At 34.1% G+C, this 57,671-nt stretch carries 53 protein-coding genes and 1 tRNA gene (2 of these 54 cut by a window edge); 27 read left to right on the top strand and 27 right to left on the bottom strand.

Translation table 11 applies throughout. The features are described from left to right. Positions 1–637, top strand: the 3' portion of a protein-coding gene (locus tag DXU93_RS00850; protein WP_116879350.1) for a DUF4837 family protein. Its footprint begins 497 nt before the window's first position; only the last 637 of its 1,134 coding nucleotides appear in the window; its start codon lies off the left edge, out of view; the stop codon is at positions 635–637. A 441-nt stretch (positions 638–1,078) separates the two neighbouring features. Here the strand turns inward: DXU93_RS00850 and DXU93_RS00845 are convergent. Next, positions 1,079–1,163 (bottom strand) — tRNA-Ser (locus DXU93_RS00845). Positions 1,164–1,368: 205 nt separating this feature from the next. On the opposite strand from DXU93_RS00845, the gene DXU93_RS00840 reads away from it, so the two are divergent. Both DXU93_RS00840 and DXU93_RS00835 read left to right on the top strand, forming a co-directional pair. Continuing rightward, entirely contained in the window at positions 1,369–2,826 is a 1,458-nt protein-coding gene (locus tag DXU93_RS00840) for a GWxTD domain-containing protein (protein ID WP_116879349.1), read from the top strand. A 15-nt stretch (positions 2,827–2,841) separates the two neighbouring features. Continuing rightward, positions 2,842–3,873 carry a glycosyltransferase family 2 protein gene (locus tag DXU93_RS00835; protein WP_116879811.1) on the top strand — a complete coding sequence of 344 codons (1,032 nt, stop codon included), beginning with the start codon at positions 2,842–2,844 and terminating at the stop codon, positions 3,871–3,873. Here the strand turns inward: DXU93_RS00835 and aroQ are convergent. Further along, positions 3,870–4,283 (bottom strand): type II 3-dehydroquinate dehydratase, encoded by a 414-nt coding sequence (aroQ, locus tag DXU93_RS00830; RefSeq protein WP_116879348.1) that lies wholly within the window; start codon positions 4,281–4,283, stop codon positions 3,870–3,872. The two genes, DXU93_RS00835 and aroQ, sit on opposite strands and share 4 nt — an antisense overlap. 202 nt (positions 4,284–4,485) lie before the next feature. Between aroQ and xerD the strand changes: the two genes are divergently transcribed. The 3 genes from xerD (at position 4,486) to DXU93_RS00815 (ending at position 7,518) form a co-directional block, all read left to right on the top strand. Then, positions 4,486–5,388, top strand: a complete 903-nt coding sequence (xerD, locus tag DXU93_RS00825; RefSeq protein ID WP_116879347.1) for a site-specific tyrosine recombinase XerD — start codon at positions 4,486–4,488, stop codon at positions 5,386–5,388. 89 nt (positions 5,389–5,477) lie between these two features. Next, the gene (locus DXU93_RS00820; protein ID WP_116879346.1) at positions 5,478–7,067 is read left to right on the top strand and encodes a PSP1 domain-containing protein; all 1,590 of its coding nucleotides are present in this window, start codon (positions 5,478–5,480) and stop codon (positions 7,065–7,067) included. Beyond that, entirely contained in the window at positions 7,045–7,518 is a 474-nt protein-coding gene (locus DXU93_RS00815; protein ID WP_165851306.1) for a gliding motility lipoprotein GldH, read from the top strand. Before DXU93_RS00820 ends, DXU93_RS00815 begins: the two co-directional genes overlap by 23 nt. A 164-nt stretch (positions 7,519–7,682) precedes the next feature. Here the strand turns inward: DXU93_RS00815 and DXU93_RS00810 are convergent, their stop codons facing one another. The 3 genes from DXU93_RS00810 to DXU93_RS00795 form a co-directional block, all read right to left on the bottom strand. Continuing rightward, positions 7,683–8,462 carry a hypothetical protein gene (locus DXU93_RS00810; protein ID WP_123776006.1) on the bottom strand — a complete coding sequence of 260 codons (780 nt, stop codon included), beginning with the start codon at positions 8,460–8,462 and terminating at the stop codon, positions 7,683–7,685. A 790-nt stretch (positions 8,463–9,252) separates the two neighbouring features. Continuing rightward, on the bottom strand, positions 9,253–10,896 hold the full coding sequence (locus DXU93_RS00800) for a hypothetical protein (RefSeq protein ID WP_123776005.1): 1,644 nt from the start codon (positions 10,894–10,896) through the stop codon (positions 9,253–9,255). Positions 10,897–11,059: 163 nt separating this feature from the next. Continuing rightward, complete coding sequence (locus DXU93_RS00795) at positions 11,060–11,719, bottom strand: 3-oxoacid CoA-transferase subunit B (protein ID WP_116879341.1); 660 nt, start codon at positions 11,717–11,719, stop codon at positions 11,060–11,062. Positions 11,720–11,904: 185 nt separating this feature from the next. Here DXU93_RS00795 and DXU93_RS00790 point away from each other — a divergent pair, with 185 nt between their 5' ends. The 5 genes from DXU93_RS00790 to hemH all read left to right on the top strand — a co-directional run bounded on the left by DXU93_RS00790 (position 11,905) and on the right by hemH (position 17,571). Then, the gene (locus tag DXU93_RS00790) at positions 11,905–13,317 is read left to right on the top strand and encodes a carbon starvation CstA family protein (RefSeq protein ID WP_116879340.1); all 1,413 of its coding nucleotides are present in this window, start codon (positions 11,905–11,907) and stop codon (positions 13,315–13,317) included. A gap of 245 nt (positions 13,318–13,562) precedes the next feature. Continuing rightward, a complete protein-coding gene (locus DXU93_RS00785; protein WP_116879339.1) occupies positions 13,563–14,669 on the top strand; it encodes a ligand-binding sensor domain-containing protein in 1,107 nt (368 codons plus the stop codon). Positions 14,670–14,865: 196 nt separating this feature from the next. Then, on the top strand, positions 14,866–15,012 hold the full coding sequence (locus tag DXU93_RS14980; RefSeq protein ID WP_165851305.1) for a hypothetical protein: 147 nt from the start codon (positions 14,866–14,868) through the stop codon (positions 15,010–15,012). Between the two features lie 220 nt (positions 15,013–15,232). Further along, the gene (locus tag DXU93_RS00780) at positions 15,233–16,384 is read left to right on the top strand and encodes a hypothetical protein (RefSeq protein WP_116879338.1); all 1,152 of its coding nucleotides are present in this window, start codon (positions 15,233–15,235) and stop codon (positions 16,382–16,384) included. A 155-nt stretch (positions 16,385–16,539) separates the two neighbouring features. Continuing rightward, the gene (gene hemH, locus DXU93_RS00775; protein ID WP_116879337.1) at positions 16,540–17,571 is read left to right on the top strand and encodes a ferrochelatase; all 1,032 of its coding nucleotides are present in this window, start codon (positions 16,540–16,542) and stop codon (positions 17,569–17,571) included. Positions 17,572–17,634: 63 nt separating this feature from the next. On the opposite strand, the gene DXU93_RS00770 is transcribed toward hemH, so the two are convergent. Continuing rightward, entirely contained in the window at positions 17,635–18,501 is an 867-nt protein-coding gene (locus tag DXU93_RS00770) for a TonB-dependent receptor (protein ID WP_116879336.1), read from the bottom strand. A 169-nt stretch (positions 18,502–18,670) separates the two neighbouring features. Between DXU93_RS00770 and DXU93_RS00765 the strand changes: the two genes are divergently transcribed. The 4 genes from DXU93_RS00765 to DXU93_RS00750 are packed head-to-tail and all read left to right on the top strand — an operon-like array spanning position 18,671 to position 21,058. Continuing rightward, positions 18,671–19,465 (top strand): SDR family oxidoreductase, encoded by a 795-nt coding sequence (locus DXU93_RS00765; protein WP_116879335.1) that lies wholly within the window; start codon positions 18,671–18,673, stop codon positions 19,463–19,465. An 11-nt stretch (positions 19,466–19,476) separates the two neighbouring features. Next, positions 19,477–19,941, top strand: coding sequence for a low molecular weight protein-tyrosine-phosphatase (locus DXU93_RS00760; RefSeq protein ID WP_240623399.1), 465 nt, complete (start codon positions 19,477–19,479; stop codon positions 19,939–19,941). Further along, positions 19,934–20,653 carry an SAM-dependent methyltransferase gene (locus DXU93_RS00755; protein ID WP_116879334.1) on the top strand — a complete coding sequence of 240 codons (720 nt, stop codon included), beginning with the start codon at positions 19,934–19,936 and terminating at the stop codon, positions 20,651–20,653. Before DXU93_RS00760 ends, DXU93_RS00755 begins: the two co-directional genes overlap by 8 nt. Positions 20,654–20,662: 9 nt before the next feature. After that, on the top strand, positions 20,663–21,058 hold the full coding sequence (locus DXU93_RS00750; protein ID WP_116879333.1) for a hypothetical protein: 396 nt from the start codon (positions 20,663–20,665) through the stop codon (positions 21,056–21,058). A gap of 6 nt (positions 21,059–21,064) precedes the next feature. Here the strand turns inward: DXU93_RS00750 and DXU93_RS00745 are convergent, their stop codons facing one another. Then, positions 21,065–21,856 carry an undecaprenyl-diphosphate phosphatase gene (locus DXU93_RS00745; protein ID WP_116879332.1) on the bottom strand — a complete coding sequence of 264 codons (792 nt, stop codon included), beginning with the start codon at positions 21,854–21,856 and terminating at the stop codon, positions 21,065–21,067. 30 nt (positions 21,857–21,886) lie between these two features. On the opposite strand from DXU93_RS00745, the gene DXU93_RS00740 reads away from it, so the two are divergent. Beyond that, positions 21,887–23,314: an MATE family efflux transporter gene (locus tag DXU93_RS00740; protein ID WP_116879331.1), complete on the top strand. Its 1,428-nt coding sequence runs from the start codon at positions 21,887–21,889 to the stop codon at positions 23,312–23,314. 93 nt (positions 23,315–23,407) lie between these two features. Then, on the top strand, positions 23,408–25,030 hold the full coding sequence (locus DXU93_RS00735) for a cation:proton antiporter family protein (protein ID WP_116879330.1): 1,623 nt from the start codon (positions 23,408–23,410) through the stop codon (positions 25,028–25,030). Positions 25,031–25,236: 206 nt separating this feature from the next. Here DXU93_RS00735 and gldA read toward each other — a convergent pair whose 3' ends face one another. The 6 genes from gldA to DXU93_RS00705 all read right to left on the bottom strand — a co-directional run bounded on the left by gldA (position 25,237) and on the right by DXU93_RS00705 (position 30,714). Next, a complete protein-coding gene (gene gldA, locus DXU93_RS00730; protein WP_116879329.1) occupies positions 25,237–26,139 on the bottom strand; it encodes a gliding motility-associated ABC transporter ATP-binding subunit GldA in 903 nt (300 codons plus the stop codon). Positions 26,140–26,204: 65 nt separating this feature from the next. Then, on the bottom strand, positions 26,205–26,585 hold the full coding sequence (locus DXU93_RS00725) for a DUF1573 domain-containing protein (RefSeq protein WP_116879328.1): 381 nt from the start codon (positions 26,583–26,585) through the stop codon (positions 26,205–26,207). Positions 26,586–26,600: 15 nt separating this feature from the next. Beyond that, a complete protein-coding gene (locus DXU93_RS00720; protein ID WP_116879327.1) occupies positions 26,601–27,050 on the bottom strand; it encodes a DUF1573 domain-containing protein in 450 nt (149 codons plus the stop codon). Positions 27,051–27,180: 130 nt separating this feature from the next. Then, complete coding sequence (locus DXU93_RS00715) at positions 27,181–27,771, bottom strand: hypothetical protein (RefSeq protein ID WP_116879326.1); 591 nt, start codon at positions 27,769–27,771, stop codon at positions 27,181–27,183. Continuing rightward, positions 27,771–28,367: a peptide deformylase gene (gene def / locus DXU93_RS00710; RefSeq protein ID WP_116879325.1), complete on the bottom strand. Its 597-nt coding sequence runs from the start codon at positions 28,365–28,367 to the stop codon at positions 27,771–27,773. Before def ends, DXU93_RS00715 begins: the two co-directional genes overlap by 1 nt. Before the next feature lie 55 nt (positions 28,368–28,422). Beyond that, positions 28,423–30,714 carry a patatin-like phospholipase family protein gene (locus DXU93_RS00705; protein WP_165851304.1) on the bottom strand — a complete coding sequence of 764 codons (2,292 nt, stop codon included), beginning with the start codon at positions 30,712–30,714 and terminating at the stop codon, positions 28,423–28,425. Positions 30,715–30,780: 66 nt separating this feature from the next. Between DXU93_RS00705 and DXU93_RS00700 the strand changes: the two genes are divergently transcribed. Further along, positions 30,781–31,386, top strand: a complete 606-nt coding sequence (locus tag DXU93_RS00700) for a trimeric intracellular cation channel family protein (protein ID WP_116879323.1) — start codon at positions 30,781–30,783, stop codon at positions 31,384–31,386. A gap of 5 nt (positions 31,387–31,391) precedes the next feature. Continuing rightward, positions 31,392–33,104: a THUMP domain-containing class I SAM-dependent RNA methyltransferase gene (locus DXU93_RS00695; RefSeq protein ID WP_116879322.1), complete on the top strand. Its 1,713-nt coding sequence runs from the start codon at positions 31,392–31,394 to the stop codon at positions 33,102–33,104. A 95-nt stretch (positions 33,105–33,199) separates the two neighbouring features. On the opposite strand, the gene DXU93_RS00690 is transcribed toward DXU93_RS00695, so the two are convergent. The 4 genes from DXU93_RS00690 to DXU93_RS00680 all read right to left on the bottom strand — a co-directional run bounded on the left by DXU93_RS00690 (position 33,200) and on the right by DXU93_RS00680 (position 37,215). Then, positions 33,200–34,663, bottom strand: coding sequence for a TonB-dependent receptor (locus DXU93_RS00690; RefSeq protein WP_116879321.1), 1,464 nt, complete (start codon positions 34,661–34,663; stop codon positions 33,200–33,202). Between the two features lie 242 nt (positions 34,664–34,905). Continuing rightward, positions 34,906–35,049 carry a hypothetical protein gene (locus DXU93_RS14975; protein WP_165851303.1) on the bottom strand — a complete coding sequence of 48 codons (144 nt, stop codon included), beginning with the start codon at positions 35,047–35,049 and terminating at the stop codon, positions 34,906–34,908. A gap of 179 nt (positions 35,050–35,228) precedes the next feature. Then, positions 35,229–36,311: a cytochrome-c peroxidase gene (locus tag DXU93_RS00685; RefSeq protein ID WP_240623398.1), complete on the bottom strand. Its 1,083-nt coding sequence runs from the start codon at positions 36,309–36,311 to the stop codon at positions 35,229–35,231. A 145-nt stretch (positions 36,312–36,456) separates the two neighbouring features. Next, positions 36,457–37,215, bottom strand: a complete 759-nt coding sequence (locus tag DXU93_RS00680) for an MbnP family protein (protein ID WP_116879319.1) — start codon at positions 37,213–37,215, stop codon at positions 36,457–36,459. A 189-nt stretch (positions 37,216–37,404) separates the two neighbouring features. Between DXU93_RS00680 and DXU93_RS00675 the strand changes: the two genes are divergently transcribed. Both DXU93_RS00675 and DXU93_RS00670 read left to right on the top strand, forming a co-directional pair. Next, positions 37,405–40,629, top strand: coding sequence for a UvrD-helicase domain-containing protein (locus tag DXU93_RS00675; RefSeq protein ID WP_116879318.1), 3,225 nt, complete (start codon positions 37,405–37,407; stop codon positions 40,627–40,629). 306 nt (positions 40,630–40,935) lie between these two features. Further along, on the top strand, positions 40,936–41,748 hold the full coding sequence (locus DXU93_RS00670) for a TerC family protein (protein ID WP_116879317.1): 813 nt from the start codon (positions 40,936–40,938) through the stop codon (positions 41,746–41,748). A gap of 1 nt (position 41,749) precedes the next feature. On the opposite strand, the gene DXU93_RS00665 is transcribed toward DXU93_RS00670, so the two are convergent. The 3 genes from DXU93_RS00665 to DXU93_RS00655 form a co-directional block, all read right to left on the bottom strand. Further along, positions 41,750–42,616, bottom strand: a complete 867-nt coding sequence (locus tag DXU93_RS00665; protein WP_116879316.1) for a DUF4886 domain-containing protein — start codon at positions 42,614–42,616, stop codon at positions 41,750–41,752. Beyond that, complete coding sequence (locus tag DXU93_RS00660) at positions 42,616–43,050, bottom strand: Rieske (2Fe-2S) protein (protein ID WP_116879315.1); 435 nt, start codon at positions 43,048–43,050, stop codon at positions 42,616–42,618. Before DXU93_RS00660 ends, DXU93_RS00665 begins: the two co-directional genes overlap by 1 nt. Positions 43,051–43,551: 501 nt before the next feature. Further along, the gene (locus DXU93_RS00655) at positions 43,552–44,538 is read right to left on the bottom strand and encodes a glycosyltransferase (protein ID WP_116879314.1); all 987 of its coding nucleotides are present in this window, start codon (positions 44,536–44,538) and stop codon (positions 43,552–43,554) included. A 45-nt stretch (positions 44,539–44,583) separates the two neighbouring features. Between DXU93_RS00655 and trmB the strand changes: the two genes are divergently transcribed. The 3 genes from trmB to DXU93_RS00640 all read left to right on the top strand — a co-directional run bounded on the left by trmB (position 44,584) and on the right by DXU93_RS00640 (position 46,868). Beyond that, the gene (gene trmB / locus DXU93_RS00650; RefSeq protein ID WP_116879313.1) at positions 44,584–45,261 is read left to right on the top strand and encodes a tRNA (guanosine(46)-N7)-methyltransferase TrmB; all 678 of its coding nucleotides are present in this window, start codon (positions 44,584–44,586) and stop codon (positions 45,259–45,261) included. Positions 45,262–45,381: 120 nt separating this feature from the next. After that, positions 45,382–45,738: an MGMT family protein gene (locus DXU93_RS00645; protein WP_116879312.1), complete on the top strand. Its 357-nt coding sequence runs from the start codon at positions 45,382–45,384 to the stop codon at positions 45,736–45,738. A gap of 119 nt (positions 45,739–45,857) precedes the next feature. Continuing rightward, positions 45,858–46,868, top strand: coding sequence for an NAD-dependent epimerase/dehydratase family protein (locus DXU93_RS00640; RefSeq protein WP_116879311.1), 1,011 nt, complete (start codon positions 45,858–45,860; stop codon positions 46,866–46,868). Here the strand turns inward: DXU93_RS00640 and DXU93_RS00635 are convergent. The 5 genes from DXU93_RS00635 to DXU93_RS00615 all read right to left on the bottom strand — a co-directional run bounded on the left by DXU93_RS00635 (position 46,865) and on the right by DXU93_RS00615 (position 51,072). Further along, positions 46,865–47,452, bottom strand: a complete 588-nt coding sequence (locus DXU93_RS00635; protein WP_116879310.1) for an N-acetylmuramoyl-L-alanine amidase family protein — start codon at positions 47,450–47,452, stop codon at positions 46,865–46,867. The two genes, DXU93_RS00640 and DXU93_RS00635, sit on opposite strands and share 4 nt — an antisense overlap. A gap of 152 nt (positions 47,453–47,604) precedes the next feature. Then, positions 47,605–48,243, bottom strand: a complete 639-nt coding sequence (locus DXU93_RS00630) for an SDR family oxidoreductase (protein ID WP_116879309.1) — start codon at positions 48,241–48,243, stop codon at positions 47,605–47,607. 137 nt (positions 48,244–48,380) lie between these two features. Continuing rightward, positions 48,381–48,947 (bottom strand): type 1 glutamine amidotransferase domain-containing protein, encoded by a 567-nt coding sequence (locus tag DXU93_RS00625; protein WP_116879308.1) that lies wholly within the window; start codon positions 48,945–48,947, stop codon positions 48,381–48,383. Positions 48,948–49,215: 268 nt separating this feature from the next. Then, positions 49,216–50,112, bottom strand: coding sequence for a 3-hydroxyacyl-CoA dehydrogenase (locus DXU93_RS00620; protein WP_116879307.1), 897 nt, complete (start codon positions 50,110–50,112; stop codon positions 49,216–49,218). Positions 50,113–50,199: 87 nt separating this feature from the next. After that, positions 50,200–51,072, bottom strand: coding sequence for a helix-turn-helix domain-containing protein (locus DXU93_RS00615; protein WP_116879306.1), 873 nt, complete (start codon positions 51,070–51,072; stop codon positions 50,200–50,202). Between the two features lie 41 nt (positions 51,073–51,113). On the opposite strand from DXU93_RS00615, the gene DXU93_RS00610 reads away from it, so the two are divergent. Genes DXU93_RS00610 through nadD form a run of 3 tightly spaced genes read left to right on the top strand, consistent with a single transcriptional unit; the run spans position 51,114 to position 53,281 of the window. Further along, positions 51,114–52,079 (top strand): YicC/YloC family endoribonuclease, encoded by a 966-nt coding sequence (locus DXU93_RS00610; protein WP_240623397.1) that lies wholly within the window; start codon positions 51,114–51,116, stop codon positions 52,077–52,079. A 6-nt stretch (positions 52,080–52,085) separates the two neighbouring features. Further along, positions 52,086–52,667, top strand: coding sequence for a guanylate kinase (gene gmk, locus DXU93_RS00605; RefSeq protein ID WP_116879304.1), 582 nt, complete (start codon positions 52,086–52,088; stop codon positions 52,665–52,667). Beyond that, a complete protein-coding gene (gene nadD / locus DXU93_RS00600) occupies positions 52,667–53,281 on the top strand; it encodes a nicotinate (nicotinamide) nucleotide adenylyltransferase (protein ID WP_116879303.1) in 615 nt (204 codons plus the stop codon). The genes gmk and nadD overlap by 1 nt, the downstream gene beginning before the upstream one ends. Positions 53,282–53,303: 22 nt before the next feature. Here the strand turns inward: nadD and DXU93_RS00595 are convergent, their stop codons facing one another. Both DXU93_RS00595 and hutI read right to left on the bottom strand, forming a co-directional pair. After that, the gene (locus tag DXU93_RS00595) at positions 53,304–56,582 is read right to left on the bottom strand and encodes a TraB/GumN family protein (protein WP_116879302.1); all 3,279 of its coding nucleotides are present in this window, start codon (positions 56,580–56,582) and stop codon (positions 53,304–53,306) included. Positions 56,583–56,612: 30 nt separating this feature from the next. Further along, a protein-coding gene (gene hutI / locus DXU93_RS00590; protein ID WP_116879301.1) for an imidazolonepropionase crosses the window boundary here: on the bottom strand, positions 56,613–57,671 show its 3' portion. It continues 201 nt past the right edge of the window; only the last 1,059 of its 1,260 coding nucleotides appear in the window; its start codon lies beyond the right edge, outside the window; it ends in the stop codon at positions 56,613–56,615.

Raw genomic sequence — 57,671 nt, 5'->3', positions numbered from 1 at the left:
TTTGTTTAAAGTGTATGAAAAACAAGAGTGGAAAAGAGAGTTTTTTAGACATGCTGAACATGAAAATGTTGAGACACGAAATAAACTGAAAAAGAAATTCGGAATTGATTTGACTTTACCTGGGAGGTTTTCGTATGAATCAATTGATGACGAATATGCAATTGTAATGTTTCCTGATCGTACAAGACAAATGGATCTAGAAACTACAGGTGCATACAGTACTTCTCGTGCTAATTTCATTCAAACAGGAGTAATGATTTGGCAATATCCCTTTACTGATGAAAGACAAATGCATCCAGATAATTTAATGATGATGCGTGATACCATTTTGAAATATCATGCTCGACATGAAATGGAAGGAGTTTATATGGGAACGCAAGACCATCCAGCTGTAATACCAGAATATGAAAAATTAAAAATTGGAGACATTACTGGTTATCAATTTAGAGGTTTGTTTAAGTTTACTGGAGAAGCAGAACCTTCTGGTGGACGTTTTTGGAGTTTTCACTTCAAACATCCAAGCAGAGAAACCATTGTAGCCATCAGTGGATATCTTGATGCACCCCCAACAATGTCAGCAAGTTTTGATATCAATAGGATAAGAGCTGTACTATACTCTTTGAAAGTGGTAGATTAATAAGTTGTGAATTATATGAAATTCTAAGCCCGTAACATTTTTGTTGCGGGTTTTCTTTTGCGATAAACTTTTTGAGAGTGATTAAGCTCTGATTTGGGATTATTTCATGATCCCAAAAGAGGTCATCCTTTGCAAGCATAAAAACCATAAACATCGCTTTTTAGTTGATGTTTGGTTTTTTCATTTAGTCCTCCAACTTTCAAGACATGAAGTCTTGAGTTGTTTAATAATAAACTTTTTGAGAGTGATTAAGTTGTGATTTGGGATTATTTCATGATCCCATAAAAGGGTGTCCTATGCAAACATGAAAACCATAAACATCGCCTTTTGGTTGATGTTTGGTTTTTTCATTTAGTCCTCCAACTTTCAAGACATGAAGTCTTGAGTTGTTATACTAAATGAAAAAACCCATAACTTTTTCAAGTTATGGGTTTTCTTTTGCGGAGAAAGAGGGATTCGAACCCCCGATACCTCTCGGTATGCTGGTTTTCAAGACCAGTGCATTCAACCGCTCTGCCATTTCTCCGCTGCAAAGATACTTACTTTATTTCTATTGACAAGCACTTTTTTGAAAAAAAATAAAACTTTTTTTCTTTTGTCTGATTATCAAGGTTTAAGAAATTAATAAATTTTTCTTTTCCTCAACCAATTCAACATTGTAGTCAACATAGGGCTTTATTTTGTTGAATATCCTATTTTTGACTAGATTTGTATAAAGACAATTTTAAAATATGAAAAATTATATCATCTTATTGATTTCAACGATATTCCTAGCTTTTGTTGGCTTTGGACAAGATAAAAACCTAAAGGTGTTTTTAAGTGAAGGTCAGTTTTACGCTCCAGATGCTGGAAATTATATTGAAATTCAACTAAACTTTGTAGGGCACAGTTTGAAATACATAGAAAGAGAAGGAGAACAATTTGCAGAAGTGGAGGTAAGTCAAGTATTTTCAAAAAATGATACTGTAATTGTTGCTGATAAATACCTTCTTAAAAGTCCGTTGGTGATTGATAGTCTTGTTGAAGATTTTCATGATATTCAAAAATACCTTTTAAAACCAGGGGAGTATAGATATGACTTGTCTATAAAGGATGTGAACTCAGAGAAAGAACCAACTTCTGTAACCAAATCGATTGAAATTGATGATCTTTCAAAAGATGTGATCTTTTCTTCTTTCACTGCTGCAGAATCTATGGTCGCAAATCCAAAGATGCAATCAATTTTTACAAAGGTTGGTTATGATGTAATCCCAATGATTGGTAATTATTATCCTACAGAAATTCAAAACTTGCTTTATTATTCTGAGGTTTATAACACTGATAAGGCTTTAAATGATTCAGTATATATCGTAGAGCAAAAGTTGATTGGAAGGAATGTAAATTTTGATTTAGATAAATATACACGCTACTTCAGGTATACAACTTCTCCTATTCGACCTATCGCTAAAGTGATAGATATTAGCATGCTGCCTACAGGTTCTTATGCAGTTGAATTGAATTTATTGAATCGTGAAAAGAAAGTTCTGGCACGTTCTACATTTGATTTTGACCGAAACAATACAGATGAAGTCAATAGCATTGCTTTTGAATCTGTAGTTGTAGACCCAGCTTTTGAGGCTTCTATTCCAAATGATTCTACAGGATATTATGTAGCGAGTTTAATTCCAATTTCTAGACAAGGTGAGGTGAAAAACCTTATTGCTCTTTTGAAAGAAAAAGACAGTGTTCAAAATAAAAAGTATCTGCAGGCTTTCTGGAAACAAACAAACCCTGAAAATCCTTTTGAAAGTTGGATGAGATATAAGGCGCAAGTACAAAAAGTAGAAAAGCTATTCGCTACAAATTATCAAGTTGGATTTGAAACCGACCGAGGGCGTGTGTATCTTGAATATGGTGCTCCAAATAATGTTTATGAACAACCATCTTCTCCTTCCGAGTATCCTTATGAAATTTGGCAATATGACCAGATTAAGCAATTCTCAAATCGAAGATTTATATTCTATAGTAAAACGAATTTGAATAAAGATTATACTTTGTTGCATAGTGATATGCTAGGTGAATTACAAAATTACCGATGGAAATATGCATTAAATAAACGTAATTCTCCAGATCAAAATTTAGATGATCCTGATGGTGGAGCTAATGAACATTTCGGAGGAAATTCTTCAAGATATTACAATAGTTACTAGAAAAAGCGATTGAAATTGAAAACAGCAGTTGTTATCCTCAACTGGAATGGACTAGACTTTTTAAAGCAATTCCTTCCTAATTTAATTCAAAATACTCCCAATGCATCAATTGTTGTTGTTGATAATCAATCCTCAGATGGGAGTGTTGATTTTGTAAGGAAAAGCTTTACAACGGTTGAGCTTATTGTTAATCAAAGTAATGGTGGTTTTGCCAAAGGTTATAACGATGGTCTCTCTAAATTGAGAGGTCGCTTCGATTATTACGTTTTAATTAACTCAGATATTGAAGTAACACCTAATTGGCTCAATCCATTGGTTGAAAAATTAGAAAGTAATTCGAATATTGCAGGTGTACAACCTAAAGTTCTTTCCTACAATCGTAAATCTCATTTTGAGCATGCAGGTGCAAGTGGAGGATTCATTGATAAAAACTTTTATCCTTTTTGTCGTGGACGAATTTTTGACGAAGTTGAAGAAGATCTTGGTCAATATGATAATGATAAAGAGGTTTTTTGGACAACAGGTGCTTGCATGGCTGTTCGTGCTGAAGTTTATCATGAATTGGGTGGATTAGATGAAGACTTTTTTGCACACATGGAAGAAATTGATTTCTGTTGGCGAGCGAAAAAACAAAACTATGCCTTTTATGTTGTTCCTGCTTCAAAAGTATATCATGTTGGAGGTGGAACGCTGAATTATGAGAATCCTCGAAAAACCTATTTGAATTTTCGAAATAGCTTATTTATGATTCATAAGAATTACCGTGGTTGGTTATTCGGAAAGATTTTTTATCGACTTGTGCTAGATGGAATTGCAGGTGTGAAATACTTAACAAGCTTTCAATTTAAACATATAATCGCAATAATTAAATCTCACTTTGCATATTATGCAAATCTCCAAAAGTTGAATATCAAAAGAAAGCAGATTAAAAGAGAAAGTACAGACTATAATGCAACAGGGTTTTATAAGGCATCACTTTTATGGGCGTATTTTTACAAACGAATAAAAGCTTTTAATGGCTTGAATAAGCGTTTCTTTGTTGATTAGTGCTTTGATTTTTCGAAATAGTCAAGGGCTAGTTCGTATCCTTTCATTCCAAAACCAAAAATGCAGCCGACTGCAACTGGGCTAATTAAGCTTTCATGTCTAAATGATTCACGACTTGCAATGTTGGAAATGTGAACTTCTACAACCGGAGTTTCAATGGATGATATTGCATCCCGAATCGCAACGGAAGTATGTGTATATCCTCCTGCATTAATGATGATCCCATCCGCATTATTTTCATGAAGGCAATTGATGATTTCTCCTTCAATATTACTTTGGAAAACGGAAATTTGAATATTGTTTTTATTTAAACTCTTGATGTAATCATCGAAGGAAAGTTCGCCATAGATTTCTGTTTGACGTTTTCCCAACAAGTTTAAATTTGGTCCGTTGATGATTAAAATCTTCATGTTTTGTTTTTAATTTCCGCTGCTTTGCTACAATATTAAGAAAATTCTATAAAATAGATTGTGCAAGTTAGCTGCATGCCAGTCTTTTTAAGAACATCATTTTTTTCATGTTCCATTTGTATTGAGCTTCTTTTACCTTGTTTGTTGTATAATGATAAATCCGTTATAGCGCAGGTAACTTCTTTTTTATTAATTTTAAATTGTGAATGAATGGAAGATATACAATCGTGATTTTGTGAATTACCTCAAAATCGAAAGAGGTTTAGCAGAAAATTCAATTTTTGCCTATCAACGTGATTTAGAAAAGCTGAGTGACTTTTGTTCGGCAAGGTCAATTTCGCCCAAAAAAGTAGATTTGGAGGTGTTGAAGAATTTTATCTCTGATTTATATGATCTTGGACTGTCAGCACGTTCACAAGCACGTGTTATTAGTGGTGTAAAGCAATTCTTTGATTTTTTAGTGTTGGAAGGAATTCTCGATGATGATCCCAGTAGTTTACTTGAACTTCCAAAGATTGGGTTGAAATTACCCGTCTTTTTGAGCATTGAAGAAATCGATGAAATGATTGGTGCTATTGACCTGAGTAAGCCAGAAGGTCACCGAAACAAAGCAATGTTAGAAACATTATACAGTTGCGGTTTACGTGTAAGTGAATTAATTAATTTAAAGTTTTCAAATATTTTCTTTCAACAAGGGTTTATTCGTGTAATAGGAAAAGGAAATAAAGAACGATTAGTTCCAGTGAGTCCAAGTGTTGAGAAAGAAATTAATATTTATGTTTCTGGAACGCGGAATCACATGAAAATTGAAAAAGGACATGAGGATTATGTGTTTTTAAACCGACGAGGTCGACAATTAACCCGTGTAATGATATTTACAATTGTGAAAAATTTAGCCCTTTCAATCGGATTGCAAAAAAAAGTAAGTCCACATACTTTTCGACACTCGTTTGCGACACATTTAATAGAAGGTGGAGCAAACTTAAGAGCGATTCAAGAGATGCTTGGACACGAATCTATCACAACTACAGAAATTTACACACATTTGGATCAGTCATTTATTCGTGATGCAATAATCAGCTATCATCCAAGGAATAAAAAATGACTTTGAAGCGAAAGACAAATCGGCTGTACATATCATTTTTTTATTCGTAGTTCTCCTCTATATTTGTTATTTTTGAGAAAAATATAACTATGGGATGTACAAGTTGTGGATCTGGAGGAGGAATTCCTCGCGGATGCAAAAGTAATGGGACCTGTAGTTCTGGAGGATGTAATAAACTTGGCGTTTTCGATTGGCTTTCAAATATGCAATTGCCCAACGGAAAAAGTCAATTTGATATAGTTGAGATACGATTTAAGAATAGTAGAAAATCTTTTTTTAGAAATTTAAAAGGATTTGAACTAAATGTTGGCGACGTGGTCGTCGTAGAAGCTAGCCCTGGCTATGATGTTGGGGTGGTTTCAGTTGTAGGAGAACTTTCCAGAATACAGCTTCAAAAAAAAGCACCAAATTTCAAAACTCATGAGGCACGAAAGATAATTCGCCACGCCACGCAAGAGGACATTGATAAATGGGTTGCTGCACGTAAGAATGAAGAAAGCGTGATGCATAAGGCACGTGAAATGGCACTTCACTTGAAATTGGATATGAAAATATCTGATGTCGAATACCAAGGGGATGGAACAAAAGCCACTTTTTATTATACGGCCAATGGGCGAGTTGATTTTCGTCAGTTGATTAAAGATATGGCGGAATCTTTCCGTGTACGTATCGAAATGAGACAAATTGGTGCTCGTCAAGAATCAGCCCGTTTAGGTGGAATTGGTTCTTGTGGACGTGAATTGTGTTGTTCTACTTGGTTAACTGATTTCCGTTCTGTGAGTACGAGTGCTGCACGTTATCAGCAACTTTCATTGAATCCGCAAAAACTTGCTGGACAATGTGGGAAGTTGAAATGCTGTTTGAATTATGAGTTGGATATGTATATTGATGAGCTGAAAAGCTTTCCGTCTACTGATATTAAACTCTATACCAAAAAAGGCGTTGGAATTCATATCAAAACAGATGTTTTTAAAGGTTTGATGTGGTATTTACATCAAACGGATGATAAAACGAACCCTGGATTGATCGCCCTTTCACCTGAACGTGCTAAGGAGATTATTGCAATGAACAAAGAGAAGAAGAAACCTGAAGATTTGAAAGATTTTGACCTCTCTTCAATTGAAACAAAAGCACCGAAGACACCAGAATATTCTAATGTTGTTGGTCAAGATGATTTGAATCGTTTTGATAAAAAGTTTGCTAAAAACAAGAAAAAGAAACGTAAAGGAGGCAAGAAAAAGCCTTCAGCAAATGCAAACACACCAAAACATACGAAGGGTAGAGGACCAAAACCGAATGGAAGCAATAAGCCTAAGGATGTTCAGTCAGCTGGAAATAAATCAAAGCCGAAAGGTAAAAGACCAGACGACAATATTAAACCAAAGAGAAAGCCGAAACCGAAGCAGAAGTCTAAGGATACCAAGCCAACAGGGCAAAAGCCAAATCCAGTAAAAACAGACAGCAAGAAACCGGTTCAAGCGAAAGGAAAGCCTTCGAATAAGTCGAATACAACAGGGAAGAAAAAACCTGTAAATAAAAGTAATGGTGGTAAACCTTCAGCAGTTAAGGGAGGTGAAGTAAAGAAACCGAGGCCAACGAAGAGACGTCCGCCACGTAAAAATGGAGACGCGAATACGCCAAAAAGTAAAGGGAACAATGAAAGTGATAAAAGCAAATAAGTTCGTTTCGATCATTGCCGTTTTAGGGCTTGTACTCTCCATTCAAAGCTGTGGAGAGCAGCCTTATTATGATCAAGCCCATACTTTTGAAGACCAATCTTGGGATAAAGGAGATACCGCGATATTCGAGGTGAATGTAGATGATTCAGTAAAAGTCCATGACTTTATATTGTCATTAAGAACAACTAAAGAATACTTGTATAGCGATTTGTGGATTTATATTTTGGTGACAGCCCCTGATGGAACAACATCTAAGGTTGCTCAGAAAATTCCTTTGGCTAATCCTGATGGCTCATGGATCGGAAAGGTTTCTGGAACATTGGTTGAAAGTAGATTGAGATTTGATTCTAAAGCCTTTCCTATAAAAGGTAAGTATGTATTTAAATTGTTGAATGCAACACAAGAAGAATCAATCCCTTATGTTGAGGATATTAGTTTGAGAATAGAATAGATTTGTGTAGCGTAGGGGCGTATTGCAATACGCCCCTACGCAAATCACCCAATACAAATTATCCTAAATTCATTTCTGGAACATTATCCAGAATAAACAATTTTCCTGCATTAACCAATTAAAAAATAAATTACAATTCTATAAAGATAAAATAGTTTATTTAGTTAATGTACTAACAAGTTTTCTTTAAACTTTGTCCAATTTAGCCTTTGTTTGATTCCAATTCCTATGTACGAAAAGTGAGTAGTTATCTTTTCTGAGTCGACGACATGGTCTTGGTAGTGTATATTAGGAGATCCATAAGCGTTCACTTTTAATGTGTCACCAATAGTTGTTTCAGCAACTCTAAAACTAAAGTATTCATTAAAATTTCTGTTCATTTGAAACTGAACTATCAAATCCAATTGGTCATTAATTTTGTAATTAAGACTCAATAGATATCTAAATAAAATAATAGGATTGTTTTCAACCTTGTATTGCTCCTTTTTATTTTTAAACTGTACAGAATAGGATACGCTGCTATTTTCAGAAAACACAAGTGCTTCTTCATTTTCAAACTCCCTAGTGTAATCCTTGTAAATTCTAGGAGCCCAATCAATACCAAAACTAATTTGCAAATCTTCACCCAAATTGATTCTTTTCTCTAAACCTAAGCTCGGTAAAAATCTATAATTGTAAATAGAATGGAAACTTTCATTTAATTTTTGATTTCCTCCTTTTGGGTAACGTAATTCATAAAAAGTTTGTCCAAATCCAAACCCTACATTTAAAAAAAGTTTCCTTTTTTGATTGAGAGACTGACTAAACTTAAACATATATTCAGTATCAAAAGAAGCATTGGGTTTTTGTTCTTTGTTTGCAAAAAGATCGAAATAATATTCTGGATGTGTCCCCGATCCAAAGAATCCATTGTTCGGTGCTCCAATTGAAACTGTATATTTCATTTCAGTTTGGCTAAATATTTTGCCCGAAATGAAAACTAAAACTAATAAGTAAAAATATTTCATAACGAATAACTTAATCTAAATCCCATATTAAGGCGGTTAACTTTGATTAAAGTGTTGTTTAGTTGTGTTCTTGAGAATTCAATCGCATTTGGGTATGTAGAATGAAAAGTGTAGCTTGAACTAACAATATAATTATCTCCAAGAACCAATTGGCAGTATGTTCTTAGGAGTATTCTTTCTGAGATTTGAACCTTTGCCCCAATATTAAAATAAGGAGAAAATAGGCTAATCAATTTACTCGAATTTTTAAGTCTAATGTTATTGCTGTAGAATATGTTTTGTCCATTATATTGATAGATGAGTATTTTATTTGCATTTTCTATCTCGTATTTTTTTCTTATAAGATAGTCGGGCGAGAAACCACATTCGAAATAAATAGATGAATTAGTTTGGTTTATTTTTTTTTCTATACCTAACCCTATTTGTATTTTTAGTTCAAGTGTAGAAAAGTTATAAAAACTACTAGTGTGAACTTCATTTTCAAATACTTGTTTGAATCTATTCTGTTGATACCCTATACCCACATTGTAGTAAAGCAAATTAAATATTTTCTTTGATTCGATCCCAATCAATAAGCTGTTTGTAATTCGATTTTCTAAAGGGTCAATATCAAAAGGTTTTTCAACGTCAAAATTAATTGACGTTGAAAAACTGAAATTATTTTCATAAAAAAAAATCTGCGAATGTATTTTGTTTAAGTACAAAAGACAGATGAAAAATGCGATTTTTAAGGGCATGGAGTTAGCTTTATTATGAATGAAAGCCCTTTACTGTCTATTCTATGACCTGAGTAAATATCTGCTTCGTTTCCGAAAGAATAAGATTTGTAATTTAAGAAACCTCTACTTTTCACTTTTCTTACTCTTCTTCTATTTCCGGGTTTAAAGCCTACTACAAGTTCTTTCTCTATACATTGCGAATTTCGATATCGACCTTGAATGCGAGTAGACATATTAATTCTTCTTCTTTTCCACTTCCCACGTTTTTTTTCGTAGGCATGAGAATATGAGCCAATATGTTTGCCAAATAGATTGTTTGATGTCCATGCTTTACCATCTAGCCTCCATGTACTAGTTTTCTCATTGTCATAACCCCAATCCTCATCAGTAGTGCATACGTCACCTGACACCTTAACAGGTGTTGTTTCTTCTAAAACAACGGTTTCCTGTAATATTGTGTCGGTATATTCTATTCTTGAAATAACTTCATAAGTTCCTGGTGTTATAAAATTATGAGTTATAGTTTTGCCATCATAGTTGTTAATGATCTGTATATCATTTCCTGTACTATTTGCTCCTTTCCATTTTATCTCCACAGTAGCATTTCTTGTTCTTAAAGGTATTTTATAAATATCTTTTTCATCAATGTAGTCTCCGGGAGACGCATTGTAGTCTATATATCCAAACTCTTTAACTGTTGCTTCTAGAGCAATTCTAGCACTTGTGTTTTCGCAGTCTGCTGGAGGATAAGTTACATAGACTTGACTTTTATGTTCTATCTTTCTATCAGAATTATTTGGATCTGAAATAATAATAAATAATGGATTATTTATGTTAATTTCACCATCTATGGTAAGATATGAGTCCATAAGAAGACTACCTCTATAATTATCAAGAAGATCTTTATCTTTATTAAGTAGACTTAGAAACTTAGCTTTAATTCGACCTTTATAGTATTCTTTATGAAAAATGATAACTTCATTAGTATTGTGATAATAGTATATACTATCTCCAATACCTATCATTCTAAACTCGTTGAAAAAAGACTTTAAGGCGTCATCATTGATGTGGTCATAATTATAAAACTCTATTAACTCATCATCAGTATACCCATCTCTTTCTTGTATTGAATAACGATTCCCTAAATGAAGTCGAAATGATTTGAAGTCTGGAAACTTTGACTCAAATGCAAATAGGATAGAAGAATCTTGCAGATTTTCATTCTCTTCGATATTTTTTTCTTCTTGAGCATATAATAACTCTGTCAAATCGGTTATATGTTGAGAATTTTCAAAAAATAAAATATCACCTTCCTGATATGGTAGGTGATATAGGATGTCATCAGTTAGATTAAATCCACCTTCATCATTATTGAAATTCCTCTCGATTTCAATGGCTATTAAACTAGATTTAGCTCCATCGATATAAACAGGTTTGTTAGAATTGTCGCTATCCAAATCTAATTGCACTGTATTACCTATATTGAGGATGTCTTCATTACTGGCGGAGCTTTTGTAATGATTTTGAGTTTGACCATCTTGGAGAATGTAAACATGGATACTACTGTAGTTTAATTCCTGAACTACATGGACTGTTGTTAAATCTTGACCGTTAGCCCAAAGACTTAAGCCTGCACACACACACTCACACACAGGGATTTAAAGATTTTAAAATTCATATTATTAAGTTTTTTATGAAATGCAAGTATAAAAACAAGCTTGAATTCGTTGATGTTTACAGTATTAAATAATTATGAATTTAAAAAACAGTCATCCCTCTAGATAGTCTCTTCTCTACTTTTAAGAATAACCATTTTTAAACTAATTTCATTTCTGGAACATTATCAGGAACAACTAAATCACCTTCAGTTGCTGCTTTAATCTCCTCAACCGTAACACCTGGTGCACGTTCTATAAGGTGAAACGCTCCGTCTTTTACTTCTAAATAAGCAAGGTTTGTTACAACTTTAGTTACACAGTTTACACCTGTTAAAGGCAAAGAACATTCTGATAAAAGCTTAGATTCTCCTTTTTTGTTGGTATGCATCATTGCTACGATGATGTTTTCGGCCGAACCTACTAAATCCATCGCTCCCCCCATTCCTTTTACCATTTTACCTGGAATTTTCCAGTTGGCAATGTCTCCATTGGCTGCAACTTCCATTGCGCCTAAAACAGTCAATTGAACATGGTTTCCACGTATCATTCCGAATGATGTTGAAGAATCGAAATAAACAGCGCCTGGTTGGGCAGTTATGGTTTGTTTTCCGGCATTGATTAAATCAGCATCTTCTTCTCCTTCGTAAGGGAAATTTCCCATCCCAAGAATTCCATTCTCTGATTGAAACTCAACTTGAATTCCTTCAGGAACATAATTAGCAACCAATGTAGGGATACCAATTCCTAAATTCACATAAAAACCATCTTCTAATTCTTGTGCAATTCGTTTTGCAATTCCAATCTTATCTAGTGCCATAAATTATCCTTTTATATTCTGTTTTAACGAAATCAAAGATAAATGATTTCTTTTGTTTTGAGGCGGTTTTTAAATGAAAACTCTTTGGATTATTCTAAATGATGAATAAAAAAATAAGGCAATATTTTATCAATACTAAGCTGTTCCATGTATATTGTAAAAAAATGAAACTTTACGATTAAACTATGTTTACATTTCTATCCGCCTTGGTTCTTTTACTTTTTGGATACATAATCTATGGAAAATTCGTTGATAAAACATTTAGATCAGATGCGCAAAAAATAACACCAGCTCACTCCCAAAATGACGGAGTGGACTTCCTCCCAATGAATAGCAATAGAAATTCATTTATTCAAATTTTAAATATAGCAGGAGTTGGACCTATTTTTGGGCCTATTTTAGGAGTATTATATGGACCTTCTGCTTTTTTATGGATTGTGTTTGGATCTATTTTCGCAGGTGGTGTCCATGATTATTTAACGGGAATGATATCCATTAGGAATGGAGGTTCACACTTGCCAGCATTAGCTTCAAAGTTCCTAGGAAAGTCTTTTAGTCATGTGGTCAATTTCTTTACCTTACTGTTATTAGTACTTGTTGGGACTGTTTTTGTTACTGCCCCAGGTAAAATGATCAATGAGTTGATAGGAAGTGAAACCTCTTATTTTATGATTATCGTTTTATGTATTTTCTTCTACTATATTGTTGCAACTGTTTTGCCAATTGATAAAATTATTGGTAAAATTTATCCAGTTCTTGGATTTTTACTCATCCTTAGTGCAGTGGGAATAGGTGTTGGTATTTTTCTTTCAGGACATACTATTCCCGAATTGACTTTTGAAAATCTTCATCCTAAAAACCTTCCTTATTATCCGGTGATATTCTTAACCATTTCATGCGGTGCATTGTCAGGTTTTCACGCTACTCAATCTCCCATCATATCAAGAACAATCGACAATGAAAAAGATGGTCGTAAAGTATTCTATGGGATGATGATTTTAGAAGCGGTAATCGCTATGATTTGGGCTGCGGCGGCCATGAGTTTGTTTCAAGGAGAAGATTTAGGTCTTGTACTTGCTGAAGGAGGTCCTGCTGCTGTGGTAAATAAAATAGCCATCGCTTTTTTAGGTTCTGTAGGGGGGACAATTGCAGTTATGGGAGTTATTGTCTTGCCCATAACTTCCGGTGATACTTCATTTAGAGCAGCAAGAATGATCATTGCAGACTATCTTAAAATCGATCAAAAAGCGTTAGTAAATCGTTTTAAAGTCGCTATTCCATTATTTGTTATCTCCTTTATTCTTACCAAAATTGATTTCCAAATGCTTTGGCGTTATTTCTCCTGGTCAAATCAAGTTACCGCATCAATTGCTTTATGGATTGGAGCGGTTTATCTTTATCAAAAGAAAACACACTTCATGGTTGCCTTGGCTCCAGCATTTTTCATTACATCGGTTGTTGCTACTTATTTGTTTTATGACCCAACAATTGGATTCGGATTCGATATCGGGATTTCCATTTGGATCGGAATTGTTTTTGCTACCTTAATCACCATTTTGTTTTTTGTGCTGATGAAAAGGAGAAAAGAAGTTGTTTAAGCATGATTATTCCGAAGAATATAACATCAAAGTGAATTTATTTAAAATAACGCGCAGATTTCTGCAAATCGAAATAAAGTTCCAGCTTAGTGTTTTAGAATTAAAGAAAATCATTTTTCGTTTTTATTTGATTCAAGAAATAACACCTCTTTAAATTACTCCTATTTGTCTTGTAATTGTTATATTTGAGTGAAAATGTGGTTTGTGCGCAGACCCATGTTATTCGTCATATAGCAAAACCCAAAATGAAAAATAAGCAAAAATTGATTTATCTACTATTCATATTGACCTTGAATTTTTCTTGTGTTGAAAAGAAAACACCCGAAAATGAAACGAATAAATCGTATTTTGTAAACAACTCAAAAACGGATACCCTAAAATTTACTTCAAGTATTCGTTCCATTTTTCAAGACAGCAAAGGGAATTATTGGTTTGGAAGTATTCAAGAAGGAGTCGCGGTTTACAACGGTAAATCATTCACTTACTATACGAATCAAGATGGATTGACGGACAATCAAATTCTGCATATACAAGAAGATAAAGAAGGTGTTATTTGGTTTGAAACTCAAAAAGGAGTGAGCAGTTTCGATGGAACAAGGATAAAAAATCACACCAAAGTAAACATGGAAACTGCACAAAGCATTTTACCAATGCGACCTAATAAACCTTTACAGGGTGATTGGATGAAATCTGATCATGACCTTTGGTTTGCAGCTGGAATAAAGGAAGGTGTTTATAGATGGGATGGAAAAAAGTTAGAATATTTGGCGTTTCCTCCGCATAAGGTCCTTAACCATTATGATAATTTATTTGTGGTAACAAGTATTTCAGAAGGAAAGAACAATATGATGTGGTTTGCTACATACGCAGGTGTATTTGGCTACAATGGAAGTGGTTTTACAACCATTAACGATGAGGTCTTAGGTTATGATAGAACCATCGCACCGCTTCATATACGAAGTATTCTCGAAGATTCTAAAGGCAGACTTTGGATTGGTAATAATGGGATAGGAGTGTTGCTAAAACAAGGAGACTCAATACTTAATTTTTCGGAAGAAAAAAACTTGATTCACGCTACAAGTGGAAGAGGGGGAGATAAGTCACCACCTGGAACTCTTGAACATGTTTTTACAATCGCGGAAGATAGAAATGGAAATATTTGGTTTGGTGATAGAGATGCAGGAGTTTGGAAATATGATGGCGAAAAAATGCACAATTACACAAAGAAAGATGGACTTTCAAATCAATTTGCTTTGTCAATTTACGAAGATAACAAGGGAATATTGTGGTTTGGAATGAGGGATGGAAATGTATACACCTTCAATGGAGAAACATTTGAAAAACAGTTTTAAAAAATAGGAACGTTGAATAACTGAAACGACAACAGGAAAACGCTTGCTGTTATGATTAAATAAAACCAAAAATGAGACTTGACTATTTGGCAAATAAACCTGAGTTTGTTCCGACAGTCAAACTGTAGTTTCGGTAGATTACTTCACATCAAAATTAGAATCATACCATATTCCTTGTGGTCAAACAGAAGTTCAAATGGAATTTCAACATATTTTCGATTCAATATGTAAAGGAGAAATTAAAAGTACTTTCATTGACACAACTTCTCCAAAACATCGTCCTGAAACGAGAGAGGCTTGGTGTAAGAAGTATAAAAAAGAACAATTGAGATTGGATTTGTAATTAAAATAGATGACCATCCATATGATTTATATAAAATTAAAATAATCGGAGTTAGGTCTATCTTCATAAATACTTATCAGGATTCTTATGAGGTTTTTTACCTTTCGAAAATGAAACAGAAATTTAATGAATGATAAAGCCTTTACCCAAAAAAACAATTAACTGTTTTAACAAAAAAGTACTTTAGAATAGTTATATTTTACCCAAAAATATATTTTTTATGAAACCCTATTTAATTACACTACTCTGCATTTTTACTTTTTGTAGTTATGCGCAAATAACAATTCAAACAGAATACTCAAATGGATTACCCAACAGCAATTGCATAGCTGAAATTGATGCTGAAATCATTGCTGTATCCAACAGAAAAGGGAAGTTGGTATTGGAAAATAAATACCGAAATCAAGAAGTGTTGATTAAGGATTTAGTTACAGAAATTCAATGGAAATTTACGGTAAACCAAGATACAACAATCATTACTCAAGATATTCAATTACTTGACGAGGTTGAAATTAAACCTATTGATAAAGTTAAATTAAGTAAAGAGTTATTTAAAGTAAATCAGGACCGATTACCTGAAAGACTACATATAGGTGGTGAACTTTATTTTGCGGAATTGTACATTATCCATCATAAGGACACGACTCGTTTGTCTGATACCTTAGTTGAAATATTTAAATGCAATGTGTTTATTGAAGATGCTTTCGGCGAGTACGCTATTTTTTATAAAGACCCTGTAAAGCTTCAATATGGGGATTTTATTGTTTTAACAGAAGATGTTTATAGTAATCTTGAAAACACCCTCATACCGCATAAAAATGTATTGTCATCCATTGTAAATGGAATTAGTTTTGACCGTTTTGAAGTTAATAAATACCGAAAACTAAACTCAAAGTTGGCCATTAATAAAAATACCAATGAATTACAGTTTTTTTCCGCTGATACAACGCATTTCATATTTAATACTATTGGAAATGAATACAAGCAGAGCTACGATAAATCTGATTCAACTTATTTATTCCTTTCAAGTTTTTACAAGCAAGGTGATCCCAGTAAAAATATATTATCCTTCCCCTTTACGCATGTAGAATATTCAAATCCGAATAAAAATTATAAAGAGGCTTATTTAACCGAGGAGTTAGAAATAGTGATGAATCTAGATTTGCAAGGCACAAGACTGAATTTTAAGAATAGCTATTTTTCTTATTTTGATATCGATAGTGTTTATACCTCAAAACAAGCAATTAATGCTTATGAAAAAACAGAAAGTTTAGAAAAATTAATTCAAGAAACAGATGTGAATTCGGAAGAAGTGAAAATTCGACCAAAGAAGATTCCATTGCGGTTTCCAGAAGGTATATTGTTTCGTTGAAGGCTATTTGTAGCCTTTAAAAGTTGAGTAAATCAGTTTTTTAAGTCAAGGAATAATCCATCTACTTATTTAGAATTCTTCTTTGTTTAAGAATCTCAAAACCTTATTATATTTGCTGTGTTGTAGAAGAGGAATAATTATCATATTTGATATCAATGGGGAAGAATAGAAAAAAGACAGGAGTTTTATTAATACAATTAGGTACTCCAGATAGTCCAAGTAAAAAGGATGTTAAGATTTATTTGAAAGAATTCTTAAACGATCCTCGCGTTATCGACTATCCAAAATTAAAAAGAAAGCTTTTAGTTAATGGAATTATCATTCCGTTTAGGGTCAAAAATTCTACTGAAATCTATAAAGAACTATGGGAATTGAGTGGTGGCGTTTCTCCGTTGTTGAAATATACGGAAAGCAAAACTAAATTACTACAAGAACGATTCAAGGATGAAGATGTTACGGTTCACATGGCTATGCGTTACCGTTTACCTAGAATGGAAGATGTCTTAGAAGAAATGCGTCGTGAAAACTACGATAAGATTATCATTTTGCCGTTATTTCCGCATTATGCAAGCGCTTCTGGTGGTACAGCAATTGAAAAAGCAGTGGATATTATACGTAAATGGTGGGTGATTCCTGAAATTTCAACCGTTCCCGATTTCTTTGATCATGAAGCATATATCGATACTATTGTAGAGCGAACCAAAGAATTTGATGTAAAGAGCTACGATAACATTTTGTTCTCTTACCATGGCTTGCCAGATACACATGTAGATAAGGTTTACGACGATGGACTCTGTGAAGACCAACCATGTGAAACGGAAATGAATGACAAAAACAGGTTCTGTTATAAAGCGCAATGTTATGCTACAACCCGTTTAATTGCTGAAAAACTAGGCTTGAAAGAAAGTGATTATACCGTAGCATTTCAATCCCGTTTAAATAAAAAATGGTTGACTCCATTCTCTGATAAAGTGATAGAAGAATGGGCCGAAAAAGGAAGTAAACGTATCTTGGCTTTTAGTCCTGCATTTGTAGCCGATTGTCTAGAAACAATTGTTGAAATAGGTGTGGAGTACGACGAAGACTTTAAAAAATTAGGAGGAGAAAAAGTTCAATTGGTGCCGAGTACGAATGATCATCCAAGATTTATTGACTGTTTGGAAGATTTAGTTAGACAAAGAATGTAAAAAAAAACTATAAATGATAAAGCCGTTTTACATCTGTAGAACGGCTTTTTTATGAATTAAAGTTTAATTCTTTTCTCGATTAATTCTCCAAGTATAGCCGATAACAAGCTCAGAAGCCAAGTAACCAAACTTTTGGTCTGCATGATATTCTTTAGTTCCAGGTCTGTTCAGTACCTTGATTTGTTGAATAAAGCCTGCGGATAAATTAGTTTGCAAAAATATATGATCAATGAATTCTAATCTCAATCCAGGATGTAATGAAAGACCAAATCCAGATAAAGAAATAGTCCTTCGGTCAAACTTCCCCGCGAAATTAAAATCATTGTAAGATAAAATGACACCTGTAGATACTGCCGCTTGTGCTTTTACTTTGAACCAATCATTTTTGCCAAGAGCAAGTAAGTTGAAGTAGCGAGCCAATTCAAATCGTATGTAGTTTAACCCATCTGAATTTTCATAATGTATATGGTCGTAATCCGAAGTTGTTAATTCGTTTGTATAATCACCGCTCCATAATTCACTAATCCCTGAATCTATATGTCCATCCAACATAACCTGCTGTGGATGGTCCATTAAATATTTCATATGGTCATAACCAAAACTAAGTGACCAATTGTCTTTGAAAAAATATCCGAAACGTACATTAAATTGTGGAATGGTAAATTTTTTCGGGTTTAAATAAACCAGTGATAATTTTTCATAATTATCTGAAGCGGTCATGTTTTTTATGGTGAAGTCATAGCCTCTTCCAACTAAATGTAAATCACTTTCCGTATAGGCACTACGATTATAACCCCAGTGTAAATAGAAACTTCCTTTATTGGTACTGACCGTTTTTTGAGCAAAGGTAGAACCAGAATTAAAACAAATCAGATATAAAAAATTGAGTAACAGGATTGAGATAAAGTTAAACTTCATGATTTTTGCCATCTCTGGACTTATAATATTGGTTATTGTTTAAAAAATCGAACGCCTGTAAAACTACTCTATATTTTCAATGAATACATACCTGTTATTAAATTCCATGCAATTTTAACTTATTCTTTATTGATTTTAATAATTCATATGATAATGATTCCTTTTCAATATCTTTGTGGTAATGAAAAAGTTTGCAAATAAAGTAGTTTGGATCACTGGAGCTTCTTCAGGAATAGGGAAAGAAATTGCTATTCAATTGGCAAAATTAGGGAGTAAACTAATTTTGTCTGCACGAAATGTAGAAGAGCTTGAGAAATTGAAGCTGTCATTGAATTGTCCTGAAAATCATATGGTTCTTAGGTTGGACCTAGCGGAGAATGAAAACTTTTTAAATCTTACAAAGCAGGTTGTAGAAAAATATCAACGCATCGATTATTTATTCAATAGTGGAGGTATTTCTCAACGTTCAGAAGCATCCACAACTTCAATGGATGTCGACAGAAGAATCATGGAGGTAAATTATTTTGGAAATATAGCATTAACCAAAGCTGTTTTACCAATAATGCAAAGGCAAAAGAGTGGTCATATCATCGTTACTTCAAGTATTGCTGGTAAATTTGGATTTTATTTAAGATCTGCCTATGCTGCATCAAAACATGCTTTACATGGTTTTTATGAAAGTGTTTCACTTGAGGAAGCAAAATATAATATTTCGGTTACTATTGTTTGTCCTGGAAAAATCAATACGCCAATTTCGAAAAGTGCTTTGACAGCCGATGGGACAGCACATGGTGAAATGGACCATAATCAAGCTACAGGAATGTCGGTGGAAGAATGTGTTCGACAGATTTTAAAAGCAACTTTAAAGAAGAAGAAAGAAGTTTTAATAGGGAATAAAGAAATATTAGCGGCGAAGATTAAAAGATTTTTCCCTTCCTTGTTTTGGAGGATTATTAAGAATCAAAGCCCAACATAACAAAATTGATTATGAAAATATTAATGGTATGCTTAGGAAATATTTGTCGATCGCCAATGGCTGATGGGTTGTTGAGAAAGAAAGTGGCCGAAAACAATTTAGATGTTGTTGTTGATTCTGCAGGAACTGGTGATTGGCATGTAGGTGAAGCTCCTGATGCAAGAATGCGAGAAACTGGAAAGAAAAATGGTGTTCCAATTGACGAATTAAGAGGTCGACAATTTAAGGTTGAGGATTTCGATGAATTTGATCGTATTATCGTTATGGATAAAAGTAATTTCGAGAATGTAACGAAACTTTCTCGTGACGAAAATGACACTAAGAAAGTTGAGTTATTTTTAGACCTAACTCATCCAGGTAAAGGTGTAGAGGTTCCAGATCCATACTTTGGAGGAGATGAAGGATTTAAGAATGTATTTGATATGCTAGATGCTGGAACTGATGTTTTAATTAAAGAATTACAAAAAGATGTCTAAAGGTAAATTATATTTGATGCCCACTTTGATGGGATCTGAAAAATGGGAACATGTGATTCCTGCTGAAGTTGCAGAAATTGCAAAAAACACACGATATTTTGCCGTTGAAAATTTAAAATCAGCGAGAAGATACCTAAGGAAAATTGATCGTACATTCCCAATTGATGAGTCTACGTTTTTCATTTTAAATAAAAAAACACCACCAACAGATTTAGCAGGTATGCTATCGCCGTTGAAGAAAGGAGAAAACGTTGCGATTATCTCTGAGGCTGGTTGTCCAGGAGTAGCCGATCCTGGAGCTGACTTAGTTGCTTTAGCACATCAAAAGGGTGATTTTGTAAGTCCATTAACAGGACCTTCATCAATTTTATTGGCACTTATGGCCAGCGGTTTTAATGGTCAATCTTTTACATTTAACGGTTATATCCCAAAGGAGCGTAAAAAACGTGTATTTACTTTTAAGGATTACGAACGATTGGTAAGTAAAACAGGTCAAACACAAATCTTTATGGAAACGCCATTTAGAAATAATCACTTACTTGAAGATTTGTTGAATGAATGTTTAGACACTACTTTTCTTTGTGTGGCCTGTGATTTAACATTGCCAACTGAACGTGTTCAAACAATGACTGTTGCAGAGTGGAGAGAAAATGCATTTGATTTAAATAAACGACCAACGATGTTCCTGATTGGGAAACCATTTGCGCTTTAAAAAGTAAAAATGAAAAAACTATTCTTTTTAGTATTAATTATTTTGTTGACTGGGTGTAGCTCAAAAGCCTATAAAATGACCAGTACAATGAAAGATTTTATGGATAGTGTATACCCAAATGCAAGCTATGATATAGAAAGAAGAAAGGTCGGTTATGAATTGACAATTGTAGATGGCGATAGCTTGAATTTTCAAAAGAATGAAGAAGAGATCAAGAAAAAAACACTTTGCGAATTTTATAAAGCTTATCTCGTGTCTGGTAAATATGCAAATTCTTTTTCAGAATTTAATGTTGTTTACCAAAACGAACGTACAAATTGGAAGTCAGATACTTTGACGATTATAGAATTGAGTATGATTTATGAATATTGGAATGAGGAAGATGACCTATTCGGTATAAAATAGTTCATCTTAAATCATTGACCATCCAATAGCAATTGTTCCAACGATAAAGCAATAAATAGAGAAATAAGTTAATTTACTCTTCTTTACGATGGATATCATCCATGTACAGGCAACTAAACCTGTTAAAAAGGCAGCGATAAATCCTACTGAAAGTGATAGCATTGGAATGTTCTCTTCTGTAAAAGCACCGTCTAGTAAGTCTTTAGCGATTTTACCAAAGATCAAAGGAACAACCATAAGGAATGAAAAACGTGCTGATTTCTCTCTGTCGATTCCCAATAAAACAGAGGTTCCTATAGTAGCTCCAGAACGAGAAATACCAGGTAGTATGGCGATTGCTTGGGAGATTCCAATGATAAATGCATTTTTAAAATTCACATCTTTATTCGTGTTTTTTGCTTTGTCTGCAAGAAATAAGAGTAATCCTGTAATCAATAACATAAATCCAACCAATAAAATTTGACTGTGAAAGAAAGAATCTATTAAGTCATCAAAAAAGAAACCAATGAATGCAGCAGGAATCATTGATAGAATGATTTTTAAAGAGAACATCAATTCTTCATTTTTTTTGAATTGGAATAAACCTTTAAGTATTTCTCCAACGTCTTTTCTAAAAATTACAATTGTACTTAATGCCGTTGCGAAATGTAAAACAACTGTGGTCATCATACTTAATTCTCCAACATCATCGTTACCAAATATAGCTTTAACAATTTCAAGATGTCCACTACTCGAAACAGGTAAGAACTCTGTTAAACCTTGTACAATTCCAAGAATGATTGCTTCTATGATTTCCATTTAGATAATTTTTTTAGAACTGCTAAATTAATGATATTTCTGAATGAATTATTTGTCTCATCAGTTTTTGACGCTTGCATTATTCTATCTTTGTTCTTATTCGTCATGGAAACTCAAAAAGAACCCACATATCGTTCTATATGGAAACTCGCTTTACCTGCAATGTTAGGTGGAGTAGTGGAGCCTGTTTTGTCATTGACAGACTTGGCTGTAGTAGGTAATATCGGTTACGATAGTTTCTCAGAAAACAATGAGAATTTATCTGCTGTTGCAGCTGTTGGAATTGCTGGAAGTTTACTTTCTGCATTGATATGGATCTTTGCTCAAATGAAAAGTGCTATCTCTGCAGTGGTTTCTCAAGCTTATGGATCTTTAAAGATGAGGATGATGTCGAGTCTAATTCCTCAAATGATCTATTTCAATGCGATTGTCGGTGTTCTTGCAATGGTAGTGACTTATTTTACTTCAGCATGGATTTTTGAGTATTTACTTTCAGCATCTGGCCCAGTTCTTAAAGACGCAACATCTTATTTTAATATTCGGGTTTTCGGTTTTCCATTGACGCTTATAACATTTTCAATTTTTGGAGTTTTTCGTGGTGTTCAAAACACATGGTGGGCAATGGTTATTTCTATTGTCGGAGGGACAACAAATATTTTACTGGATTTTATTTTCGTTTTAGGCTGGTGGAACCTTGTTGAACCAATGGGAGTAGAAGGAGCTGCTTGGGCAAGTTTCATCGCGCAAATTGTAATGTTTATTCTTACTATTTACTTTCTGTTGTTTAAATCGAAAATTAAACTTATTCATACTACACGCATTAATTCAGAATTTGTAAATCTATTATTAATTGCAGGGAATTTGGTGCTGCGAACAATAGTCCTCAATGTTGCTTTAATGCTAACACATAAATACGCGAATATTTATGGAACAGTAGAAGCTGCTACACATGCTGTTATCCTTAACCTATGGCTTTTCTCTGCGTTTTTCCTTGATGCTTTTGCAACTTCGGCAAATGCTTTGGCGGGGAAATTCTTAGGAGCGAGAAATAAAGTTGCCATGGAGAGAAATCTGAATCGAAATTTAATGCTGAGTTTGATTGTTTCAATAGGGCTTGCAATTGTGTTAATGATTTTTGACGAACCTATTATGGAGCTCCTGATTGATAATGAATCTGTTTGGGCCGTTTATCCCATTGTCCTTCCTTTATTTGCCTTGTGCTTACCTTTCAATGCCTTGGCTTTTACCCTCGACGGAATCTTTAAAGGAATGGGAAAAGCAAAATTTTTAAGAAATATTTTAATTATTTCGACTTTATGTGGATTTTTACCCGTATTATTAATAGGACACTATTTCTCACCTGGATTACAAATAATATGGTTTGCAATTATCGCCTGGATGTTGCTTCGAGGATTTCTCCCTTATCTCTATTTTAAAAAGTGGATTAGGCGTTTTTAATTCTTAAAGCCCCCTTTATTTGAACATTAGATTTTAACTGGTGTTTTATTGATTTAGTGTCTGATTACTAAATAATAATTTCTAAAATATTACATGGATACAATTGATTTGAGTGCTGGATACATTGATGCTATTTGGTTAACACTGGCTTTTTTGAGTGGTTTACTAATGAGAAGGTTTGGTTTACCTGCATTATTGGGCTTCTTGGCAACTGGCTTCTTTCTGAATTTTGCAGGCTTTACAGACGGTAATCTTAAACAAATTCTGAAACCATTATCTAGCATGGGCGTAATTTTATTATTGTTCACTATTGGATTGAAAATAAAAATCAAACAGCTAATAAAACCAGAAATCCTTATCACTGCATCTTCTCATGTTATATTAACAACGCTCGCTATTGGTGGTGTTATTTTTGGATTGAGTGTTTTAGGAATACAGCATTTTTCCGAATTAAGTATCGAATCATCGATGACTATTGGGTTTGCATTAAGTTTCTCTAGTACAGTTTTTATCATTAAATCTTTAGAAGATAGAGGAGAGATTACTTCAAGACACGGTCGTTTCGCCATTGGTATTTTAGTAATCCAAGATATTTTTGCAGTAGTATTTTTAACCCTTTCTAAAAGTGTTATGCCTTCTATTTGGGTATTGGCTTTACCCGTTTACCTTTACCTCATAAAGATTATTCTTGGGCGTTTACTCGATAAGTCTGGTCACGGTGAACTACTCACGGTATTCGGATTCTTTGCCCCACTTATTGCCGGAGCATTGGCTTTTGATTTGGTCGATTTAAAATACGATCTTGGGGCATTAATCATAGGGATGCTATTGGTCAATCACCCAAGAAAGGAAGAGCTTTATGATAGAATGTTGAGTTATAAAGATTTCTTTTTGATTGGATTCTTTATAAATGTAGGTCTGGCAGGAATTCCAAGCTTGTCAAATTTCTTGATTGCTTTTGCAATGCTAGGTTTCGTGTTTTTTAAAGGATTTCTATTCTTCAAAATATTCTCCTTTTTCAAATTAAGGGCACGTACCAATTTTCTGACCTCATTACACCTTTCAAATTACAGTGAATTTGGTTTAATTATCGGTGCAGTAGCAGTTGCAAACGGTATGATATCTAATGATTGGCTAACCACTTTGGCTATTTTTATGAGCTTGTCATTTTTACTTGCTTCCCCATTTATTGCGCGTTCCTACGATTTGTTTGAAAAACACCATGACAAACTTGTGATTTGGAACAGAACACCACCAGAATATGTGCAACAAGCAAAAATTTCAGGTGAAGTGAAATATGTTATTATCGGACTAGGGAGTATTGGACTTCCTGCCTATTTCCATCTTAAAGAAAGTTTTCCAGATTGTATAATCGGTGTGGATTATAACGGTGATAAAGTTAATGAACTAAAAAAAGACGGCAACAATGTCGTTTGGGGAGATTCTACCGATAGGGATTTTTGGGATGAATCAAATTGGGAAAAGGTCGATGTTGTTGTTTTAGCAATGAGTGATTATGCTTCAAACCATAACACGATGAAACAGATAAAAAAACTCAAAGATCGTAAGTTTAAGATTGCCGCAATCTGTCATTATGATGATGAAAAAGAAGTGTTTGAAAAGCTAGACGTCGATTATATTTATGATTATAAAACCTCTGTTGGAGAAGATTTCGCGCAACATGCTATGGAAGAAAGTAAGAAGGTCGTTATATAAGAATCAGTCCTGATTAGTTTTCCTTGACGTATGACGTTTAGAGAGGAGTATAGATATAATAATACAGAGATTACAGATTATCCCGATATAGCTTGATTGGTTATTGCTCCAGCTTAAATTATCAAAATGGAGACCAATGATATTAAAAATTAAAATACCAACTACAAGCAATAAAAGGATGAGTCTAAAATCTCTCACAAAACGATTTATCTTGTTAACTGTTTAAAGACCTCTTCTAGGGATTTTTCTTCTTTACGAATGGTAAGAATCAATAGGTTTTCTTGTTTTGCATAAGCTGCAATCGTTTTACGTAAGTCTGCTGATGAATCAGAGCTAATTAAAAAAGAAGTTTTACTTACTGATTCTACGCGTGAAATGCTGGATACTTTTGCCAATCTATTGCGTGAAACCTCACCATCGAATTCTACAAATACAACTTGACTACTTACGTCAGATTGTAGTTCACTTGCTTTGGCATTCGCTACAAGTTTTCCGTTTTTTATAATAATTACGCGATCGCATATCGCTTCAACTTCTTGCATGATGTGTGTAGACAACATCACTGTTTTTTCTTTACCTATTTTCTTGATTAATTCACGTATGTCAACCAATTGATTTGGGTCTAATCCAGAGGTTGGTTCATCTAAAATCAATACTTCTGGATCGTGAATAATCGCCTGAGCTAATCCAACCCTTTGACGATATCCTTTTGACAGTTGTCCTATTTCTTTGTGTTGCTCTTTTTGTAATCCAACCAATTCTATGACTTCTGCAACACGATTTTTTATTTTCTTTACACCGTAAATCTTTCCAACAAAGCTAAGGTATTCCTTTACGTACATATCCAAGTAAAGTGGATTATGCTCTGGAAGATAACCTATTTTCTTACGTATTTGAAGTGAGTTTTTCTTTAAGTTTAAGCCACACACTTCAACCTCTCCTTCTGTGGCAGGGATGAAACTTGTGATGATTTTCATCGTTGTAGACTTTCCAGCACCGTTTGGGCCTAAAAAACCTAGAATTTCACCGTTTTTTGCTTCAAATGAAATATTGTCTACAGCTGCTTGTTCGCCATAGTATTTTGTAAGATGTTTTACGGAAATTGACATGATAAAAATTTAGATTACGAAGATAGAATATTGAATCTTTTTAAATCTAATATTCTGTTAAAATATTACTCGTCTTTAGGAATTACATATACTTTGATTCGTAATTCCTCCTCTTTCTTAGTATTGGCAATCAATTTTATTTTTCGGTCTTGCAGATAATATTTTTGATTGGTGTCAAATTGAACTAAAATAGAATCCTTTTGATTCGGTAGAATTGGATCAGACGGAAAATCAATACTTGTACAACTACAGGAAACCAAAGCATCATTGATAATTAACGGAACTTCACTACTGTTTTTAAAAACAAAATAATGAGTTAATTGCTTTCCCTCTTTAGTCTTTTCCCATTTATGAGTGGTCTTGTTTAAAAAAGAAAATTCCGCATATTGAGCAAGCCCAATAGCGGAATTTATAAATATTAAGAGAAGTACAAGTACGTTCTTCATCCTATTGTTTTAGTTTTAGCTTTGTGTTGGAGCACCACTTTTATTTACTGGAGCACCACCTTTAGGAGCAGCTTTCACATTTCCTTTAATACGGATCGTTTTTGTTGGTGTATTGATTGCGTTTGATTGTAAAGTAACGCTTTTCCCGATAACACCAACACGCTTAGTATCGTATTTTACTTTTATTACACCTGATTCTCCTGGCGCGATTGGTTCACGTGGCCATTGTGGTACAGTACAACCACAAGAACCTTTTGCATTAGAAATTACTAATGGCTCATTTCCTGTATTTGTAAATTTGAACTCACATGTTCCATCTGCATATTGACTAATTGTACCATAGTCATGCGTTTCTTTTTCAAATTCAATTTTTGCTCCTGATTCAACAGCTGCTTGTGCCATTACAGTGTTCATTCCGAACAATGCAGTAAATAAAAGGCTTAATGTAAATAGTACTTTTTTCATGTTTTAAAATTTTAGTTTCATTCAAATATAAGACGAAAAAAGAGTTGACCCATATTTTTAACAAAGCCTTAACATCAATGAAATGAAGTGTCAGACCTTGTTTTAGACCTGTTTAGACTTGTATATAATTCTATTTTTTAGATTGTTCAGCCATTTCTGAAGCTTGTATCTCAATAAGCTCTTCGAAAGTTTTATCAATGTGCTTTAATCGAAATTCGTAAGCTTCACGCTTCTCCTCTGGTAAACCTTCTATGTCCAACAATAGATTTGCATAATGCTTAATCTTCTCCGGATTGTAGTCATTGTAATCGTAATAGTTTAATTGCAATTCTAAAATTCCAATCTTTTCTTTTGTAATCGGGAAATTTGAAATTAAAGTATCTCTCCATTTTGCTGCTTCAGACTCAACATTGATTTGTAAATACAATGCTGCGATTTTGTCCACGGCTGTTTCTGCAAACTCGTCATTCGGGAAATGCTCATAAAAGGCTTTGTTACGGTTGATAGCTTCGTGAAATGCGACCTTGTTGATTTTGTAATCGTTGGTCTTTGCCGCTTGCGTATACATTGTTTTTAATGAATCATCCATCTCCTTAATGGAAGATTTCAAACCTTCAACTGTTACTTCTTCCTTTTGCTGATCTTGAGTTGCTTCAGTTTGCTCAGATCCACAAGAAGCGATTAATGTGATTAAACTAAATGCAAAAACTATTTTCTTCATTATCTTTTTCTTTTAGTAACGGGAAATTTCATTCGATAGTCAACATTTACTGCTCCTTTTGCAATATTTGTCAACTTTTTAGTCAATAACTTCTTTTTTAATGTAGAAAGTAAATCTGTAAATAAAATACCATCTACGTGATCATATTCATGCTGAATTACACGTGCCGCATAACCGTCGTATGTTTCTTCGTGAAATTCGAAATTTTCATCAAAGTAAGTGATATGTATTTTCTCTTTTCGATATACTTCTTCACGAATAGTTGGAATACTTAAACAACCTTCTTGAAAAGCCCATTCCTCACCTTCTTCTTCCTCAATAATAGGATTAATGAAAACTTTTTTAAAGCCTTCTAGGCCTGCTGCTCTTGGATCTGGTTTTCCATCTACTTCGTCTTCCGCAAAAGGTGAAGCATCTATCACAAATAAACGAATCGATTTTCCGATTTGTGGTGCAGCAAGTCCAACTCCATGTGCATTGTACATCGTTTCCCACATGTTGTCAATTAGCTCCTTTAAGCCTTCGTAATCTTTATCAATTTCAACAGCTTCTGTTTTCAAAACAGGATCGCCATAAGCAACGATAGGTAATATCATAGAAATAAAATTTTTACAAAAGTAATGAAACGGCAGGACATTTTACGTTTCGGCATTAACGAATTGAACGATCATTAAAAATCATATAGCCAAAGCTTAATTGTGTAACAAATGGTTTATCTTGTTTTGGGAAGTAATTTGTAGATAAACGCAAAGGTCCAATTGGAGATTGGAAAATTATAGAGCCTCCAACCATCGGTAAACCTTCTTCAAATAAATCAGAATATCCAAAGTCATTTTCTTCATCAAGTCTAACAATTTGTCTAAATGGCTGAAAGAAGTATGGGTCAATTCTAAATTCAAAGTATTTACTGTAATTGAAAACAAAATTAACACCTCCACCAATGAATTGAGGGGCGCGATATTCACTCAAGAATAAAGGCTTGCTATCTGGTAATGGAGAAAATTCGGTCATGTTTAAAACTGTGGCGGTGTAATTCGAAAACAAGGACTGTGAATTAAGTACTCCTTTACCATAAACTCCAATTTTGAAATAGGGTGAAATCTCATAAAACTTTCTGGCCTCTAATGATAAGTTGATCCATCGGTGTTGTTTACGCACATCATAGTCTAATCCTGGAGTAGTTCCAGAAATACTTTTTTCCTTCCCTTGAACATATCTCAAATTCATTTTTAATAAACTTCCGCTTGAAGCCCATTGTTTACGATTGAGGGTGTTGTACTCAAAATTTAAAGCTGCTGATTGTCCCATAAAAGATGTTGCATCAGCAGTGTCATTTTCAGAATAATTTAAGGTTTGATAATATTCATCATTGTTTTCAAAGGCCCTTAAATCTAATGATGTCTTTCCATTCCTAGTTTTAGAAAGTCCAAGATTTAAACCGTAATACATTTCATTCTGAATAAGAAATGAAGGGTTAACATCTTCGAAAAAAGTAGAGGAGCTTCTGTAGTAATCCCAGCGATTCAAAACAAAATAAGGACTAATTCTAATGGGTCTTAAGGTTGGGAGGTCATAATCAATTTTAAGTTTTGAAGAGCCATAGAATTTTCCAAAATATGCTTCTCCATGAAGTCCTACTGCTCCATCGCTTAGGTCCCAATATGATAGTCCAATGTATGCAGTGTTCACAGGACGAGAACTAAAATGTCCACCTACACTTAAAGTCAGGGGTTTTTGTTTTGTGACATCTAAGGATAGATGATATGTTGAATCACTTTTTAAGTGTATCGTTGGGTAAATATATTTGACTTGATGTGCGGAGTAAGACCTATAATATCGCTCTTTAATCTCTTCCAATGTTAAGACTTCTTCTAATGTATCCTTCATAAAATTGTTTCTAACAAAAGAAACATCTGTCCCTGAAAATGAAGAAACATCAATTGAGCTCACCTTGATAGGAGTGATTTTTTTTCTAAATTCAGTTCTTCTTTCGTGAATATCTCCAGTAGCTTTTTTGTCGTTAAGATGAACACAAATACTGTCAAGATTGGCTTTTGCAGCGAGGTATCCAGTTTCTATGGCTTCTTGCGCATGCTCAAAATCAAAGGTGTTAATACTTGTTTCTGGTTCGATAATAATTCCGTTATCACAAGGGAGTTCGAAACTCGTTTTTTGAACAAACATTGTGGTAATTTGACTGATGATATCATCCTCGGTAGGTGGACTAGCATTTAGTGAAACATTACTACCAATGATATAATCTACTGGAAATTCGTTGTACAAAACATCTGCAGGAAAGTTGTTGTATAATCCACCATCAAAATATAATTTCCCATCAATTCGAATGGGATTGATATAAAAAGGATAGGTCATTGAGGCTCTTACTGCTGAATTTAAATCTCCATCTCTAAAAATGACACTTTCCTTATTGTAAATATCAGCCGCAACACATCGAAAAGGAATAAATAAAGAATCGAAATCTTTCCCAACAGCTGCTCCTGCATTTCCTATTAACCTAAAAGTTTCGTAATCTAAATTTGAAGGATCTAAAAAGTTGGTGGGTAATGACTTTACAAAAATACTGTCCGTTGCAAAGTTGATGTTTAGCATTGAAGGATCAATTGATTTTTCTCTTAACAAAAATTGCTCTTCATTGGAGTCGCCACTCAAAGTCATTTTATTGAAATTGTCAGATAAAATATATGCTTCTATTTCATTTGGAGAAAACCCAGAAGCGTATAATGCCCCGATAAGCGCACCTGCACTAGTTCCCGAAATATAGTCGATGGGAATATTTGCCTCCTCTAAAGCTTTGAGCACTCCAATGTGTGCCAAACCTGTTGCACCGCCACCACTAAGGACAACTCCTACCTTTTGGGCACGAACATTATTTAGGCAAAAAACACCAAAAACAAATAAAAAAAGTAGAATCTTATGTTTCAAGCTGCAATTAATGAGTTAATTTGTACAAATGTATAAGTTATTATCAATATTAAGAAAATTTTGTCAATGCTTGAACTTTTAGATCATATTGGGTTGTTTGCCTTTGCGATTAGTGGTGTGTTAACGGCTGCAAATCGAAACCTGGATATTTTGGGTGGTTATATCATTGCTTTTATCACAGCTTTGGGAGGTGGTACGATCCGTGATTTGTTGTTAAACGTTGATATCGCTTGGATGACTTCTTTTTCTCAATTGTTGATGGTGATTGCTGGAGCAACAGTAGGAATTGTTTTTCGTAAAAAATTACGATCATTAAGAAGAACATTGTCTATCTTTGACACCGTTGGAATATCCGTTTTTACAATTGTTGGAGTTCAAAAAGGCTTATCGCATGAACAATTGGCAATTACCGCAGTTTTCCTTGGAATGATCTCGGCGACTTTTGGAGGACTAATTCGTGATGTTTTATGTAATGAAATTCCATTGATCTTCAAAAAGGAAGTTTATGCTATCCCATGTTTATTGGGTGGAGCCATTTATTTGCTTGGCGATTATTTAGGATTGGGCGATTCTGCTTGGCTTTTATGGTTAAGTATGCTTTTTATTGTAACTTTTAGGACTTTAGCGGTAATGTTCTCATGGAAATTACCACTGATTAATGAAATTAATTAAGATAGATGAAAGATTTAGTGATTACAGTTAAAACCTTATTTGGGTTTGAAGATATCCTTAAGGAGGAATTGAATGAACTGGGCTATGATAAAGTGGAAACACTCAATCGTGCTGTACAATTAAATGGTGACTGGGAAGATGTTTACCGACTCAATTACCATTGTAGGTTAGCGATTTCAGTACTGGTTAAAGTTAAATCTTTTACGATTCATAAAGAAGAAGACCTGTATAAACAAGCCAAAAAAATTGATTGGCCAGCTTACTTTGATGTTAAAAAAACATTTGCTGTAAAAGGAGCTGTTTTCTCAACAATATTTACCCACACTCAGTATCCTTTTCTCGTAGTAAAAGACGCTATTGCAGATGTGTTTAGAGAAAAATGTGATGATGTTCGTCCTGATGTGAATCTAAAATCTCCGCAAGTAATGTTTGATGTGTATATCAAAGATAGAAATGTGGTGATTTCATTAAATACGAGTGGGGTACCATTGTTTCAACGTGGTTATAGACAAGAAGTAGGGGAAGCGCCAATGAATGAAGTCTTGGCTGCAGGAATTTTGCGTATGTCAGGATGGGATCGTAAATCTACTTTGATTGATCCAATGTGTGGTTCCGGAACGATTGCGATTGAAGCAGCACTTTGGGCGGCAAATATTCCAGCGATGATTGAAAGAAATCACTTTGCTTTTAAAAACTTTAAATCTTTTGATGCTGAAGCATGGGAGAAGGTTAAAGCGGAAGGAAACAGTAGACCTATTAAATTAGGTTTTGATATTCTTGCTTCTGATGAAGACGGAGAAATGGTGAAAAAAGCACGTAGAAATAGCCGAATGGCACCAATTGGAAACATGGTGACGTGGGATGTTAAAGATGCTTTGGAATTAGAAGCGCCAGACGATAAAGGAATTTTGATTTGTAATCCGCCTTACGGTGAACGTATGGGAGAAGAAGTCGAAGAGCTATATACTCGTTTAGGAGATTTGTTTAAACAGAAATTCTTGGGTTATGATTGCTGGGTTGTGTCATCGAACACGGATGCTTTAAAGCATATTGGACTAAGGCCAAGCAGAAAAATTAAAGTTTTCAATGGTAATTTAGAATGTAGTTTACGCCAATTCCAAGTTTTTGCTGGATCAAAGAAATATGATAACAGTGAGGATGAAGCGGATGGAGTGATTCCTAAGCCAAGAGGTGTCCGTAGAGAAAATCGTAAGAAGATTGAGAAACCTGTTGAGGAAACAACTTTACAGAGTGAGAAAGAAAGTGAGAACGAAGTAGAGAAGAAAGAATACAACCCTACTAGAAGAGTGATCGAAACACCAGCTTCTGAAAAACCAAGAAAAAGCGCTGCCTCACGTTATGGTAGTGCAAAATCTGCTTATTTACCAGTAGAAGATAATAAAGAGGAAGAAACAGAGGATGCTGTTAAACCTCATGAAGATAAAGTAGAAGAGGAAACACCAAAAAAGACAGTAAAACAAGAAAGAAAACCACGTCTAGGAGCTTCAAAATACGGTCAAACGCCTAAATTCTTAAAGCGTACACAATCTGACGAGGAAACAATTGAAGAATCATCTAAAGAAGTAGAGGAAATTCAATCAGAATCTATATCAGACAAAGTTGAGCGTGATGCTCAGGATTCATCAAGCGATTCAAGTGAGGAGGAAATGTCTTTGAAAGATAAAATTGCTGAGATGAAGAGGAAAAGGGAGGAGTGATTTTAATTGAAGAATGAATAATTAAAAGTGAAAAGTGAAAAATTTGGCTGAACTGAATTTTTCATTTTTCACTCTTCATTTATAGTTATTCATTCCTAAAGCTTAAAATGAATCTCTTTAGACAATTTCAATTCCTCAGGTTCTACCTTTGGCGTATACCCAAACAAACGCATAAACTTAATCGCTTTCGCTACACGGTCTGGAACGTCGCTATCCCACGTATCGTCTTCTTCTTGACGTGTGATTTTCGCTAAAACTTCATCAGATTTGATGTTTAACAAATTGTAATTGAATTCCGTTAAACCTTCAATCTTATCATTGTCTTTCATGTATTGAAGTAAACCTTTGAGTTTTTCAGGAACTACAACGTCTTTAAATTCATAAAGTTCGCCATTGTTGTAATTAATGGCAGGATAAATATACATTTTTGCATTTCGACCAAACCCTTTACCAAAGGCTTCAAGCAATCCTCCACTCAAATGAGAATAGTATTTTTCATCGAAAATATTGTGAATGTTGTAGATCCCTAAAATGATTCCCATTTTATATCCTCGTGTAATTTCACTTAAATAATCGACCATTTCATAATAACGGAGATAATTCGAAATCATTACAGTATATCCCAAAGCACCTAACAATTCTGCTCTATCAACAAAATCTTTGTCTGAAATTTGCCCTCCTGTTGTTAGATCTCGCAAGGTCAATTCGAAAATTTCACGAACGTTTTCCTTTTCAACTTCTTCTTCTTGGTAAAACTTCGTGCGCGCACTATTCAACATGTCGATATTTACCTTTGTTACCGGTCTGAATCGACCTCGCATCAAAAGGATATTCTTTTTGTATAGTTTACTTGCAGGTTGCAATACTTTTCCTGTTTGGTCAAACATCGTTGCCTCTGTAATTCCTCTTTTTACAAGGTTCAACGCCAATATTCTATTGTCGATTTGCTCAAAATCTGGACCTTCAACATGCAACATGTCAATTTCAATTCTGTCCTTTGGAAGGTGGTGAACCAAACTATTAATGAAATAATCCAATTCTCCAGTCGCATGAAAATAGGCTGCGTAAACCAAATTCACACCCAAAATTCCAAGCGCTTCTTGTTGCGCTGTATTGGTTTGGTCATGCATTTTGACGTGCAAAATGATATTGTTCGGTTTTGTATCAGGATTTACCTGAAAACGCAGTCCAACCCAACCTTGACCTTGATTCGTTTTGTGATAATTTAAAGACTCAACAGTATTACAAAATGAGAAGAATCGGGTATGTTCTTTTCTGTCGGCTAAACTCTCAGTCACCTTGTTATACTCTCTTTTGAGCATGGTAATCAATCGTTCCTCACAAACATATCGTTTGGCTTTTCCGTAAATGCTGTCCGATACTTTCATATCATAAGCCGAATGAGAAAAAGCAATCGTTCCAGAAGAACCACCAGCTTTAAAAAAGTTGGCCGCCACTTCCTGACCGGCACCAATCTCTGAAAAAGATCCGTAAATGTCCGAGTTTAAATTGATTTTTAATGCTTTTTCTTCTGTTGTGAGCCTTCTACGATCTTGCATGTGTCCTATTAATTGAAAACAAATAAACAAAAATTGAAGGAGGAATCATAGCAATAGAAAGTAAAAAGTTTTAATTGGATAAATCATTAAAGTCGAATTTAATTTCGAAGAGATTCCTCGTCATTCCGATAATGTGTAGCATTGAGGAATCTTTTTTTAGTCTCATTAACAATGGTATGCTTTTTTCACGTTAATCAAAGTTAGCATTGATTTAAGGGGTAAAGTGTCACCACGCTGTGGCTTTAAAAAACGATGTTCGTTTTTTTATTGATGTTACACCCACTCTGTGGACTGATGTAGTTTGTAAAAGATTTTTCCCCGATAACGCCTTGACCAATCGTCAATCCGATAATGCGCAGCAATGAGGAACCTTTTTTTAGTCTCATTAACAATGGTATTCTTTTTTCACGTTAATCAAAGCTAGCATTGATACAAAATTAAAGTGTCACCACGCTGTGGCTTTTAAAAAACGATGTTCGTTTTTTTATTGACATTTCATCCACTCCGTGGGCTGATGCAAGATGATGAATTAAACTGAAGACGTTAAGTAATCTACCTTAGCTACTCAAGGAGCACCAGGATCCTTAAAGTCTGGATTATTCAAAAATTCATGGTCCGTAAAGGTCTTTAAGAACGCTTTTATTAAATTGTGTTCCTGTGCGTCTAGTTGAACGCCACCTTGGTGTGAGAATTCCATCATTGGGTCGATTGTACTGCTTTCCACTACACCAAATGAATAGTGATTAATGACTTCATCCAAATTGGAAAAACGACCATCATGCATATAAGGAGCTGAAACTTCAATGTTTCGTAAACTTGGAACTTTGAATTTTCCTTTGTCATTTGGATTTCCTGTCACAATCATTCTTCCAATATCCGTGAAGGTTTCGTCCAATCCGTTATTGGAAAATAAACCTTGAACTTGCATAAGTGGTCCGTCATGACAATGTAAGCAATCGCCATTTGTTAGACTAAAAAACAAATCCATTCCAGCCCATTCTTCATTGGTGATTTGAGCGTATAATTCCTGCTCAAAGGTGTTTAAAGGTAGATTATTATTGAATTTATACATCACATCATATTTCGATTGACTAGAAATCAACGTACGTAAAAACTGTGCAATGGCTTTAGAAATGTGTGTTGAGTCAAAATTGACAACGTCGAAAACTTGGTAAAAGTCATTTTGATAGTCCTCCACTTGTTTTAGTTTTTCTGCTGTTACCTCCCAAGTTTGGTTCATTTCTAATGGATCACGAACTGGATGCAAAATCTGCTCTTCCAAAGTTTCTGCTCTTCCTTCCCAGAAAAATGAACTTTGCCAACCTAAATTGACAAGCGCCATCGATTGACGATTTCCAGTGGCTCCATTTACCCCAGTTGAGAATTGGGCATTGTCTGAAAATCCGCTGGTTTGATTATGACATGAAGCACAGGATATCGAATTGTCTAAACTCAACCGTGTGTCATAAAACAATTTTCTTCCTAATTCAACGCCTTCTACAGACATAGGATTGTCTTCAGGAATGGGCATTGCAGGAAAGTGACTTGGAATCTCCAACTCGTAAGGAGTAATGGACATGACAACTAAATTCTTTTTACATGACGTCAAGATTATTAGTGTCGAAAGTATGTAGATCCAATTTTTCATTTTAAAACTTTACCATCTTATGTCTGTTGATTTATTTTGAGCTTTCTGAACTTGTTTTTTGTTGGTTGAACTTCTCAATTATTGGCTGAACCTGCCGTTTTTTTTGTTGGCTGAGCTTGCCGAAGCCAACAGTGTAGTTTTCATTTTATTTACTAATCGCTCCAACAAAATTATCAATTACTTTTTGACTTAAAGCCGATTGTGCAGGCGTTGAATGACTAGTTCTTTCTGTTTTAATGTCGATATTTCTGATTTCGCCATCGAAAAATTTATATAGGTCTATTCGAATATTCGTTTCAAATAAATTACTGTTGACTTTTGACCAATTTAAATCTGTTAAACTAAAAGAACGTAAATATTCGTCTCTCCCAATGTGGTAAGAAAAGTTTGTCATTCCAGAACCATCTTGGAGTGCTGAAGTATCGGCTTGTCCTTCAATCATAATAAAAATATAACCTGTGTTCCAGCCCCAATGCATGTCACCTGCGTTTAAAATATTTAATGGATCGTCAGATGTTCGTGCTGAAGGATCTTCATGATTTTGTGTTGAATCGACACCAATATTGGCATTCACCCCATCAAAATCGGAATAGTTTCCAACACCTTCCCACAACAAGCGATTATCTTTTTCGAATTTATATACCGCAGACTCAAAAAGTTGTTTGCCGTCATTTTTGAAATTCGTCATAATCATATTGATTTTCGAAAAACGAATAGTATATCCTTCTTGCGTTGTATAGCTGTCATTAAAAGAAATATCATTTCCTTGATAGTGTGGAACAATATTAACCCTTGACTTGAGATCTATTGTTTCAGGATCAACTTCATGAGGTTGTTTGTTGTTGCATCCAAAACTTAGAAAAAGTAAGGAAGTTAGTATAAATGTTGCAGTTGTTTTAATCATTACTTAAAAGTAACTTATTTTATTTTGAGTACCAAAAGTTTTTTTGTTTAGTGAAGAGTTTTTTTGTTGAGTCGTGAAGTTATTTCTTCTAAATTTAACAAACGAAATTATGACTGTACAAATTTACGATTCACCCTTTCATTTAACGGTTAAAATCTTAAATTAGTTGATTCTTCTTTAATTTATATCATGCAAAACGAATTACTAAAACCGCTCAAAGTTTACAGTGCCTCTGCAGGAAGCGGGAAAACCTTCTCTCTTGTACAAAATTACTTGAAATTGACTTTGAGTGATCATGTTTCACCTAAAAATTTCAGTAAGATCCTAGCCATGACTTTTACCAATAAAGCGGCTTGGGAAATGAAGGAACGTGTTATTCAGGCCCTCGATTGGTTGGGCTATCCTAATCGTGAAACGGAAAGAGAAAGTAAAAAAGCTCAAATGCTTTTGGATGCCACTTTGAAAACCACAGGATTGTCTGCAACAAAAATTGTGAATCGTTCAAAGCAGGTGCTTTCTGAGATTTTGCATGATTATGAAGACTTTAATGTACTTACGATTGATAAGTTTAGCTTGCGTTTAATCCGAACTTTTAGTCGGGACCTTGATTTACAAGAGGATTTTGAAGTGACGCTAGACCAAGATTTATTGCTCGAACAAGTGATTGATGAACTCATGTCAAAAATTGGCCAGGAGCACGAAAAAGAAGTAACCAAATTGTCCTTGAACTATGCCAAAACCAATGCCGACAAGGGCGATAAATGGGATTTTAGAAGAAGTTTAATTGATTTTAGTAAAGTTTTAATTCGGGAACAGGATCAAAAATTTATTCATGAATTGCTAAAAGAGGATTTTAACGAAGAAAAATTTAAGCAAATCAATGAAGAAATTCAAAGCTATCAAGAACAACATCGGAAGTTGTGTGCAGATGCCTATCAATATTTCAACTCTTTAGGAACTACAGTAGATGATTATCCAGGGAAATCGAGAGGGATTTATCCACACCTTGTAAAATTACCTTCGCGAAATATTACTGAGGTAAAACCCATTTCATCAGCCATTGAAAAAACCTTGTCTGGCGAAAATGTAAAGAAAAATCACAATGTTGATCCACATTTAATGGAACTCATGCAACAGCTATTTACTTATGAAAGCTCAGTTTCAAGTCGGATGTACACCTTGCTTAAAATCAAATCAAATTTCTATAATTTGGCTTTACTGAAGTACATTTCCAAGGAGCTTACAGAATTTAAGGAAAAGAAAAACATCATTGGAATTTTTGAATTTGGACAGCGCATTGCCGATTTATTAAAAAAGGAAAATGCACCTTATATTTATGAACGATTAGGAAATCGCTACAATCATTATTTGTTAGACGAATTCCAGGACACTAGCCGTTTGCAATGGTTAAACTTAATTCCACTTGTACACGAATCTATTGCCAATAACCATGAAAACTTAATTGTTGGAGATCCAAAACAAGCGATTTACAGATTTAGAAATGGTTTGGTGGAACAGTTTGTGGAATTACCGGAGATTTATAACCCTGAGAATGATCCAGAATTTGTGCATCTGTCTAGCTATTTTAAACAATTAGGAGAAAAAATCCCCTTAGAAGATAACTACCGTTCAAAGCGAAATATCGTCGAATTCAACAATACTTTTTTTAAACGCATGCTCGATTTATTGCCAAGTCATTTTGAGGAGTATTATTCTGATATACGGCAAAATCCAAAAGGATCTGATGGTGGATTTGTGGCGATAGATTTCTGTGATTCGAAAGATAAAGAAGAGATTAAAGAACAAGAACAGGCCTTTTTGTTGCAAAATGTTGCCAACAGTATTGCGGATGGTTTTGACCCAGGCGATATTTGTATTCTAACACGAAATAAAAAAGAAGGTCAACACTATGCAAAAACATTACTCGAAGCAGGATTGGGCTATAAAGTAGTGAGTTCTGACAGTTTATTGGTGTCTTCAGATTCCGCTGTTGGATTCTGCATCGATTACCTCAATTTAAGAAGAAACGGAGGAAATAAAACAACGCAAATTAAATTTGCAACCTCATTTTATCGTCAACAAGCTAAAGATCCAATTGTAGAGTTGGCCAACTTTTGGGAAAATGATAAAGTAGGTAGCTTTAATTTTTCAGGCTTCGTTGCGCAGGAATTTAATTCTATGAATGAACTCTTTTTTGCCTATGAAAATCTTTACGATTTAGGCGCTTCTTTTTTACAGTTGATTGGATTGAGTGAACTTAAAAATCCATATTTACATCATCTACTTGAATTGTTTCAAAATTATGATTTGTCACAAGGTCCAGATATTCGTGGATTTATTGAAGAATGGAATGCGAAATTGTATAAAAGCACCATTCAAATGCCAGAGAATAAGGATGCAGTGAAAATTATGACCATTCATAAATCTAAAGGGTTGGAGTTTCCAGTGGTGATTATTCCCCGTTTAATTTGGGATATAAAACCACATCGAAATCAAAGTTTCGTTGAGGCAGAAAATGATGTTTTACTCTATTCTAATTTAAGCAAAAACGATGTACCTGATTATATGTACGCCGCCTATAAGCTTGAGTACGATCAACTGTTGTTGGATGAATTAAACACAATGTATGTAGCGTTTACCCGACCAAGTGAACGCTTGTATTTATTTGTTGAATCTAAATCTTCAACTGCTAAAGATGGCTTTTACACCAGAATCAATCAACCTTTGTTTTTATCACTAGAAGGCTGGAATGATGATACGGTTTCAGAGCATAATGAAAGCAGAATGACCTTTGGAAGTCCTGAAAAAATAAATAAGCAAGAGGAAGGAGCGGAAGATGAATCGAATTTCAATCCGAAAGACCTCAGTGACTTTCTTTGGTTTCCAGAACTGTCTCTGCAAGATCAAGAAGCGTTGGACACTGAGCATTTCAATGAAGAACAACAATTTGGAAATGAATTGCATTTATTGCTTTCTGAAGTGAAAAATACAGCAGATATTGAAATAATTGCTGGAAAACTACAGTTTGAAGGTAAAATCGAAGACAAATGGAAGGCTGAGTTTATTTCTATTGCGAAGGAAACTTATGCTTTACTTAATACCCAAGAATTTGCAAAAAATGCAGCCCAAACATTGGATGAACAAGATATTTTGATCAATGAAAAAGAGGTGAAACGTCCAGATAAAATTTATTTGCTTGGAAATAAAGCTGTGGTTGTGGATTTCAAAACGGGCGAACCTTTGAAGAAACACAAAAATCAAGTAGCTGCATATTGTACACAATTATACGATATGGGATTTGAAGAAACGGAAGGATATTTGTTGTATACTAAAAACCAAAGCCTCGAACAAGTGGTTCAGCGTAAATTGAATATAGCTGAAGGTTCAAACCTTCATATAATATGTCGGAAATAATTAGGAACTATAGTTTTTCAAATTAGATCCCTCGTCGCGTTGCTCTGTCGGGATGACATAGAGCTTGTTTTTTAAATCGGGAAGAAAGTTCCTCAAGCTCTACTTGAGGAACTTTCTTCCCGAAACCCCACCTTACTGACTGTCATTCCGACAAAATTTTAATTCTTGCCAAAGAATAAAAATGCCGAGGAATCTTCTTAGAAGCAATGAAAATTTATTTGATCTCCAATTATTTCAACTTATCCCTTCAAAACTCAATTAAGTTGATTAGTTTTATTCCATTATTAGATATGAAAAACAACTAACATGATAGACTTTTTATTGAGTGGAGATGCTTTGATGGCATTGTTAACCTTAACTTTTTTAGAAATTATCTTAGGAATAGATAACATTCTATTCATTTCTATTAGCGCGGGGAAATTACCTCAAGAACAACGCAAGAAGGCAACTAATATTGGGCTTTTACTCGCTTTGGTTCAGCGTGTTATTTTACTATTCTTTGTTTCTTATCTCACCAAATTGAAAACTCCTTTTTGGGTGGTTGAAAGTTCATGGATTTCATTTGAATTAAACGTTCAAAGTCTGATCTTAATGCTTGGAGGTCTCTTTTTGTTGTATAAGAGTACAACAGAAATAATGGAAAAACTAGAAACCAATAAAGAAGAAAAACTGAAAGAGTCTAAACCAAAAACACTGAAAGACGTTTTACTTCAAATATTGATTATTGATCTGGTGTTTTCTATTGATTCAATATTAACTGCTGTAGGAATGACCAGTGGATTACATAGTAATTCGAACTATACCTTAATTTTAATGATTACGGCCGTTATAATTTCAATTATTGTTATGATTGCTTTTGCCAATAAGATTAGAGAAGTCATTGAGAGACATCCAAGTATGCAGATTTTAGGACTGGCGTTCCTAATTTTAATTGCCTTTTTATTGATCACAGAATCTGCTCATGTTTCACATGCTGTTGTATTTAATAATGAAGTCGGTGTAATTCCAAAAGGATACCTTTATTTTGCCATTGCTTTTTCTTTAGGTGTGGAGATTATCAATATTCGTATGAAAAAGTCTAACTTAAAGAAGAAATCCAATACAAAAGTAGAGGAGTAACTTATAACCTGAAGAAGTGTCGACTCAATCTTTGGGATGTATGTAATTTTACTTCGCTTTCATCTAGCCAAAAATTTCGTCCCCAGTCTTGTCCTGGATAAAGTAAGACTTCTCTAACAATGGAGTTTATGTTTCTCGCTTGTGATTCAGCTACATTTCGGAAAGGAATTTGAGTGAAGTCTTGAAGACTTTTGTCATAAATCATACTGTAAAATGTAGAGGCAATTAAATAAGAACCCAATTCACTTTGGTGATAGTTATCGTCTGAATATAGATTGTAATCTGGATATAAACTTCTGGTCTTTTCCCAAACTTTACCTATTGGCGCAATGGCTGAACAATATAATTCTCCAAAACGCATATACTGTCTTTGTAATCGTGATTGCATTTCAGCATAGTCTATGGTTTGATATTCATAATCAATATATATGCCTTCTTTGTAACCCCAAGTCATGAACAACATGATTTTTACATCCGGATGATAATGACGTATACTATCGATTATTATTTGACCATTTTTGATGGTGTTCTGTTGTAAAACATGTTCAGGATAAAGTGGCTCAAAGCTCATGGCTTGTAAAACAACATAGTCCCACGGCTCGTTTTTTATAGTGGTGTATGTTTGACTATTTCTTGCATGAAAGTCCCAACCTTTTCCTCCAACTGTGACTTGCTCAGTATAAAGCGACTCTCCTTCACGACTAGCCATTTGCTCTAACTTTTTTGGCATTTGGTTATTCATCGTAAAACTATTTCCGATGAAAAGTACATTTTTTGTTTGACCAAATACAAATGCTGAAGTACAACATAGTAGCACCAATAATGAGAACATTAAGACTGATTGCTGGATAAAAGAAATCAATGACATTAAGGATTGTAAATACGAATGTATTGACCTCCATAATATTCTACCATATAAGAACGTAAACCCCATTCTGTATCTCCTCCAATAATGGAGCCATCATACAACGAAAACTGTGCATCTGAACATGGGTCGTTTAAAATCAAGAAGTTATCTTCGTCTACTTCTAGTCCAGTTTCACATTCTAAACTTCCATTTGCTGGGGAATGTCTATCAAATGCCACAAAATTATTCATACTTTGTCTATAAACCACTACACCTTTTGAACCAATACTTGAAACATAGGCCCAACCTCCAACTCCCTGCAATGGTGAATAGGCAGGTAAAGTCAAATTGACATTCTCGTCGAATGAATAATAAGGAACAGGGTGATTGCTGTTTTTGTTGCATCCTAAAAACAGAACAACAACAATAAGAAATATGTATTTATAGATGCGCATAATATTATGGAGCTAAATTATGCAATTTAAACGAGATGCCATAGAAGTATCGTATGTCTGTAGTGAAATTTATTTAAAATTGATAGGAAACAATTTAATAAGTGTCTTAAGCATTTCTTGTGAAGACCTTTCTTATGTGTCGCCACGCTGTGGCTTCATCGTTCTTGGTTTTATCTTTTTTTAATATCATTTCACCACGCTGTGGTGATTTTAGGAGTATAAAAAAAACTGTAGTTACTTAACAAGTAAACGGATCTAAAAAGCTTTAACTAGTGTTGTTGTTAGAGCCCTACAACCCACAGCGTGGGTGGAATGTTAATAAAAAAAACTTAATGTTTTTTTACAGCCACAGCGTGGCGACATAAGACCACGGCTTTAAAATAAACTCCACAGCTTTATAACCATTGCTTTCCTAATTGGATTAATGAATTGTTGTGAGATTCAGCATCGAAAGAAACTTTTATCTCACCTGATTCGTAAAGTACTACGCTAAAAAGCAAGCTAATCAATGAATTCATCCTCTGTCATAAAAGTCCATAAACTGTTGCTATTATGGTGCTTAGAAAGATAGATTTGCTCTACTTGTCCTGGTGTGGGAATTAGAATAGCTTCTTTTTTTAAAGCGATTAAATCCATGATGGTGGAATAACCAGCGCGACTTATCACTTGTTTGCTTGAATTGATGAGGTTTGAAAAATCATCATGATTTAGATCAGAATAAATATCCAAATTTGAACTTTCTAGTTGTTCTATCTTTAATGTTTCAGGTAGAATTATGGCAGATTTCCCTTTTAAACGCTCTTCCTTTTTTAAAACAAGTTCAAGTAAATGCGAATTATAAGGATTAGGTCCACTAATAATATATAGTGAATCGTATTTGTGCTCTTGAACTTCGTTTGGGTGTTTTTGCTCGAATCTAGAACAAGGTCCAATATACTTTTTCTTTCGGGTTAATCCATTACTGAGTTGACCACTTAAGCCTTGCTCTTGATTATCTGGAACCCAAATTTGATCAAACTTTGATAATAATGACTTGTTCCACAACTTTCCAATAAAATTCCATTTTGGAACGGGCAGATTAATTTGATGTGTTATGATTATACTTTTCACTTTTCGAGATAAGAACCCAAATCTCTGGTCAGAAATGATGAGGTCGGGATTAAATTTCTCTACGAGATCATTGACCCTGTTTTTTTCTTCTTTTAAGTATAAAAATAATGAACTAAAGTTGCGTAAGATATCAAAAGTCCAATTGCCTTTGCCTTGAAATTTGAATGGATAACCCTCAAAAGGAATGTACCAAAGTTGAGGGAAATATTTACGGTAAAAATCCTCTTGCTGTGTATCGCAACAAATGATAACTTCGTTGTTTTGGGCCAAAAGGGTTTTGATTATTGGAATGGTTCGGGTAACGTGACCCAAGCCCCAGTTGAGTGGACTCAATAAAATGCGAGAATCTTTTATAGATTTTATGTGAGTGTTATGCACTTAAGGAAGAAGATTTCTATTTTTGTGCCACCAAGTTAATAAATAATGGGGAAGAATAAGCTTTTTAAATTCAGTGAAATTTCTAAAATGGACCATGTGTTGGAACCATCTTTAGATCAAACACTCAATAACGAAATTGATTACAAAGGGAATTGGCATTCTCGTTTTTTTAAGAATGATAATCCAATTGTTCTTGAACTCGGTTGTGGAAAAGGAGAGTATGCCGTTGGATTGGCACGTAAATATCCTAACCAGAACTTCGTAGCTGTAGATATCAAAGGAAATAGAATCTACGTCGGGGCAAAACAAGCAGAGGATGAAGGTTTGGATAATATTATTTTCATACGTACTAAGGTAGATTTTATTGACTATTATTTCGAACAAAATGAAGTAGATGAAATTTGGTTAACATTTTCTGACCCACAACCCAACAAACCAAATAAACGCTTGACTTCGAAAGTTTTTATTGATCGCTACCGTAAAATTTTAAAGCCTGGTGGAATTGTTCATCTTAAAACAGATAGCGATGTGCTTTTTGAATCAACAGAGGAGCAAATCGAAGAACACAACTATGATTGTGAATTCTTATCTTGGGATGTGTATAATGATTTGCATAAATTACCCGAAGCAAGTCAGGAGATATTGAAAATCAAAACACACTACGAAGAGTTATTTACCAAGAAAGGTTCTGTTATTAAGTACTGTAAGTTTAGGGTGAATTAAAACTTCTTTCTAGGCTTTCATTCTCAAACCCATTCTTTATTTTTAGTGTGAGAAAGAGAAGCAGTAAGAAAGCCGAAAGTATTCGGTGAAGGATGCAAACGAATATTTAACTATGCACAAATGAAAAACTTCGACACGATAAGCAGTGAAACAAAAGACTTTTTTCAACGGGTTTTTGAAATTACAAAGTTAATTCCTGAAGGTCGTGTAACTTCTTATGGGAGTATCGCCAAAGCATTAGGTACAGCAAAGTCTAGTAGGATGGTAGGTTGGGCAATGAATGCTTCGCATAGAGAAAAAGATATTCCAGCGCATCGTGTTGTCAATCGAAATGGTGTACTAACAGGTAAAATGCACTTTGTTCCGCCAGAAGCCATGCAAGAGCGTCTCGAAAAAGAAGGGATTAAGGTAGTAGATGATAAAATTGTCAACTTTAAAGCACATTTTTGGGATCCACAGATTGAGCTTGGTTTATAGTTTTAAGCAATAGGCTTTATGCTATAAGCTCTTCATTTATTATCACAAAACTATTCGCATGATTGGATAGAATAAATAATTATTCGCTTAAAATCAAAAAACATCTTTATTTTTGAAACATGGTATTTGTAACTGGAGGAACGGGATTGTTGGGAAGTCATTTGTTGGTGAAATTAGCACAGCAACATGAGAAAATAACAGCAATTTATAGAAATGCCTCTAAGATTAAAACAGTAGAAAAATGTTTTGATTATTACCTTAAATCCGAAGGAAAAGAATTCTTTAAACGTATTAATTGGGTAGCATGTGATGTGTTGAATGTTCCAGAACTAAGCGAAATTGTAAAAGGTCACAAGATTATATATCACTGTGCTGCAATTGTATCATTTGCCAGAAGAGATTTTGTTCACATGATGGAGATTAACCGTTATGGAACTGAAAATATGGTCAATTTAGCCCTTGAATTTGGTGTGGAAAAATTCTGTTTTGTGAGTTCAACAGCTGCTGTAGGAAATAAAGATATTCCAGAAGAACAAGAAGTAGATGAAAATGGAAAGTGGGTACTCACCGATGAAACAAGCGGTTATTCAGTAACAAAATATAGCGCAGAAAAAGAAGTCTGGCGTGGTATTGAAGAAGGGCTAAATGCCGTTATTGTGAATCCTTCTGTAATCTTTGGAGCAGGTGACTGGTCAGAAAGTTCAATGAAAATTTTCAAAACGGTGAGTAAGGGACTTCAATTTTATTCTCCTGGAGCCAATTCATTTGTTGATGCCAGAGACGTAGCCAACATCATGGTAGAATTGATGAATCGTAATATTTTCAATCAGCGTTATTTGTGTATTGGAGCAAATTCTAGTTTTAAAAATCTATTTGAATTGATATCAAAACACTTAGGTCAAAAACCACCTTCAAAGCAAGTACATCCTATTTTAATGGGGATCACTTGGCGATTATCTGTGTTTTGGGCAGCAATAACTTTTTCAAAACCTTTAATTACAAAATCAGCCGCTAATAATGCTTTTAACACCATAAAATACAGTAATCAAAAAGTAAAAGATGAATTAAATTATTCATTTTATTCACTTGAAGAAACTGTAGAAAATGCTGTGAAAGGAAGATTGGATTAATCTTTAAGCAATCTTAAAATTGCATTCGCAAATTCTAGTTGACCTTTCTCGCTAGTTAGCAATTTTCTTTCTTCATCATTGGTGAGAAACCCTAATTCAATTAATGCACTAGGCGAATTTACTTTTGTTAGAATGTTGAAATTAGCATTTTTGATTGTAATATTTTTGTTTCCAAAACTATCGGAAATATTCTTAGCTAATTCTTGAGATTTTTCAATTTCTGTATTGTTATTGCTGATGTAAATTTCTGTTCCTTTTTTGTTTTTATCTGAATGCCAGTTGGCGTGTAATGAAATTACAAATTCAGGATTAATTTTATTGATCATTTCAGCTCTTTCTTCAAGTGTAACAAAGGCATCAGAATCACGTGTTAAAACGATTTTAGTGTGTTTACTTTTATGAAGTTCCTTGATTTTCTTAGCAATATTGAAAACAACATCTTTTTCATTAATATGGTCGTGTTTAGCTCCTGTATCTTTCTCTCCATGTCCTATATCTAAAACAATAATTCTATCATTTACACCTGAAAATGCAAATGTGAAAATTAACAAGGCTATTCCAATAAACTTTAATAAATACTTCATCGCTTGGTTATTTTATAGTGTTTTGTAAATATACAAATCTTATTATCATATGGAGGGGAATAGCTTAATGTTTAAAAATCAATGTTTTGAGAGGGAAATAAAATAGCCAGCAAAATTAATTGCTGGCCAATTCTTATAAAATTAAACAAGGATTATGCACTCTTCAAAGCCTCTTCAATTTCCACCTCTCCAGAAATGATTTCAAAAGTTTTATTGCTTTTTACATTGTCATCAAGTGATTCAACCAATGTTTTGGCTACGTCTGCTCTTGGAATTTCGCCATGTTTTCCAATTTTCTCCTGAAGTTCAATTTTGTTATCTCCATTTTTGTCGGTAAGCGCTCCAGGTCTCACGATACTGTAATTTACACCACTCGACCTTAAATACTCGTCTGCATTTTTCTTTGCTTCTAAATACTCTTGTAAATCGGGTGCTTGAGAAGGATTGTCGGCTCCCATAGAACTCAACATTACTATTTTCTTTGCTCCTGCACTTTTTACAACATCAGTGAAATGTTTTGCTCCTTCTTGATCAACAGCTTTCACTTTTTTACCGCCTGATCCAGCAGCAAAAATTGCTTTGTCGACATTTTTAATTGTGTCAGATAAATCACTTTCTAAATCTCCTAGAATTGTAGAAACATTGTATTGCTCGAAGCTTTTTTGTTGGTCTTGTTGTCTAACGAGAGCCACGGGTTCATATTTGTCAGATTTTTTTAATAATTCAATAACGATTCTTCCTGTTGTTCCGTTTGCTCCTGCTACTAATACGCTTTGTTTTTGATTTTCCATAATGTGTTATTTTTTGAAATTTGTTTGAATAATTTTTAGTCCAAATCGAAAAGAATCTGCTTCTATAACTTGTCTAAAAGAAATAGAAACAGATTCCATTCAGTTATATGTATTTATTTGTTGGTGTTGAATTTTTGTTAAACAGATTCAGACATTTCTTCGTGTTTACCTTCGGCAATTTCCTCTACGATTTTATCGCAAAATGCGGGTAAATCATTTGGGTTTCTTGATGTTGTTAATCCACTGTCAACTACGACTTCTTCATCTACCCAGTTTGCACCTGCATTGATCATATCTGTTTTAATACTGGAGTATGATGTGATTTTTCTTCCTTCGAGAACTCCTGCCTCAGCCAATAACCATGGACCATGACAGATTGCTGACACTGGTTTTTCTGCTTCCACAAAGCCTTTAACGAAATCAACCGCTTGGCTGTTGTTTCTTAATAAATCTGGATTGATAACTCCTCCTGGTAAAATCAATGAATTGTAATCTGAAACAGAAACTTCATCTAATGTTTTGTCAACTTGGTATTCTTCGCCCCAATTTCCGTCATTCCAAGACTTAATTGTTCCGCTGTTTAGACTCACAACATCAACTGTTGCGCCAGCATTTTCAACAGCCTTTTTGGGTGCTGTAAATTCCGATTGTTCAAATCCGTCTGTTACTAAAATTGCGACTCTTTTGTTGTTTAAATTTTCCATTGTAATTTGTCTTTTAAAGTTTGTAAATGTTTGTTGTTACAAAGCTAATCAGACCACAATGGTCTTTATCTAAAAATAAATTAAGATGTTTTAAAAAATGTTATAGCCACAGTGAGTTCTGACTTACAGCATATGGATGGAGATATTCGTAGTTATTTTTTATGAGCTTAGGTCGAAAGATTGAAAAAAAAGCCTCAGCAGATTAAGTTCTTCAATGATCGATTCAAGAACTTAATCTGTTGAGGCAATTCTGTTTTTAGGCTACGACTTATTTCAAAAAGTCTTCATCCTTGTATGCTGGATTCGGGTATTTATAAAAGCCTTCCCCAGTAGAGACACCTAATTTGTTTTGATCAATAAAATTTTCTTTAATGTATTGTGCCTTTTTAATTTTTAAAGGATCTTTTGTTTTTTGTGCTGCCATTTGGGTAACATTGTACATAGTTGTTAAACCAACCACATCTAGCATTGCAAAAGGACCATTTGGAGAACCTGTCGCTTTCATCCATGTTTTGTCAATAGTGTGTGGATCAGCAACTCCATTAATCAATAAATCTGTCGCTGAATTAAAGAAAGGAACTAAAATAGAGTTAATGATATACCCCGGTTGTTCTTTCGTTAATGGTAAAGCCAACATTCCTATTGCTTTTGCAAATTCTACAACATCATCAAAGACTTTTGGATCTGTTCCAGCATGCCCCATAATTTCAGCGGTGTTGTTTTTCCAAATACTGTTTGCAAAATGAAGTGCCAAGAATTTCTCAGGTCTTCCTGTTGCTTCAGCGAATTGACTCGGTATCATTGTCGAAGAATTCGTTGCGAAAATTGTTTTTTCTGGAGATACTTTTCCCAGTTTTGTGTAAAACTCTGTTTTAATTTCTGGATTCTCAGGAACTGATTCGATCATTAAATCAGCATCTTTCATCGCTTCTTCTAAATTTGAAGTATAGCTCAAATTCTCAAAGGTTTTTGCGAGTTCTTCATCTGTTGTTCCTAAATCCTCCTTGTAGGCCGCGCTTAGCACATCAAATTTCTGTTTTGCTTTTTCTAATACATCATCGTTAATGTCATAAACAGTCACTTTGAATCCATGTGTAGCCACTTGAAATGCTACTTGATATCCAAGTACTCCACTTCCGGCTATTGTGATATTTTTATAGTCCATCTTATTAGTTTTTAATTATATACCAAATGTATAACCAATAAGAGACTTCTTTATATCCCGAAATTCAGTATTAGTGTACTTAAATTTTCAATGTTTAAGATTTTCCATCAATCTATATGCTGAGGGAGAGAATGATGTATGTTTTTTAAAAAATCGACCAAAGGAAGATACAGAGTTAAAGTGAAGTTGATAGGCGATTTGAGAAATAGAAAGAGTGGTATTTCCCAATAAAACGTAGGCTTCTTTAATTAGTATTTCATTGATTATATCATGCGGTGTTTTGTTGGAAGCTTTTTTCACAATTTCAATTAAATATTTATTAGAAACATTGAGTTTCTGAGCATAAAATTGAACCGTTTTATTTTCTAAAATGTGGTCGACTACCAAGGATTTAAACTGAATATATACATCAGAAATATTAGGATTTTCTTTGCTAGACTCATTCATGTTAGAATGAGAAAGTTCTGCGATTTCTAATATTAAATGAATAATCATTGTGCGTATGATTTCATCTTTATACCTCCCTTTTTCATTTCTTTTTGAATCAATATTATTTAGGAAGCCTGTTAAGAAAATAGATGTTTTTTGATTTCCTCGAATAATGGTATAAGTATCTCGATTTAGCATAACCGTTTTTTCAATAATAAATGGATTTGCTAAATTTTTGATTAAATAATTCTTTTCAAAAAATAAGATATTCATCTTGAAATCGCGACTAGACCTTTTGAAACGAATAGTTGTAGATGGAATAGCAAAAATGAAATCATTTTCCTTCATTAAAAATGTATTCTGATTAATTTCTACTTCAATTTCACCTTCTGTACAAATGCAAAAAGCATAAAAATCTATGGGTAAGGTTTTTAGAGGGGAGTCTTTTAATGGACTCTCAAACGTAAGATAGTATGATTGATTACATTCAATTCCGTAGAATGCAAGCGTTTTTCGTATATTTTCGTACAATATTTAATGCGTTTTAAGACGTTTTTAAATATACTGTTTATTTGAATAATTCAATCAATCAAGGACTAGATTTTACTTTATTTCCTCCTAAAACTGTGCTAATTCACGTCAATTTTCTACTTTTGCTGAAAGAATTAGCTATGTTGCAATCAATGACAGGTTACGGGAAAGCGTTTGGAACTTTTTTTAATAAGAAAGTTACCGTAGAAATGCGCGCCCTCAACAGTAAAGGTATAGATATTTACCTTAAGTTACCAGGTACGTATAAATCCTATGAATTACCAATTAGAAAACAAATTGGAAAGGAGCTTGAACGTGGTAAAATTGAATGTGTCATCACTGAAGAAGTGATTGGTGGAGATACGAAAGTGAGTGTTAATCAAGAATTAGCGAAAGCTTATTTCATGCAAATGAAAACACTTGCAGATGCTGTTGGAGAGGAACCTAAAGACTATGTTGCAAGCATCATGCGTATGCCAGAAGTGCTTCAAACTAAAGAGTCAGAAGTTACCGATGAGGAATGGAAAGAATTGCAAAAGCTGATTGTAGAAGCTTTAAAAAACATTACGCAATTTAGAGAAGAGGAAGGAAAGTCGTTGGTTGATGATTTTAATACTTCGATTGATAGAATAGAAAATCTATTGTTGGAAGTCCCTAAATATGAAGAGTTGCGCATTGAAATCATCCGTGAAAGAATGCGCAAAGGACTTGAGAAATTGCAAGAAAATGTGGATGACAATCGCTTTGAACAAGAGTTGATTTATTACATTGAAAAACTAGATGTTTCTGAAGAGAAAACACGTTTGCAACATCATTTAGATTATTTTAGAACAACAATGGCTGCTGAAGGTGCGATGGGAAAAAAACTAGGTTTTATCTCTCAAGAAATTGGTCGAGAAATCAATACACTAGGAAGTAAATCCTACCATGCAGATTTGCAAAAAAATGTAGTAGAAATGAAAGACTACCTCGAAAAAATTAAAGAACAAGTATTAAACACCTTGTAATTAGTTATGGCAAACGATCAAAAACAAAGGGGTAAATGTGTTATTTTTTCAGCACCATCAGGAGCTGGAAAAACAACTATTGTTCGTGCTTTATTGGGTAGAATGGATGAATTAGCATTTTCTATATCTGCTTGTTCGAGAGCACCTCGTGTAAATGAAACTCATAAAGTTGATTATTACTTTTTAGGAATCGAAGGATTTAAGGAAGAAATAGAAGATGATGCTTTTATAGAGTGGGAGGAAGTTTACAAAGATCATTTCTATGGAACATTAAAGCATGAAGTTGATAGATTGTGGGCAGAGAACAAAGTTGTTGTTTTTGATGTTGATGTTTATGGTGGAATTGCTTTAAAGAAGTATTTCGGAGAAGATGCACTTAGCTTTTTTATTCAACCTCCTTCAATTGAAGTGTTGGAAGAAAGATTACGAAATCGCCAAACAGAAACGGAAGATGTAATTAAAACAAGATTGGCTAAAGCGGAAGAAGAATTGTCAAAAAGTAATCAGTTTGATAAGGTGGTAATCAATAATAATTTAGACTTGACAATTGATGAAGTTGAAAATTATATAAAAGAATATATCAAATAATGAATGTAGGTCTATATTTCGGAACGTTTAATCCTATTCACATTGGTCATTTGATTATTTCGAATTATATGGCCGATTATACAGATTTAGATGAAGTTTGGTTGGTCGTATCACCACAAAATCCACTTAAAAAGAAGAAGTCATTATTGGAAGATTATCATCGTTTGGCAATTGTACGTGTTGCAATAGAAGATAACGAAAATCTTCGTGAAAGTGATATCGAGTTCAATATGCCTCGTCCTTCTTACACTTCTGATACGCTCGCTTATTTGAAAGATAAACATCCAAAAAACAACTTTCATTTGATTATGGGGGAGGATAATTTAAGGACCCTTCATAAATGGAAAAACTTCGAAAACATCCTTGAAAATCATAAACTATATGTTTATCCACGAGTATTGACCGTTCAAGAGGAACAAGAAGTTGAACAAATAGGTTCTTTACCAGAAAATGAGCTTCAAAATCACAAGAATGTCATTATGTGTGACGACGCTCCAGTGATGAAAGTGAGTTCCAGCTTTGTGCGACAAGCCATAAAAGATAAAAAGGATGTTCGTTATATTCTAACTGAGCCTGTTTACCATTACATAGATCAAATGAATTTTTACAAATAAGCGAATAGTTATTGACAATTTATTAATCTTCTCTATTGTTAATTGTGTTGATTAATTTTAGTTCAATTTGTTCTGGTTGATAAGTTGTACTTCCATAGATGAAATAGGTTTTATTTCCAAATCCACCATAGGAAGGGAGTTTCTTGTCTTTGGGTAGTTCCTTTGCCATGTAGTAAGTCTTACCATTTTCGATGACCTCGTAAACTGCAAATGTCTCAGTTGATTTATCTCCAACAATTGTTTTGTTTTCTATATAACGTAAGGTTTTGTCTTTGTCAAAATAAGCATCTCGATAATGATCGAAAGCCAAATATCCAATCATTTGTTCAAAGCTTAAAAGGTCATATACTGCGTTTTCTGAAACAGCCATAACTTTAGAATAGGAAATTGCAATTGCTGCATCCTTCTTTATTAATCGCTTTGTTTTTCTTTTGATCCTTTCATTATATATGGTATGCCATGCTGCTATTGTTCCTAATTTGTGGTCATTTGTATTGCTACCCCATTGTTCAAGCATATCCAGAAATAACTCCTTTTCTATTCCAAATTCATGCATGATTTCAAAATACCTGAATGCAGCCCAAGGAGGTTGAGCGTCTTTTGTAACCGCAGTCACGAATCCAGGACTCGTAAAATATTCCTCAAAGAATTCATCTTGCATTAACTCTGGAATTATAAAACTAATGTCCCAAGCTAAACTGTCTTCCAAAATTTCAGCATAAACAGGCCAAACATCTTTTAAGAAGGTATTATTATTTTGCGAAACAGCCAATAGTTTGTACAAATTGATGTTTTCATTGTTGAGGACGTTGGATTCTTTGATGACTTCCATATAGTCTTTGGCCCGTTTCAATTCTTGCAGTTTGTACAAAGTGAGGATGGTTAAATAAGTGTTCTCATTCGTTGATTTATCCCTCCATAATTTGATTAATTCATGTGGATTATTTTCCCAGTTTTTAGCATTAACTAAAGAAGATAGGAGTAAACCGTCTTGATCGAAGCTGCTCCAAAAATTCTCTGGCCAATCGATAATGTTGTCAATAGTTGAGTCACTAATGTGGCCTTCCATTAATAAATCCTCAAGTGCACCTCCACCATTAATCATGGTTTCGTTTTTTAATAATGGAATGTTCTTCTTGTGAATTGTAACCTGTTGCTCTCCTATTGGTTGAAGAGCATCTAAGAATTGTATTGATTTGTGTGTTTTTTCAGCGATTTGTGGATAAGTGATATTTGCAATAATGATAGACTTTCCATTGACCATTACTTTTCCTTTAAACCTATTTTCTGCATCTGGATAATAAATACTGAACTCCATAAATGGACTATTGCCTTTGAGGTAGAATGTAGTGTCGATTTCATGATTCGAAGAACTGTCAGGCCATTTTATTTGATCCTTTAATAGTGTTCGCATAGCTTTTTCAGAAAAGGCCCAATTTTCAAATTCCTTCAGTAAAATGTGATAAGCAATGCTCGTTCTAGAGTCTGTATATGTATAGTTTTTTGTTGTGCGATATTCATGGTTTTTGAGTTCTAAAACTTCCAATTTGAAGCTATCACGTTCCAATACCGTTTCAAAATGCTCTCCAATCAAAAGTGGTTCTTCATTTTTAACAGGTGAAAATGCTTGGAAAGTGTCGATTTGACTTAGGAATTTATCTTTTCGTGTTAAATCATTTCCAGTGTACTCTATAAATTGCATTAGGTTCCCCGCTTTACGAATCTTTCCATAAATTTTTTTTCCATTGGATTGAGCAATGTATGATTTGTGCAAATATGCGCCTTTTTGGTGTCCTTGATCGATAAGTTCAACACTGTCTTTGTGGTATCTGTTTAAAATATAACTCCCGAAGTTTTCATTTGTGTAACTAATAGAATTATCACTCATAATACTTTCATAGGCATATAAAAACTCCTGATTATCAGGGTTGAACCACTTAGCTTCCCAGACATTGTCATATTCTAATATTTTTTCTTCTGTGTAATATCCTTCAGGAAACTTTAAAAGCATTGTTTCAGATTTGCTTTTAACTTCTTCAGTTAACGATATACCTGTATTCTTGTTAGTAAATTCAAAACCGTTGAAGAAATTCAAGTACCGATTTGAATTCATAAACCGATGTCCACCATTTGCCGCCAAAGTATAAAGTATATTTTCTCTTTTAAAAACACGTAACCATTCTGTGGTTCCATCTTCATGAGTAATTAGGCCTTGATATGCTTTCAACTGATTGGGATATGCAATAGTGTCAAAGTGAACTAGGTTAATATTCGGATTTGAAAAGTATTTGGTAATGTATTCATCAATATCAACTTCGATTCCGTAGTTGTAAACAGTAACCGAATAGGTGTTTCCTTGACCCAATTCCTTATATTGTATGAGTCGATCAGCATTGTCTAGTTCCTTAATTGCTGGTTTTCCACTGAACTTTATTTTAAAATCGTAACGTTCGTCTTGATAAATGTATTCGCTACATTCGTCAAGTGATTGCTCAGCTTCGCTTTTTTTATCTGAAAATGTGATTTCGGGTAGCTGAACAGTAAATCCTTTTTCACGAAGAAGTGGAACAATACCTTTTGGACCCAGTAAGTGTGAAGCCCCAACAGCTATAAATGTAGTATTGTGTTTTAGAATGATACTATCAATTCCATCTGCCATCACCTTATTCCTGTCTACAATAAGGTCTTTGTATAAATCAATATATTCTAACGTTGAGTTTCGAGTGTATTTATGTAAGTCTTTGGCGTTTCCCTCTCTATACAATTCCTTTAGTTCGCTTCTTGAAATCAATTCTATGTTTTCCGGTCTATTTGGATCCAATTCATTATTGAGACCAATTTTTATTTGGTATTCAATGGATTCTAAAGGATAGAATGATTTGTAACAATTGTCGGCCACTTGCTTAAAATACATGTCAATAAATTGAGGTCGACCTTCATCCGATCCATAGGCGGTGTAAGTAATTTTATCTGCCCCTCTTGCAGGAATAATCCAATCGAGAAGGAAAGATTTTCGATAACTAATATTTGGGGCGATTAATGAATTATCTAGCATAAATGCTGTAATGTCTGTTTCTAAAACAATTGCATCAGCTCTGTTTAATGCTGTATATAATTGATCAGGAAAATCAAATACATCATTGTCATTGCTATGGTATGAACCAAAAAGATATGCCTTTTCAGACATATCTTCATGCGTGATTTCCCATAGTAACTGATAATTCGATCGGTCAATTTTAGTATGCTGCGCTAAAGCTATAAAACAAGATGTTAGAAACAGAAGGATTAAGCGATAATGCATAGAAGTATTATTTAATGTATATTTTATTAATTATGAACTGGTCAAAAATGTTTTACCATTTAATATTACAGTTTCAATATTGTTTTCTCCAAAAGAATAAGGTATTCTCGCTAAACTAGAAATTGGTTTTGTAATCATAATATTAGCCTTCTTTCCTACAGAAATTGTACCATGAGTCTCTGAAATACCCATTGCATAGGCTGTGTTAATTGTCGTAGCGTTCAAAGTCTCAATAGGAGTGAGGTTCATTTTTGTACAAGCGATGGATGTCAATAATTGCATATTCCCACTTGGAGCAGAGCCTGGATTGAAATCAGAAGCCAAAGCGAAAGGTAAGTCTGCCGCCAATACTTGTTTTGCTTTACCATAAGGAATTGAAAGGAAAAATGAACAGCCTGGTAAAAAGGTAGGCATTGTTTTACTTCCTTTTAAAGCTTCTATATCGTCATCATTTAACTCTTCAAGATGGTCAACTGATAAAGCTCCATGATCAACTGCGGCTTTAATTCCTCCCATAATTGAAAACTGGTTAACGTGAACCTTAGGGATTAAGTTGTATTTTGCTCCTTCCTGCATTAATCTCGTCATTTGATCTAATGTGAAATAATTTCTTTCACAAAAACAATCGATATAATCCGCCAATCCTTCTTCCGAAATTTGAGGTAACATTTCATTAATCATTAAGTCCATGTATCCCTCTTGATTTTCTTTATACTCTTTAGGGAAGGCATGAGCACCAAGGAAAGTTGCTTTTATTTCCATTGGAGAAGCTTCCTTAAGTCGCTTTATCACACGTAGCATTTTCAATTCGCCTTCAACTGAAAGTCCATATCCAGATTTGATTTCAATGGCTCCTGTTCCATATTTTGCTAGATTGTGAATGCGTTCTAGCGCTTCCTCAAAAAGGGTGTCTTCATCCATTTTTTGCAATTGGCGAGCAGAGTTTAGGATTCCTCCACCTTTTAAGGCTATCTCTTCATAAGAAAGTCCTTTGATTCTGTCCTCAAATTCACCTTCTCTGGTAGCAGCAAATACGGCATGTGTATGTGAATCACAAAATGTCGGAAGAACAAATTTACCTTCAGCATC

Origin of the sequence: Brumimicrobium aurantiacum (genome assembly GCF_003402975.1) — a bacterium.
Taxonomy (GTDB): Bacteria; Bacteroidota; Bacteroidia; order Flavobacteriales_D; family Crocinitomicaceae; genus Brumimicrobium; species Brumimicrobium aurantiacum.
Note: the sequence above shows the minus strand (reverse complement) of the source record. Positions and strands in the feature narration are given on the sequence as shown.

Excerpts from the sequence above, each read along its gene's own strand:
- DXU93_RS00840 (WP_116879349.1), top strand. The coding sequence starts at position 1,369 with ATGAAAAATTATATCATCTTATTGATTTCAACGATATTCCTAGCTTTT.
- aroQ (WP_116879348.1), bottom strand. The coding sequence starts at position 4,283 with ATGAAGATTTTAATCATCAACGGACCAAATTTAAACTTGTTGGGAAAA.
- DXU93_RS00820 (WP_116879346.1), top strand. The coding sequence starts at position 5,478 with ATGGGATGTACAAGTTGTGGATCTGGAGGAGGAATTCCTCGCGGATGC.
- DXU93_RS00815 (WP_165851306.1), top strand. The coding sequence starts at position 7,045 with ATGAAAGTGATAAAAGCAAATAAGTTCGTTTCGATCATTGCCGTTTTA.
- DXU93_RS00810 (WP_123776006.1), bottom strand. The coding sequence starts at position 8,462 with ATGAAATATACAGTTTCAATTGGAGCACCGAACAATGGATTCTTTGGA.
- DXU93_RS00795 (WP_116879341.1), bottom strand. The coding sequence starts at position 11,719 with ATGGCACTAGATAAGATTGGAATTGCAAAACGAATTGCACAAGAATTA.
- DXU93_RS00790 (WP_116879340.1), top strand. The coding sequence starts at position 11,905 with ATGTTTACATTTCTATCCGCCTTGGTTCTTTTACTTTTTGGATACATA.
- DXU93_RS00785 (WP_116879339.1), top strand. The coding sequence starts at position 13,563 with ATGAAAAATAAGCAAAAATTGATTTATCTACTATTCATATTGACCTTG.
- DXU93_RS14980 (WP_165851305.1), top strand. The coding sequence starts at position 14,866 with ATGGAATTTCAACATATTTTCGATTCAATATGTAAAGGAGAAATTAAA.
- DXU93_RS00780 (WP_116879338.1), top strand. The coding sequence starts at position 15,233 with ATGAAACCCTATTTAATTACACTACTCTGCATTTTTACTTTTTGTAGT.
- hemH (WP_116879337.1), top strand. The coding sequence starts at position 16,540 with ATGGGGAAGAATAGAAAAAAGACAGGAGTTTTATTAATACAATTAGGT.
- DXU93_RS00770 (WP_116879336.1), bottom strand. The coding sequence starts at position 18,501 with ATGGCAAAAATCATGAAGTTTAACTTTATCTCAATCCTGTTACTCAAT.
- DXU93_RS00765 (WP_116879335.1), top strand. The coding sequence starts at position 18,671 with ATGAAAAAGTTTGCAAATAAAGTAGTTTGGATCACTGGAGCTTCTTCA.
- DXU93_RS00760 (WP_240623399.1), top strand. The coding sequence starts at position 19,477 with ATGAAAATATTAATGGTATGCTTAGGAAATATTTGTCGATCGCCAATG.
- DXU93_RS00755 (WP_116879334.1), top strand. The coding sequence starts at position 19,934 with ATGTCTAAAGGTAAATTATATTTGATGCCCACTTTGATGGGATCTGAA.
- DXU93_RS00750 (WP_116879333.1), top strand. The coding sequence starts at position 20,663 with ATGAAAAAACTATTCTTTTTAGTATTAATTATTTTGTTGACTGGGTGT.
- DXU93_RS00745 (WP_116879332.1), bottom strand. The coding sequence starts at position 21,856 with ATGGAAATCATAGAAGCAATCATTCTTGGAATTGTACAAGGTTTAACA.
- DXU93_RS00740 (WP_116879331.1), top strand. The coding sequence starts at position 21,887 with ATGATATTTCTGAATGAATTATTTGTCTCATCAGTTTTTGACGCTTGC.
- DXU93_RS00735 (WP_116879330.1), top strand. The coding sequence starts at position 23,408 with ATGGATACAATTGATTTGAGTGCTGGATACATTGATGCTATTTGGTTA.
- gldA (WP_116879329.1), bottom strand. The coding sequence starts at position 26,139 with ATGTCAATTTCCGTAAAACATCTTACAAAATACTATGGCGAACAAGCA.
- DXU93_RS00725 (WP_116879328.1), bottom strand. The coding sequence starts at position 26,585 with ATGAAGAACGTACTTGTACTTCTCTTAATATTTATAAATTCCGCTATT.
- DXU93_RS00720 (WP_116879327.1), bottom strand. The coding sequence starts at position 27,050 with ATGAAAAAAGTACTATTTACATTAAGCCTTTTATTTACTGCATTGTTC.
- DXU93_RS00715 (WP_116879326.1), bottom strand. The coding sequence starts at position 27,771 with ATGAAGAAAATAGTTTTTGCATTTAGTTTAATCACATTAATCGCTTCT.
- def (WP_116879325.1), bottom strand. The coding sequence starts at position 28,367 with ATGATATTACCTATCGTTGCTTATGGCGATCCTGTTTTGAAAACAGAA.
- DXU93_RS00700 (WP_116879323.1), top strand. The coding sequence starts at position 30,781 with ATGCTTGAACTTTTAGATCATATTGGGTTGTTTGCCTTTGCGATTAGT.
- DXU93_RS00695 (WP_116879322.1), top strand. The coding sequence starts at position 31,392 with ATGAAAGATTTAGTGATTACAGTTAAAACCTTATTTGGGTTTGAAGAT.
- DXU93_RS00690 (WP_116879321.1), bottom strand. The coding sequence starts at position 34,663 with ATGCAAGATCGTAGAAGGCTCACAACAGAAGAAAAAGCATTAAAAATC.
- DXU93_RS14975 (WP_165851303.1), bottom strand. The coding sequence starts at position 35,049 with ATGAGACTAAAAAAAGGTTCCTCATTGCTGCGCATTATCGGATTGACG.
- DXU93_RS00685 (WP_240623398.1), bottom strand. The coding sequence starts at position 36,311 with ATGAAAAATTGGATCTACATACTTTCGACACTAATAATCTTGACGTCA.
- DXU93_RS00680 (WP_116879319.1), bottom strand. The coding sequence starts at position 37,215 with ATGATTAAAACAACTGCAACATTTATACTAACTTCCTTACTTTTTCTA.
- DXU93_RS00675 (WP_116879318.1), top strand. The coding sequence starts at position 37,405 with ATGCAAAACGAATTACTAAAACCGCTCAAAGTTTACAGTGCCTCTGCA.
- DXU93_RS00670 (WP_116879317.1), top strand. The coding sequence starts at position 40,936 with ATGATAGACTTTTTATTGAGTGGAGATGCTTTGATGGCATTGTTAACC.
- DXU93_RS00665 (WP_116879316.1), bottom strand. The coding sequence starts at position 42,616 with ATGTCATTGATTTCTTTTATCCAGCAATCAGTCTTAATGTTCTCATTA.
- DXU93_RS00660 (WP_116879315.1), bottom strand. The coding sequence starts at position 43,050 with ATGCGCATCTATAAATACATATTTCTTATTGTTGTTGTTCTGTTTTTA.
- trmB (WP_116879313.1), top strand. The coding sequence starts at position 44,584 with ATGGGGAAGAATAAGCTTTTTAAATTCAGTGAAATTTCTAAAATGGAC.
- DXU93_RS00645 (WP_116879312.1), top strand. The coding sequence starts at position 45,382 with ATGAAAAACTTCGACACGATAAGCAGTGAAACAAAAGACTTTTTTCAA.
- DXU93_RS00640 (WP_116879311.1), top strand. The coding sequence starts at position 45,858 with ATGGTATTTGTAACTGGAGGAACGGGATTGTTGGGAAGTCATTTGTTG.
- DXU93_RS00635 (WP_116879310.1), bottom strand. The coding sequence starts at position 47,452 with ATGAAGTATTTATTAAAGTTTATTGGAATAGCCTTGTTAATTTTCACA.
- DXU93_RS00630 (WP_116879309.1), bottom strand. The coding sequence starts at position 48,243 with ATGGAAAATCAAAAACAAAGCGTATTAGTAGCAGGAGCAAACGGAACA.
- DXU93_RS00625 (WP_116879308.1), bottom strand. The coding sequence starts at position 48,947 with ATGGAAAATTTAAACAACAAAAGAGTCGCAATTTTAGTAACAGACGGA.
- DXU93_RS00620 (WP_116879307.1), bottom strand. The coding sequence starts at position 50,112 with ATGGACTATAAAAATATCACAATAGCCGGAAGTGGAGTACTTGGATAT.
- gmk (WP_116879304.1), top strand. The coding sequence starts at position 52,086 with ATGGCAAACGATCAAAAACAAAGGGGTAAATGTGTTATTTTTTCAGCA.
- nadD (WP_116879303.1), top strand. The coding sequence starts at position 52,667 with ATGAATGTAGGTCTATATTTCGGAACGTTTAATCCTATTCACATTGGT.
- DXU93_RS00595 (WP_116879302.1), bottom strand. The coding sequence starts at position 56,582 with ATGCATTATCGCTTAATCCTTCTGTTTCTAACATCTTGTTTTATAGCT.